Annotated in this window: 47 protein-coding genes (1 of these 47 running past the window's edge); 20 read left to right on the top strand and 27 right to left on the bottom strand. The window is 71.0% G+C overall.

The features are described from left to right. On the top strand, positions 1-394 hold the 3' end of the coding sequence (locus tag ABZX85_RS31680) for a COX15/CtaA family protein (protein ID WP_355876067.1). It extends 614 nt beyond the left edge of the window; the window shows 394 of its 1,008 coding nt (coding positions 615-1,008); its start codon lies off the left edge, out of view; its stop codon occupies positions 392-394. Here ABZX85_RS31680 and ABZX85_RS31675 read toward each other — a convergent pair. From ABZX85_RS31675 to ABZX85_RS31665, 3 genes are all read right to left on the bottom strand, one after another. Then, positions 391-1,458, bottom strand: coding sequence for an amidohydrolase (locus ABZX85_RS31675; protein WP_355876065.1), 1,068 nt, complete (start codon positions 1,456-1,458; stop codon positions 391-393). The genes ABZX85_RS31680 and ABZX85_RS31675 overlap by 4 nt on opposite strands. Positions 1,459-1,683: 225 nt before the next feature. Then, a complete protein-coding gene (locus ABZX85_RS31670) occupies positions 1,684-2,010 on the bottom strand; it encodes a hypothetical protein (RefSeq protein ID WP_355876062.1) in 327 nt (108 codons plus the stop codon). 88 nt (positions 2,011-2,098) lie between these two features. Next, entirely contained in the window at positions 2,099-3,052 is a 954-nt protein-coding gene (locus tag ABZX85_RS31665) for a heme o synthase (protein ID WP_355876059.1), read from the bottom strand. Between the two features lie 431 nt (positions 3,053-3,483). Between ABZX85_RS31665 and tkt the strand changes: the two genes are divergently transcribed. Genes tkt through pgl form a run of 5 tightly spaced genes read left to right on the top strand, consistent with a single transcriptional unit; the run spans position 3,484 to position 10,238 of the window. Further along, entirely contained in the window at positions 3,484-5,571 is a 2,088-nt protein-coding gene (gene tkt, locus ABZX85_RS31660) for a transketolase (protein WP_355876056.1), read from the top strand. 40 nt (positions 5,572-5,611) lie between these two features. Further along, positions 5,612-6,730, top strand: coding sequence for a transaldolase (gene tal, locus ABZX85_RS31655; RefSeq protein WP_355876053.1), 1,119 nt, complete (start codon positions 5,612-5,614; stop codon positions 6,728-6,730). Between the two features lie 6 nt (positions 6,731-6,736). Next, entirely contained in the window at positions 6,737-8,260 is a 1,524-nt protein-coding gene (gene zwf / locus ABZX85_RS31650) for a glucose-6-phosphate dehydrogenase (protein ID WP_355876050.1), read from the top strand. Beyond that, on the top strand, positions 8,257-9,459 hold the full coding sequence (opcA, locus tag ABZX85_RS31645; protein WP_355876047.1) for a glucose-6-phosphate dehydrogenase assembly protein OpcA: 1,203 nt from the start codon (positions 8,257-8,259) through the stop codon (positions 9,457-9,459). Before zwf ends, opcA begins: the two co-directional genes overlap by 4 nt. Then, positions 9,456-10,238 (top strand): 6-phosphogluconolactonase, encoded by a 783-nt coding sequence (gene pgl, locus ABZX85_RS31640; protein WP_355876044.1) that lies wholly within the window; start codon positions 9,456-9,458, stop codon positions 10,236-10,238. The genes opcA and pgl overlap by 4 nt, the downstream gene beginning before the upstream one ends. A gap of 662 nt (positions 10,239-10,900) precedes the next feature. On the opposite strand, the gene pgi is transcribed toward pgl, so the two are convergent. The 12 genes from pgi to uvrC all read right to left on the bottom strand — a co-directional run bounded on the left by pgi (position 10,901) and on the right by uvrC (position 26,390). Next, positions 10,901-12,550 (bottom strand): glucose-6-phosphate isomerase, encoded by a 1,650-nt coding sequence (gene pgi / locus ABZX85_RS31635; protein ID WP_355876041.1) that lies wholly within the window; start codon positions 12,548-12,550, stop codon positions 10,901-10,903. A gap of 48 nt (positions 12,551-12,598) precedes the next feature. Continuing rightward, on the bottom strand, positions 12,599-13,825 hold the full coding sequence (locus ABZX85_RS31630) for an MFS transporter (RefSeq protein ID WP_355876038.1): 1,227 nt from the start codon (positions 13,823-13,825) through the stop codon (positions 12,599-12,601). Between the two features lie 128 nt (positions 13,826-13,953). Next, complete coding sequence (locus ABZX85_RS31625; RefSeq protein ID WP_355876035.1) at positions 13,954-14,289, bottom strand: RNA polymerase-binding protein RbpA; 336 nt, start codon at positions 14,287-14,289, stop codon at positions 13,954-13,956. A 199-nt stretch (positions 14,290-14,488) separates the two neighbouring features. Next, the gene (secG, locus tag ABZX85_RS31620) at positions 14,489-14,725 is read right to left on the bottom strand and encodes a preprotein translocase subunit SecG (RefSeq protein WP_355876032.1); all 237 of its coding nucleotides are present in this window, start codon (positions 14,723-14,725) and stop codon (positions 14,489-14,491) included. 98 nt (positions 14,726-14,823) lie between these two features. Continuing rightward, entirely contained in the window at positions 14,824-15,600 is a 777-nt protein-coding gene (tpiA, locus tag ABZX85_RS31615; RefSeq protein WP_355876029.1) for a triose-phosphate isomerase, read from the bottom strand. 5 nt (positions 15,601-15,605) lie between these two features. Then, a complete protein-coding gene (locus ABZX85_RS31610; RefSeq protein ID WP_355876026.1) occupies positions 15,606-16,817 on the bottom strand; it encodes a phosphoglycerate kinase in 1,212 nt (403 codons plus the stop codon). 128 nt (positions 16,818-16,945) lie between these two features. Continuing rightward, the gene (gap, locus tag ABZX85_RS31605) at positions 16,946-17,956 is read right to left on the bottom strand and encodes a type I glyceraldehyde-3-phosphate dehydrogenase (protein WP_355876023.1); all 1,011 of its coding nucleotides are present in this window, start codon (positions 17,954-17,956) and stop codon (positions 16,946-16,948) included. Positions 17,957-18,193: 237 nt separating this feature from the next. Continuing rightward, on the bottom strand, positions 18,194-21,145 hold the full coding sequence (locus ABZX85_RS31600) for a M14 family zinc carboxypeptidase (protein WP_355876020.1): 2,952 nt from the start codon (positions 21,143-21,145) through the stop codon (positions 18,194-18,196). 274 nt (positions 21,146-21,419) lie between these two features. After that, positions 21,420-22,409, bottom strand: a complete 990-nt coding sequence (gene whiA / locus ABZX85_RS31595; protein ID WP_355876017.1) for a DNA-binding protein WhiA — start codon at positions 22,407-22,409, stop codon at positions 21,420-21,422. After that, a complete protein-coding gene (gene yvcK / locus ABZX85_RS31590; RefSeq protein WP_355876014.1) occupies positions 22,400-23,467 on the bottom strand; it encodes a uridine diphosphate-N-acetylglucosamine-binding protein YvcK in 1,068 nt (355 codons plus the stop codon). The genes whiA and yvcK overlap by 10 nt, the downstream gene beginning before the upstream one ends. Further along, entirely contained in the window at positions 23,464-24,399 is a 936-nt protein-coding gene (gene rapZ, locus ABZX85_RS31585; protein WP_355876011.1) for an RNase adapter RapZ, read from the bottom strand. Before rapZ ends, yvcK begins: the two co-directional genes overlap by 4 nt. Next, entirely contained in the window at positions 24,396-26,390 is a 1,995-nt protein-coding gene (gene uvrC, locus ABZX85_RS31580; RefSeq protein ID WP_355876008.1) for an excinuclease ABC subunit UvrC, read from the bottom strand. Before uvrC ends, rapZ begins: the two co-directional genes overlap by 4 nt. Positions 26,391-26,668: 278 nt before the next feature. Here uvrC and ABZX85_RS31575 point away from each other — a divergent pair, with 278 nt between their 5' ends. Beyond that, on the top strand, positions 26,669-27,622 hold the full coding sequence (locus ABZX85_RS31575; protein ID WP_355876005.1) for a hypothetical protein: 954 nt from the start codon (positions 26,669-26,671) through the stop codon (positions 27,620-27,622). 1,320 nt (positions 27,623-28,942) lie between these two features. Next, positions 28,943-29,854 (top strand): carbohydrate kinase, encoded by a 912-nt coding sequence (locus ABZX85_RS31570; protein WP_355876002.1) that lies wholly within the window; start codon positions 28,943-28,945, stop codon positions 29,852-29,854. A gap of 146 nt (positions 29,855-30,000) precedes the next feature. On the opposite strand, the gene uvrA is transcribed toward ABZX85_RS31570, so the two are convergent. Next, positions 30,001-32,985: an excinuclease ABC subunit UvrA gene (gene uvrA / locus ABZX85_RS31565; protein ID WP_355875999.1), complete on the bottom strand. Its 2,985-nt coding sequence runs from the start codon at positions 32,983-32,985 to the stop codon at positions 30,001-30,003. A 223-nt stretch (positions 32,986-33,208) separates the two neighbouring features. On the opposite strand from uvrA, the gene ABZX85_RS31560 reads away from it, so the two are divergent. From ABZX85_RS31560 to ABZX85_RS31540, 5 genes are all read left to right on the top strand, one after another. Further along, the gene (locus ABZX85_RS31560; protein WP_355875996.1) at positions 33,209-33,895 is read left to right on the top strand and encodes a maleylpyruvate isomerase family mycothiol-dependent enzyme; all 687 of its coding nucleotides are present in this window, start codon (positions 33,209-33,211) and stop codon (positions 33,893-33,895) included. A 9-nt stretch (positions 33,896-33,904) separates the two neighbouring features. Then, positions 33,905-34,561: an MBL fold metallo-hydrolase gene (locus ABZX85_RS31555; protein WP_355875990.1), complete on the top strand. Its 657-nt coding sequence runs from the start codon at positions 33,905-33,907 to the stop codon at positions 34,559-34,561. A 298-nt stretch (positions 34,562-34,859) separates the two neighbouring features. Then, positions 34,860-35,747: an ABC transporter substrate-binding protein gene (locus ABZX85_RS31550; protein ID WP_355875987.1), complete on the top strand. Its 888-nt coding sequence runs from the start codon at positions 34,860-34,862 to the stop codon at positions 35,745-35,747. After that, complete coding sequence (locus ABZX85_RS31545; RefSeq protein ID WP_355875984.1) at positions 35,744-36,625, top strand: amino acid ABC transporter permease; 882 nt, start codon at positions 35,744-35,746, stop codon at positions 36,623-36,625. Before ABZX85_RS31550 ends, ABZX85_RS31545 begins: the two co-directional genes overlap by 4 nt. Next, positions 36,622-37,374, top strand: coding sequence for an amino acid ABC transporter ATP-binding protein (locus ABZX85_RS31540; protein ID WP_355875981.1), 753 nt, complete (start codon positions 36,622-36,624; stop codon positions 37,372-37,374). The genes ABZX85_RS31545 and ABZX85_RS31540 overlap by 4 nt, the downstream gene beginning before the upstream one ends. Positions 37,375-37,437: 63 nt before the next feature. On the opposite strand, the gene aroQ is transcribed toward ABZX85_RS31540, so the two are convergent. Then, the gene (aroQ, locus tag ABZX85_RS31535) at positions 37,438-37,911 is read right to left on the bottom strand and encodes a type II 3-dehydroquinate dehydratase (RefSeq protein ID WP_355875979.1); all 474 of its coding nucleotides are present in this window, start codon (positions 37,909-37,911) and stop codon (positions 37,438-37,440) included. 99 nt (positions 37,912-38,010) lie between these two features. Here aroQ and ABZX85_RS31530 point away from each other — a divergent pair, with 99 nt between their 5' ends. Next, positions 38,011-39,057, top strand: a complete 1,047-nt coding sequence (locus ABZX85_RS31530) for a S66 peptidase family protein (RefSeq protein WP_355875977.1) — start codon at positions 38,011-38,013, stop codon at positions 39,055-39,057. A 124-nt stretch (positions 39,058-39,181) separates the two neighbouring features. Beyond that, entirely contained in the window at positions 39,182-40,453 is a 1,272-nt protein-coding gene (locus ABZX85_RS31525; RefSeq protein ID WP_355875974.1) for an MFS transporter, read from the top strand. 354 nt (positions 40,454-40,807) lie between these two features. Here the strand turns inward: ABZX85_RS31525 and ABZX85_RS31520 are convergent, their stop codons facing one another. From ABZX85_RS31520 to ABZX85_RS31495, 6 genes are all read right to left on the bottom strand, one after another. After that, positions 40,808-41,908, bottom strand: coding sequence for an ionic transporter y4hA (locus ABZX85_RS31520; RefSeq protein ID WP_355875971.1), 1,101 nt, complete (start codon positions 41,906-41,908; stop codon positions 40,808-40,810). A 125-nt stretch (positions 41,909-42,033) separates the two neighbouring features. Then, a complete protein-coding gene (locus ABZX85_RS31515; RefSeq protein WP_355875968.1) occupies positions 42,034-43,035 on the bottom strand; it encodes a TerC family protein in 1,002 nt (333 codons plus the stop codon). A 232-nt stretch (positions 43,036-43,267) separates the two neighbouring features. Continuing rightward, a complete protein-coding gene (locus tag ABZX85_RS31510; protein ID WP_355875966.1) occupies positions 43,268-45,229 on the bottom strand; it encodes a TerD family protein in 1,962 nt (653 codons plus the stop codon). 59 nt (positions 45,230-45,288) lie between these two features. Continuing rightward, the gene (locus ABZX85_RS31505; RefSeq protein WP_355875963.1) at positions 45,289-45,867 is read right to left on the bottom strand and encodes a TerD family protein; all 579 of its coding nucleotides are present in this window, start codon (positions 45,865-45,867) and stop codon (positions 45,289-45,291) included. Positions 45,868-46,021: 154 nt separating this feature from the next. Continuing rightward, positions 46,022-48,169, bottom strand: coding sequence for an excinuclease ABC subunit UvrB (gene uvrB, locus ABZX85_RS31500; RefSeq protein ID WP_355875960.1), 2,148 nt, complete (start codon positions 48,167-48,169; stop codon positions 46,022-46,024). A gap of 56 nt (positions 48,170-48,225) precedes the next feature. Then, entirely contained in the window at positions 48,226-49,089 is an 864-nt protein-coding gene (locus ABZX85_RS31495) for an MHYT domain-containing protein (RefSeq protein ID WP_355875957.1), read from the bottom strand. A 277-nt stretch (positions 49,090-49,366) separates the two neighbouring features. Between ABZX85_RS31495 and ABZX85_RS31490 the strand changes: the two genes are divergently transcribed. The 4 genes from ABZX85_RS31490 (at position 49,367) to ABZX85_RS31475 (ending at position 53,151) form a co-directional block, all read left to right on the top strand. Beyond that, positions 49,367-50,242: a glycerophosphodiester phosphodiesterase family protein gene (locus ABZX85_RS31490; RefSeq protein WP_355875954.1), complete on the top strand. Its 876-nt coding sequence runs from the start codon at positions 49,367-49,369 to the stop codon at positions 50,240-50,242. Between the two features lie 39 nt (positions 50,243-50,281). Then, entirely contained in the window at positions 50,282-50,836 is a 555-nt protein-coding gene (locus ABZX85_RS31485; RefSeq protein WP_355875952.1) for a methylated-DNA--[protein]-cysteine S-methyltransferase, read from the top strand. Between the two features lie 169 nt (positions 50,837-51,005). Beyond that, a complete protein-coding gene (locus ABZX85_RS31480; RefSeq protein ID WP_355875949.1) occupies positions 51,006-51,914 on the top strand; it encodes a pseudouridine-5'-phosphate glycosidase in 909 nt (302 codons plus the stop codon). 346 nt (positions 51,915-52,260) lie between these two features. Next, a complete protein-coding gene (locus ABZX85_RS31475) occupies positions 52,261-53,151 on the top strand; it encodes a sugar kinase (protein WP_355876510.1) in 891 nt (296 codons plus the stop codon). A 386-nt stretch (positions 53,152-53,537) separates the two neighbouring features. Here the strand turns inward: ABZX85_RS31475 and ABZX85_RS31470 are convergent, their stop codons facing one another. Beyond that, positions 53,538-54,332, bottom strand: a complete 795-nt coding sequence (locus ABZX85_RS31470) for a methyltransferase domain-containing protein (protein ID WP_355875946.1) — start codon at positions 54,330-54,332, stop codon at positions 53,538-53,540. Positions 54,333-54,553: 221 nt separating this feature from the next. Between ABZX85_RS31470 and ABZX85_RS31465 the strand changes: the two genes are divergently transcribed. After that, positions 54,554-55,681 (top strand): magnesium and cobalt transport protein CorA, encoded by a 1,128-nt coding sequence (locus ABZX85_RS31465; protein ID WP_355875943.1) that lies wholly within the window; start codon positions 54,554-54,556, stop codon positions 55,679-55,681. A gap of 39 nt (positions 55,682-55,720) precedes the next feature. Here ABZX85_RS31465 and ABZX85_RS31460 read toward each other — a convergent pair whose 3' ends face one another. The 3 genes from ABZX85_RS31460 to ABZX85_RS31450 form a co-directional block, all read right to left on the bottom strand. After that, positions 55,721-56,140, bottom strand: coding sequence for a CBS domain-containing protein (locus ABZX85_RS31460; RefSeq protein ID WP_355875940.1), 420 nt, complete (start codon positions 56,138-56,140; stop codon positions 55,721-55,723). Between the two features lie 183 nt (positions 56,141-56,323). Further along, the gene (locus ABZX85_RS31455; protein WP_355875937.1) at positions 56,324-56,956 is read right to left on the bottom strand and encodes a uridine kinase; all 633 of its coding nucleotides are present in this window, start codon (positions 56,954-56,956) and stop codon (positions 56,324-56,326) included. 5 nt (positions 56,957-56,961) lie between these two features. Next, positions 56,962-57,309, bottom strand: a complete 348-nt coding sequence (locus ABZX85_RS31450; protein WP_355876507.1) for a helix-turn-helix domain-containing protein — start codon at positions 57,307-57,309, stop codon at positions 56,962-56,964. Between the last annotated feature and the right edge of the window lie 362 nt (positions 57,310-57,671).

Here is a 57,671-nt window from a genome sequence, read left to right as displayed (position 1 = left end):
GGTCGTGACGGGCGCGGGGCCGCACGCTGGTGACTCCAGCGAGGTCGAGCGCATCCCGATCGACTGGGAGACGATCGCCAAGCTGCACGCGGTCCTGGCGTGGATCGTGGTCACCCTGACGTTCGCGCTCTGGTTCGTCCTGAAGGCGGTCGACTCCCCGAAGGCCCCCCTGAACCGCACCCGCGAACTCTTCGTGATCCTCCTGCTCCAGGGCGCCATCGGCTACGTCCAGTACTTCACAAACCTCCCCGAAGTCCTCGTCGGCGCCCACATGTTCGGCTCCACGGTCACCTGGATCTGGGTCCTGAGGGTCCTGCTGTCCCTGCGGGAGCGCCCGTACGACGACGTCGAACTGCCGGCCCCGGCGGAGAGCGCCGTCCCCACCCGGGCCTAGAGCCCGTACACCCGCTTCGCGTTGCCCGCCGCCAGCATCCCCGCGACCCGCTGGGCGTCCCCCAGGGACCAGGCGCCCTCGGCGACCCAGCCGCCCAGTACGCGGGTGAGGGCCTCCTGGAAGAGGCGGGCGGCGACGAGGTGGAGTTCGGGGAGGGCGCGGGCGCCGCTGGAGTAGAGGAGCTTGCCGAAGGGGGCGAGTTCGAGGGTCTCCGCGAGGACGGTCGCCGCGCGGGCGCCCGTGTGCAGGAGGGCCGTTCCGCAGTCGGCGTAGACGTGGGGGTGGGCGGCGGTGAGCCGGGCGATCTGCCGGTGCTGGGGGTAGCCGTGCAGCAGGACCAGGTCGGTGCCGAGCCCCGTCGTCGTCCGGATGAAGTCCACCGGCGGCACGGGGCCGGTGTGCAGTTGGAGCGGGCGGCCCGAGGCCAGCGCGATCCACAGCAGGTGCCGTAGCAGGACCGGGTCCCGCAGCTCACCGCCGACCTTCCGCCCCGCGAGCCAGCGGCCGGCCGCGCCGCGCACCTCGCCGGCGTCGGGCGGGTCCGGGACCAGCGCGTGGCCGAGTCTCGTGGGGGCGACGGAGGCGAAGGCGACCGCGTTCGCGGCGGCGCCGTGCACGGATTCCGCGAGGTTCGCGAGGAAGCCCTCGACGGTCCCCGAGGTGTCCGCGACCTGTTCCGCGAGGAGTTCGAGGCGGACGATCTCACGGGCGTCGGCGGCGGCCGTGGCGGCGAGTTCGGCGGGGTGGGTGAGGTCGTCGGTGAGGCCCGTGTCGACGAGGTACGCCGTGACGCCCGAGCCGCGCAGCAGTCTGCGGCCCGCCTCCAGCACGCCCAGTTCACGCCGTCTCGCCAGGTAGCGGGCGGGCGGGCAGTGGGGTTCGAGGTCCAGGAGAGGGGGGCACCAGCGGCGGACGGCGAAGCCGGTCTGCGTGTCGAAGAGGGTCGTCCCGGGGGCCGGCGGCCCGTCCGCCCGCGCGAGCCGCGCCTCGAACGTGCCGAGCCCCAGCTCCGTCCTGAGGACGCCGTGGCAGTACTGGTCCACCAGGGACGGCGTTTCGATCATCCGGTCTCCCTGTCAGCGGCGTCGCCTCACAGGGGTCTAACGGACGAGGTGCGGGTGAGGTCGCGGGCGCGGGGGGAGCGGCCCGAAAATGCCCCACGCCGCCGAGACACCCCTCAGCCACCGAGACACCTCTCAGCCACCGGGACACCGCCCGGCCGACGAGACACCCCTCAGCCGACGAGACGCCGCCCGGCCACCGAACACCGCCCGGCGGACGGCACGCCCTCAGCCGCCGATCTGCATCCCGGCCATCCGCTTCCACTCGTACGGCCCGGTCTCCACCTTCGCCGCGAACTCGCCGTCGAACTCCTCGTGCCGGGTGATCCCGGCCTTCTCGACGGCCTGCACGGCGACGTCGAGCGACGGGGCGACCACGTCCCCCCAGCCGCCGTCCTCACCGACGAGCACGATCCGGGCGCCGCGCTCCCCGATGTAGGCGATCTGCCCCTCGGCCCCGCCGTGCGCCTTGGCGAAGGCCCCGATCCGCTTGGCGAGCCTCGCCGCGACCCGATCCTGCCTCGCCGCGGTGCGGTCCTGCTTGGTGTCTGCCATGCCTGGATGCTACCGGCGAGTAGGAAACCCCGGCAATAAGCACCCCGATCGGAACCCGCGGCACACCGCCCCCGCCGCAGCCCCTCGGCTACCGCAGGAAGGGGTCCACCGCCACCGCCACGAAGAGCAGTGACACGTACGTGATCGACCAGTGGAACAGGCGCATCTCCTTGAGCTTCGCGCCCTTGATCTCCGCCTTGGCCCGGTTCTGGAGGGCGTGGGCCTCCCAGAGCCACCAGCCGCCGGCCGCGAGGGCGACGGCGGTGTAGAACCAGCCGGTGTAGCCGAGCGGCGTCAGCAGGAGCGAGACCGCGACCATCACCCAGCTGTAGATGACGATCTGCTTGGCGACGACCTTGTTGGAGGCGACGACCGGCAGCATCGGGACACCCACGCGCGCGTAGTCGTCCTTGACCTTCATGGACAGCGGCCAGTAGTGCGGCGGCGTCCAGAAGAAGATGACCAGGAAGAGGATGACCGGCGCCCAGGCGAGGGAGTTCGTCACCGCGGTCCAGCCGATGAGGACCGGCATGCAGCCCGCGATCCCGCCCCAGATGATGTTCTGCGAGGTCCGCCGCTTGAGGATCATCGTGTAGACGACGACGTAGAAGAGGAGCGCCCCGAGGGCGAGCCAGGCGGACAGCCAGTTGACGGCGAGCCCGAACAGCAGCGTCGAGCCGACCGCGAGCGCGATCCCGAAGGCCAGGCACTCCCGCGGCGAGACCATGCCGGTGACCAGCGGTCGCTGCGAGGTGCGGTCCATCAGCGCGTCGATGTCGCGGTCGATGTACATGTTCAGCGCGTTGGCGCCGCCCGCGGACAGGTAACCGGCGAGGCAGGTGATCAGGACGAGACCGAGGTCGGGAACCCCCTGCTGCGCCAGGAACATCACCGGAACGGTGGTGATCAGCAGCAGCTCGATGATCCTCGGCTTCGTCAGTGCCACGAACGCCTTGACACGGGCCCCGAACGGCCGGTGAACCGGGCTCTGGTTCGCACCGATAACCCCCGCTGGACGGGATTCGACGGCCGTCACGCACACCCCTGAAAGAGATATCCCAGCAAGCCTCCCCGTGTGAAGTCCCGGTAAAGGCTCGCGCGTACCACGCCACTGTAGACGTTGCCCATACCTCGTCCTTCGCGGGGGTGCCCCGTGTTGGGAGGGGTCCCCCGACGGCACCCGGCCGCGACACAGGGTCACCCCCGCGTCACCCCGAAGGTTCGCTCACCGGTCGCAAAAAGGCTCGATTGAGCACTCCTTTGTCGGCTTCCGTATTCAGATGCCGAGCACCCGGGAACCCGGTCGACAGGCGGACTTCCAAGACTCCCGGCAGTCTGGACGGACGGGAGAAACCGCACGTACTTACGGGGGTAGGCTCGACAACGCCGGTGGGCACCCAGTGCACCGGCAGCCGGTGGGCGCGTGCCCGAGCAGCCGGTAAACGAACATGTGGAGAGGAGCCCTGACCCAGGGTGAGCACCAAGCCGACCACCACAGACCTCGACTGGACCGAACTGGACCAGCGGGCCGTAGACACCGCCCGCGTCCTGGCCGCCGATGCCGTACAGAAGGTCGGAAACGGCCATCCGGGTACGGCGATGAGCCTCGCCCCGGCCGCCTACACCCTCTTCCAGAAGGTGATGCGGCACGACCCCGCCGACGCCGACTGGGTCGGGCGCGACCGTTTCGTGCTGTCCGCCGGCCACTCGTCCCTGACCCTCTACACCCAGCTCTACCTGGCCGGCTTCGGCCTGGAGCTGGACGACCTGAAGGCGTTCAGGACGTGGGGCTCGAAGACCCCGGGCCACCCCGAGTACGGCCACACCACCGGCGTCGAGACCACGACGGGTCCGCTGGGCCAGGGTGTCGCGAACGCGGTCGGCATGGCGATGGCCGCCCGCTACGAGCGCGGCCTCTTCGACCCGGAGGCCCCGCAGGGCGAGTCCCCCTTCGACCACTTCGTGTACGCCATCGCGGGTGACGGCTGCCTCCAGGAGGGCATCTCCGCCGAGGCGTCCTCGATGGCCGGCCACCAGAAGCTCGGCAACCTCGTCCTCCTGTGGGACGACAACCACATCTCGATCGAGGGCGACACGGAGACGGCCGTCTCCGAGGACACCGTCAAGCGCTACGAGGCGTACGGCTGGCACGTCCAGCGCGTCGCGCCGAAGCCCGACGGCGACCTCGACCCGCACGCGATCTACAACGCCATCGAGGCCGCGAAGAAGGTGACGGACAAGCCGTCGTTCATCGCGATGCGCTCGATCATCGCCTGGCCCGCCCCGAACGCGCAGAACACCGAGGCCGCGCACGGCTCGGCGCTCGGCGACGACGAGGTGGCGGCCACCAAGCGCGTGCTGGGCTTCGACCCGGCGAAGAGCTTCGAGGTCTCCGACGAGGTCATCACGCACACGCGCGGCGCCCTGGAGCGCGGCGCGCAGGCGAAGGCCGACTGGGAGAAGTCGTTCCAGCTGTGGCGGGACGACAACCCGGAGCGCGCCGCCGAGTTCGACCGGATCAACGCGGGCGAGCTGCCGGCCGGCTGGGAGGAGAAGCTCCCGGTCTTCGAGACGGGCAAGGGTGTCGCGACGCGTGCTGCGTCCGGCAAGGTCCTCCAGGCGCTCGGCGCGGTCATCCCGGAGCTGTGGGGCGGCTCGGCCGACCTCGCGGGCTCCAACAACACGACGATCGACGCGTCGTCCTCCTTCCTCCCGGCGGACAACCCGCTGCCCGAGGCGGACCCGTACGGCCGCACGATCCACTTCGGCATCCGCGAGCACTCGATGGCCGCCGAGATGAACGGCATCGCGCTGCACGGCCACACCCGCATCTACGGCGGCACGTTCCTCGTGTTCTCCGACTACATGCGCAACGCCGTGCGCCTGTCCGCGCTGATGCACCTCCCGGTGACCTACGTGTGGACGCACGACTCGATCGGCCTCGGCGAGGACGGCCCGACCCACCAGCCGGTCGAGCACGTCGCCGCGCTGCGCGCGATCCCGGGCCTGAACGTCGTCCGTCCGGCCGACGCGAACGAGACCGCGATCGCCTGGCGCGAGATCCTGCGCCGCGGCAAGCGCGAGTACGGCGTCTCCGCGCCGCACGGTCTGGCGCTGACGCGTCAGGGTGTGCCGACGTACGAGGCCAACGAGGACACGGTCAAGGGCGGTTACGTCCACACCGAGGCGTCCGCCGGCACCCCCGAGGTCATCCTCATCGCGACCGGCTCCGAGGTCCACGTGGCCGTCGCCGCTCGTGAACTGCTGGAGGCCGAGGGCACCCCGACCCGCGTCGTCTCGATGCCGTCGGTGGAGTGGTTCGAGGAGCAGACCGCCGAGTACCGCGCGGAGGTCCTGCCCGCCTCGGTGAAGGCGCGTGTCTCCGTCGAGGCCGGCATCGGTCTCACCTGGCACAAGTACGTCGGTGACGCGGGCCGCATCGTTTCCCTGGAGCACTTCGGCGCTTCGGCGGACGGCAAGGTCCTCTTCCAGGAGTACGGCTTCACTGCCGAGAACGTGGCCGCCAAGGCGCGGGAATCCCTCGCAGCGGCACAGCGCTGACGCCCCTAAACGACGACTCGTACGTAGGAGATGTAATCCCATGACAGACGCACTGAAGCGCCTCTCCGAGGAAGGCGTCGCGATCTGGCTGGACGACCTGTCGCGCAAGCGGATCACGTCCGGCAACCTCGCCGAGCTGATCGACCAGCAGCACGTCGTGGGCGTCACCACCAACCCGTCGATCTTCCAGAAGGCGATCTCGTCCGGCGACGGCTACGAGCAGCAGCTCGCCGACCTCGCCGCCCGCAAGGTCACCGTCGACGAGGCGATCCGCATGATCACCACGGCGGACGTCCGGGACGCGGCCGACATCCTGCGCCCCGTCTTCGACGCGTCGAACGGCCAGGACGGCCGGGTCTCCATCGAGGTCGACCCGCGCCTGGCGCACGAGACGGCGGCGACGATCGCCGAGGCGAAGCAGCTCGCGTGGCTGGTGGACCGCCCGAACACGCTGATCAAGATCCCGGCGACGAAGGCGGGCCTCCCGGCGATCACGGAGGTGATCGGCAACGGCATCAGCGTCAACGTCACGCTGATCTTCTCCCTGGAGCGCTACCGCGAGGTCATGGACGCCTACCTGGCCGGCCTGGAGAAGGCCAAGGCCAAGGGCATCGACCTGGCGGGCATCCACTCGGTGGCGTCCTTCTTCGTGTCCCGCGTGGACACCGAGATCGACAAGCGCCTCACCGCGCTCGGCACCGACGAGGCCCTCGCCCTCAAGGGCAAGGCGGCCCTCGCCAACGCGCGTCTCGCCTACCAGGCGTACGAGGAGGTCTTCTCCACCTCCCGCTGGGAGGCCCTGGAGAAGGCGGGCGCCAACAAGCAGCGCGCGCTGTGGGCGTCGACCGGTGTGAAGGACCCGGCGTACAAGGACACCCTGTACGTCGACGACCTGGTCGCGCCGAACACCGTCAACACCATGCCGGAGGCCACCCTGCTGGCCACCGAGGACCACGGGCAGATCACCGGCAACACGATCGCCGGCACGTACGAGCAGTCCCGCGCGGAGATCGACGCGGTCGAGAAGCTCGGGATCTCGTACGACGACGTGGTCCAGCTCCTTGAGGACGAGGGCGTCCAGAAGTTCGAGGAGTCCTGGAACGACCTGCTCAAGTCGACCGAGGCGGAGCTTCAGCGCCTCGCTCCTTCGGAGGGCTGATTTCACTTGTCGAGCAGCAATCCGCTGCGTGACCCGGCAGACCGACGGCTCCCGCGCATCGCGGGGCCGTCGGGCCTTGTCATCTTCGGTGTCACGGGCGATTTGTCACGTAAAAAGCTGATGCCCGCCGTGTACGACCTCGCCAACCGCGGTCTGCTTCCGCCGGGCTTCTCCCTGGTCGGCTTCGCCCGCCGGGAGTGGGAGCACGAGGACTTCGCGGCCGAGGTCCACGACGCCGTGAAGGCGCACGCCCGGACGCCGTTCCGGGAGGAGGTCTGGCAGCAGCTCATCCAGGGGATGCGCTTCGTGCAGGGCACCTTCGACGACGACGAGGCGTTCGAGCGGCTGCGCGACACGATCCAGGAGCTGGACCAGGCGCAGGGCACGGGCGGCAACTTCGCCTTCTACCTGTCCGTGCCGCCGGGCGCGTTCCCGGTCGTCATCCAGCAGCTGAAGAAGCACGGGCTCGCCGACCAGTCGCGCGGTTCGTGGCGGCGCGCGGTCATCGAGAAGCCGTTCGGGCACGACCTGAAGTCGGCCGAGGACCTCAACACCACGGTCGAGGAGGTCTTCGCCCCCGACCAGGTCTTCCGGATCGACCACTATCTCGGCAAGGAGACCGTCCAGAACATCCTGGCGCTCCGCTTCGCCAACACGATGTTCGAGCCGATCTGGAACCGGTCCTTCGTGGACCACGTGCAGATCACGATGGCCGAGGACATCGGCATCGGCGGCCGGGCCGGGTACTACGACGGCATCGGCGCCGCCCGTGACGTCATCCAGAACCACCTGCTCCAGCTGATGGCGCTGACCGCGATGGAGGAGCCCGCCTCCTTCGACGCGGACGCGCTCGCCGCCGAGAAGACCAAGGTCCTCGGCGCGGTCCGGCTGCCGAAGGACCTCGGCCGCGACACCGTCCGCGCGCAGTACGCGGCCGGCTGGCAGGGCGGCGAGAAGGTCATCGGCTACCTCGAAGAGGACGGCATCGACAAGGAGTCGAAGACCGACACGTACGCCGCGATCAAGGTCGAGGTCGACAACCGCCGCTGGGCGGGCGTCCCCTTCTACCTGCGCACCGGCAAGCGTCTCGGCCGCCGCGTCACCGAGATCGCGGTCGTCTTCCAGCGCGCCCCGCACTCCCCCTTCGACACGACGGCCACCGAGGAGCTGGGCTCCAACGCGATCGTCATCCGCGTCCAGCCCGACGAGGGCGTCACGGTCCGCTTCGGCTCCAAGGTGCCGGGTACGTCGATGGAGATCCGGGACGTGTCCATGGACTTCGCGTACGGCGAGTCCTTCACGGAGTCGTCCCCCGAGGCGTACGAGCGCCTCATCCTGGACGTCCTGCTCGGCGACTCGAACCTCTTCCCCCGCACGGAGGAGGTCGAACTGTCCTGGCGCATCCTCGACCCGATCGAGGAGTACTGGGACACCCACGGCAAGCCGGCCCAGTACGCGGCGGGCACCTGGGGCCCCGACGAGGCGGACGAGATGCTCGCCCGCGAGGGAAGGAGCTGGCGCCGCCCATGAAGATAGACCTCACGGACACCACCGCCGGCAAGATCAACAAGGCCCTGGTCAGGGGCCGCCGCGAGATCGGCACCCCGGCCGTCGGCATGGTCCTGACGATGGTCGTCGTCACGGACGAGGAGAACGCGTACGACGCCCTCAAGGCGGCCGGCGACGCGTCCCGCGAGCACCCCTCGCGCACGCTCGTCGTCATCCGCCGCGTCTCGCGCTCCCCGCGCGACCGCACGCAGTCGCGGATCGACGCGGAGATCCTGATCGGCGCCGACGCGGGCACCGGTGAGACGGTCGTCCTGCGGCTGCACGGCGAGGTCTCCGACCACGCCCAGTCCGTCGTCCTGCCGCTGCTCCTGCCGGACGCGCCGGTCGTCGTCTGGTGGCCGGTCGACGCGCCGGCCGACCCGGCGAACGACCCGCTGGGCGCGCTCGCGCAGCGCCGGGTGACCGACTCCTTCGCCGCCGAGCAGCCCGTCCGCGAGCTGACCGCCCGAGCGAAGTCGTACGCCCCCGGCGACACCGACCTCTCCTGGACCCGCATCACGCCGTGGCGTTCGATGCTGGCCGCCGCTCTCGACCAGGTCACCTGCGAGGTGACGTCCGTCGAGGTTGAGGGCGAGGAGTTCAACCCGAGCTGCGAGCTGCTGGCGATGTGGCTCGCGGACCGGCTGGACGTCCCCGTCCGGCGCACGCTCTCCGCGGGCCCCGGCCTGACCGCCGTCCGGATGGCGACCGACGCGGGGCCCATCGCCCTCGACCGGTCCGACGGCTCCGTCGCGACGCTCTCCATCCACGGCCAGCCGGACCGCGCGGTCGCGCTGAAGCGGCGGGACACCGTCGACCTCATCGCGGAGGAGCTGCGCCGGCTGGACCCGGACGACACGTACGCGTCCGCCCTGCGGTTCGGGGTGGAGCGGCTGAACTCGTCGGTGTCGACGGCGTTCCCGGCGCCGGTGACGCGGCGCCCGGTGGCGGCGATCCCGGCGCCCGCCGCGGACCCGGTGGCGGGCGTGAAGGACGCCGGCACGGGTGCCGTCGAGGGAGCGCGAAAAAGCGAGACTGACGGTAAGGCTGCCGGAGCCCTCGGAGCAGGTGGCGCCGCGAGCACCGGAGGAACCGCTTCCCCCGCTGCCCCGGCGGCTGCGCAAGCTCCCGTACTACCGGCTGAGGCGCAAGAGCCGGTGAGGAAGGCCATCTCCCCGTGAGCACACCCCAGTTGGTCGTCCACCGTGACAAGGAGCTGATGGCGCAGGCCGCCGCGGCCCGCCTCATCACGAAGATCGTCGACGCGCAGTCCTCGCGGGGTTCCGCGTCGATCGTCCTCACCGGTGGCCGCAACGGCAACGGCCTCCTCGCCGCGCTGGCCACGGCTCCCGCCCGGGACGCCGTCGACTGGTCCCGGCTCGACCTGTGGTGGGGCGACGAACGCTTCCTCCCCGAGGGCGACCCGGACCGCAACGTCACCCAGGCGCGCGAGGCCCTCCTCGACTCCGTCCCCCTCGACCCGAAGCGCGTGCACGCGATGCCCGCGTCCGGGGGCGAGTTCGGGTCGGACGTGGAGGCGGCGGCCGAGGCGTACGCGGAGGAGCTGGCGCGGGCGGCGGAGGCGGGGGCGAAGACTCCGGTTCCCTCCTTCGACGTCCTCATGCTGGGCGTGGGTCCGGACACCCACGTGGCGTCCCTGTTCCCGGAGCTTCCGGCGGTCCGCGAGACGTCGCGCACGGTGGTCGGCGTCCACGGCGCCCCCAAGCCGCCGCCCACCCGGGTGACCCTCACCCTCCCCGCCATCCGCGCGGCCAAGGAGGTCTGGCTCCTCGCCGCCGGTGAGGACAAGGCCGAGGCCGCCGCGATCGCCCTCTCGGGCGCGGGCGAGATCCAGGCACCGGCGGCGGGCGCGTACGGCCGCTCCCGGACCCTGTGGCTCCTGGACCAGCCGGCGGCTTCCCAGCTGCCCCGCGCGCTGTACCCGCCGGCGACGGCGTAGCACGAAGACCGAGGGCCCCGTCCGTGTCGGACGGGGCCCTCAGTCATGGGGGGGGGGAGCCTTGGGGGAGCCATGGAGGGCTTCACCGCACCCGCACGGCCACCGCCCCGGACGTCCTCCACCTCACGGGATGCCGATCCCCCGCACTCTTGAGCTCATACATCACACCCCGAACCTCCAACGTCCCGCGCCGCGCCCCCTTCACCTGCACGACAACCCGCCCCTCAGGCCCACCCCTGCGCACCACAGCCCCACACCCGACCTGCCGCCAGGCTTTGGCACCGATCCGCTCCTCGACACATATCCGCAGATACCGCGCCGCATCGTCATCCCCGTGCGCACTGACCTTGAACGCCTTCCCCACCGCGGCGACCCGAGGCGCGGAAACACCGATGTCCCCCTTGGCATAAGCAGGCCCAGCAACCAAACCCACCACCCCCACCCCAGCCACCACGCCTCCCCACCAACCAACTCTTCTCACAACAACCCCTCCCTGAAGTAATCCCGGCACCTCACCAGATGCCAGAACCACTCAACAGGTTGCATCAAAAGACAAAACGACAGCGCACCGCAACCACCTCAGGGGCGCGGGGAACTGCGCGACCAGCCACAGCTGACCCGCAGCCGGCCCGCAACAGAACCCCCCACCCCCGTAGCCGAACTCAGCGCCCCCGAAGCTCCCGATACGTCCCCACGAGGGCCCGTGTGGAGGAGTCCAGCCCCGCCACCTCAACCCCCTCCGTCAACGCCGGCTCCACCCGCTTCGCGAGCACCTTGCCCAGCTCGACCCCCCACTGATCGAAGGAGTCGATCCCCCACACGGCCCCCTGGACGAACACCTTGTGCTCGTACAGCGCGATGAGCTGCCCGAGAACGGACGGCGTCAACTCACGCGCGAGAATCGTCGTCGTCGGATGATCCCCCTTGAACGTCTTGTGCGGAACCAACTCCTCGGCAACCCCCTCCCCCCGCACCTCGTCCGGCGTCTTGCCGAAGGCCAACGCCTGCGTCTGCGCGAAGAAGTTGGCCATCAGCAGATCGTGCTGCGCCTTGAGCGCCCCACTCATCTCCCCCACCGGCTCGGCGAACCCGATGAAGTCGGCGGGAATCAGCTTCGTCCCCTGATGGATCAACTGGTAGTACGCGTGCTGCCCGTTCGTCCCCGGCGTCCCCCACACCACGGGCCCGGTCTCCCACTCGACCTCACGCCCGTCCCGCCCGACATACTTCCCGTTCGACTCCATGTCGAGCTGCTGAAGATACGCCGCGAACTTGGACAGGTAATGCGAGTACGGCAGCACCGCATGCGACTGCGCCCCGTGGAAGTTCCCGTACCAGATCCCCAACAACCCCAGCAGCAACGGCACGTTGGACTCGGCCGGCGCACTCCGGAAGTGCTCGTCGACGATCCGGAACCCCTCCAGCATCTCCCGGAACCGCGCACCCCCGACCGCGATCATCAGCGACAGCCCGATCGCGGAGTCGAAGGAGTACCGCCCGCCGACCCAGTCCCAGAACTCGAACATGTTGACCGTGTCGATCCCGAACTCGGCGACCTTCCCCGCGTTGGTCGACAGCGCGACGAAGTGCTTCGCGACAGCGGCGTCGTCCCCCAGCGCCTCCACCAGCCAGGCCCGCGCGGACGTCGCGTTGGTGATCGTCTCGATCGTGGTGAACGTCTTGGACGCGACGATGAACAGCGTCTCGGCGGCGTCCAGATCCCGCAGGGCCTCGTGCAGATCGGCCCCGTCGACGTTGGACACGAACCGCACGGTGAGCGCCCGGTCGGTGAAGCTGCGCAGCACCTCGTACGCCATCGCGGGCCCCAGGTCGGACCCCCCGATCCCGATGTTGACGACGTTGCGGATACGGCGCCCGGTGTGTCCGGTCCACTCACCGCCGCGGACCCGCTCGGCGAACCCCTCCATCTTGTCGAGCACGGCGTGCACACCCGGCACGACGTTCTCCCCGTCGACCTCGACCACGGCGTCCCGGGGCGCCCGCAGCGCCGTGTGCAGGACGGCACGGTCCTCGGTGACGTTGATCCGCTCGCCCCGGAACATCGCGTCCCGCAGCCCGAACACATCGGTGGCGGCGGCGAGTTCACGCAGCAGTGCCAGCGTCTCGCCGTCCACGAGGTGCTTGGAGTAGTCGACGTACAGATCCCCCACCCGCAGCCGGTACCCCTCCCCCCGCCCGGGGTCGGCGTCGAACAGCTCCCGCAGCCCGGTCCCGCCCCACTCCTCGCGGTGCTTGACGAGAGCCGCCCACTCGGGCAACTGGTTGAGCCGGAGCCTGCCGTCTGCGTTCATCTCGAACTCGCCTTTCCTGAGCTGCCGTACGGATGCCAACCTAGGTGATCAGCCCGGCACCCGCCCCGTCGTCACGCCGTCGCGCGACGCACCAACAGGTACGTCCGCCTTGCCCGCGGGTATCAACGAGACGACGGCGAGCCCCACGAGCACGGCCGCCATCAGCGCCGGCACGTTGAGCCCGAACGCCCGCGCGACGACCCCGCCGAGCAGCGCCCCGAACGGCGTGCCGACGTACGCGGCGGTCCGTCCGGCGGCCGAGATCCGCCCCAACATCCCCTCGGGGCTGCGTTCCTGAGTGAGCGTCACCTCGTTGACGTTCCACACCATGTTCATCACCCCGAACACCAGCATCCCGCCGACCGCCGCCACCAGATGCCGCACCGACCCCACGCACCCGAGCGCCACCACCTGCACCGCCCCGCACACCATCAACGCCCGAGCCCGCCCCAGCCACCGCCCGATCCGCTGCGCGACGAACCCCCCGGCGATCGCCCCCACGGAGAACGCCGTCAGCACCGCCCCGTACCCGGCGTCCCCCGCGTCCAGCCACCGCGTCACATGCAGCACCAGCGTCGCGATCAGCGCGCTCATCCCCACGTTGCACAGCAGGTTCGCCACCGAGGCCCCCCGCAGCACCGGGTCCCGCCACAACACCCGCACCCCTTCCCCGATCTCGCCGCGCAGGGTGCTTCCCGCTGCGCGTGGCTCTCTCTCGGGAGGCCGCACCCCGAGCGAGGCGATGAGCCCGGCGGCGACGAAGTAGGTGACGGCATCCACCACGAACGGCACAGCCACCCCCGCCCCCACGAGCAACGCCACCACAGGAGCGGCCACCAACCCCCCGGCCACCTGCTGACCAGTCATCAACCGGGCGTTGGCGCCCCCGAGTTGCTCCTTCCCCACCACCGCGGGCAACAGCGCGGTGGCGGCATTGTCGAAGAGCGTCTGAAGCGACGTCAGCGCGAACGCCAGCCCGAGCAACAACCCGACGGAAGCCTCCCCCGCCCCCACCGCCACCGCGAACCCCGCGACCAGCACCCCCCGCACCACATCCACCACCCACATGGCCCGCCGCTGATCCACCCGATCCGCGACAGCCCCACCGACCAACCCGAACAACAACCAGGGCACATACCCACAAGCGGTGACCGAGGCGACAACCAACGGATCATCAGTAAGCCGCACAGCCACCAACGGCAAAGCCGCACCCCGCAGAGCATCCCCAAACCGCGACACCACAGCCGCGGACCACAACAACCAGAACCCAGTCATGCCCAAACAGTAAAGACGCCCACTGACAACGCAGGTTCAGATGACGCCCCTCAGGGGCGCGGGGAACTGCGCAAAACCCACGACGGCGCCGCAGCCCACAAACAACAGACCACGGCACCCACAGTGGACTAAATCTCCCCCCGCAACTTGGCGAGAGCCTCCGCCAAGATCGCCTCACCATCAGCATCACTACGCCGCTCCCGCACATACGCGAGATGCGTCTTGTACGGCTCCGTCTTCGGCGGAGCCGGCGGATTGTCCCGGTCCTGCCCCGCAGGGAACCCGCACCGAGGACAGTCCCACGTCTCCGGCACCTGCGCGTCACTCGCGAAACTCGGCTGCGTCTCATGCCCGTTGGAGCACCAGAAGGAGAGACGCAGCCGGGGCGCGGACTCGCCCCGCTCGGCCTCGCCCATCGGCCCCGCCCCGACCCGGCTTCCTCGGATCGCGTTGCCACTTGCCACGGTCGTAACTCCCTGCGTGATGGTGCCGCGAAGCGAGTCGGCGTTTCGCTCCGCTGCGAGCGCCTCAGTCTACGTAAGGCCCAACGCGCGTCCAGTGATTGGAGTTACCGCACACAGACGCAAGCCCCATGATAGGCCGCGCTCCAGGGCGCGTACCGAACATGGGGCCTTGTGTGCGTGATGTGCTGCGGGACGCCGCTCAGCTGTTCGTCTTCATGAGAAGACCGAGGACGATGATGCAGGCGAACCAGAGCAGACCGACCACGACGGTGATGCGGTCGAGGTTGCGCTCGGCGACCGAGGAGCCGCCGACGGAGGACTGCATACCGCCACCGAACATGTCGGAGAGGCCGCCGCCCTTCCCCTTGTGCATCAGCACGAGCAGCATCAGCAGCAGGCTGAAGACGATCAGGGCGATCGAGAACCCCAAAACCACGGCTGGACCAACTTCCTCGGACTCGGACATTGACGGGGGCAACGGAGAACGACCCCATTGCCCCCGCAAGGGTACGACGGATAGCGCCTAGGGCCTACTCACTGATCCCGGAAGCGCACGATCTTGACGAACTCGTCGGCGTCCAGGGAGGCCCCGCCGACCAGCGCGCCGTCGATGTCGGCCTGCGCCATGATCTCGGCGACGTTCCCGGACTTGACGGAACCGCCGTACTGGATGCGGACCTTGTCGGCCAGCTCCTGGTCGTACAGCTCGGCGAGCTTCGCGCGGATCGCGGCGCAGACCTCCTGCGCGTCGTCGGCGCCGCAGACCTTGCCGGTACCGATGGCCCAGACGGGCTCGTAGGCGATGACGACGGTCTCGGCCTGCTCGGCGGCGACGTCCTTCAGCCCGCCCTCGACCTGCGCGAGGGTGTGGGAGACGTGGTTGCCGGCCTCGCGGACGTCCAGCTCCTCGCCGACGCACAGGATCGGGGTGAGCCCGTGCTTGTAGGCGGCCTTGACCTTGGCGTTGACGACGGTGTCGTCCTCGGCGTGGTACTGGCGGCGCTCGGAGTGGCCGACGGTCACGTACGCGCACTTCAGCTTGGCGAGCATCGGGCCGGAGATCTCGCCGGTGTAGGCGCCGGAGTCGTGCGCGGAGATGTCCTGGGAGCCGTACTTGATCTTCAGCTTGTCGCCGTCGACCAGGGTCTGCACGGAGCGCAGGTCGGTGAAGGGCGCGAGGACGGCGACCTCGACGGCCTCGTAGTCCTTGTCGGCCAGGGCGAAGGCGAGCTTCTGGACGTGGGCGATGGCCTCGAGGTGGTTGAGGTTCATCTTCCAGTTGCCCGCCATCAGCGGCGTGCGGGTGGTCATCGGGGTCAGTCCTCCAGTGCGGCGAGACCGGGGAGCGTCTTGCCCTCCAGGTATTCGAGGGAAGCGCCCCCGCCGGTCGAGATGTGGCCGAACGCGTTCTCGTCGAAGCCGAGGGTGCGTACGGCGGCGGCGGAGTCTCCACCGCCGACGACGGTGAAGCCGTCCGAGTCGATGAGTGCCTGGGCGACGGCCTTGGTGCCCTCGGCGTAGTCGGGGTGTTCGAAGACGCCCATGGGACCGTTCCAGAAGACGGTCGCGGCGTCGGCGAGCTTGGACGCGTACAGCACACCGGTCCCCGGGCCGACGTCCAGGCCGAGGCTGCCCTCGGGCATCCCGTTCGCGTCGACGACGGTGTGCTCGGTGGGCGCCTTGGCCTTGAGGTCCGGGAAGGCGGTGGAGACGACGACGTCGACCGGGACCAGCAGCTCGACGCCCAGCTTCTCGGCGCGCTCCAGGTACTCGGTGACAGCCGGGATCTGGTCCTCCTGGAGCAGCGAGGCGCCGACCTCGTGGCCCTGGGCCTTGAGGAAGGTGAAGGCCATGCCGCCGCCGATGAGGATGCGGTCGGCCTTGCCGAGGAGCTCGTCGATGACGGCGAGCTTGTCGGAGACCTTGGAGCCGCCGAGCGCGACGACGTAGGGGCGGGCGACGTCCTCGGTGAGCTTCTTCAGGACGCCGACCTCGGTGGCGATGAGGTAGCCCGCGTAGTGCGGGAGCCGCGCCGGGAGGTCGAAGACGGAGGCGTGCTTGCGGTGGACGGCGCCGAAGCCGTCACCCACGTAGACGTCCGCGAGGGCGGCGAGCTGGTCGGCGAACTCGCCGCGCTCGGTGTCGTCCTTCGCGGTCTCGCCCGCGTTGAAGCGGAGGTTCTCGACGACGGCGACCTGGCCGGGTTCGAGGCCGTTCACGGCGTCGTGGGCGGCGGGGCCGACGGTGTCCTGGGCGAAGGCCACGGGCGCGCCGAGCAGCTCGCCGAGCCGTTCGGCGGCGGGCAGCAGCGAGAACGCGAGGTCGGGGGCGCCCTTGGGGCGGCCGAGGTGCGAGGCGACGACGACCTTGGCGTCCGCCTCGACGAGGGCCTTGATGGTCGGCAGGACGGCGCGGATACGGCCGTCGTCGGTGATGCGACCGTCGGCCAGCGGGACGTTGAGGTCGGCGCGCACGAAGACACGCTTGCCGGACACGCCTTCGGCGAGGAGATCGTCGATCGTCTTCAATGCAGTCTCCAGGGAGAGGGGCTCTTGATCGTAGAGGTGCGGTGACGCACGTCAGGGCCCAGAGCAGCGCTTCATCGCATTGCTGCCCCGGGCCCTGCGTTCACATCGGGATGCCTGTCAGGCGGTGATCAGAGCTGGCCGCCGACGAAGACCGTGAGGTCGACGAGGCGGTTGGAGTAGCCCCACTCGTTGTCGTACCAGCCGAGGATCTTCACCGTGTTGCCCTCCTGGACCATGGTCAGGGAGGAGTCGAAGGTGCAGGAGGCCGGGTCGCTGACGATGTCCGAGGAGACGATCTCGTCCTCGGTGTAGGCCAGGTAGCCCTTGAGGTCGCCGTCCTCGGACGCCTTCTTGAACGCGGCGTTCACCTCGTCCTTGGTGACCTCGCGCTGGAGGGTGACGACCAGGTCGGTGGCGGAGCCGGTGGGGACCGGGACGCGCATCGCGATGCCGTCGAGCTTGCCCTTGAGCTGGGGCAGGACCAGGGCGGTGGCCTTCGCGGCACCGGTCGTGGTCGGGATGATGTTCTCGGCGGCGGCGCGGGCGCGGCGCAGGTCCGAGTGCGGGAAGTCCAGGATGCGCTGGTCGTTGGTGTACGCGTGGACCGTCGTCATCAGGCCCTTGACGATGCCGAAGTTCTCGTCCAGAACCTTGGCCATCGGCGCCACACAGTTGGTGGTGCAGGAGGCGTTGGAGATGACGTGGTGGTTGGCCGCGTCGTACTTGTCCTGGTTGACGCCCATCACGATCGTGATGTCCTCGTCCTTGGCCGGGGCCGAGATGAGGACCTTCTTCGCGCCGCCCGCGAGGTGCTTCTCGGCGTCGGCCTTCTTCGTGAAGATGCCGGTCGACTCGATGACGATGTCGACGCCCAGCTGACCCCACGGGATGTCGGCGGGGTTGCGCTCGGAGAGGACCTTGATGGTGTGGCCGTCGACCGTGATGGTGTCCTCGGTGTGCGACACCTCGGCCTTGAGGCGGCCCAGGATGGTGTCGTACTTGAGCAGGTGAGCGGTGGTCGCGGTGTCACCCAGGTCGTTGACCGCCACGATCTCGATGTCCGCACCCTGCTCCAGCAGCGCGCGGAAGTAGTTGCGGCCGATGCGGCCGAAGCCGTTGATGCCTACGCGGATCGTCACGAACCGATCTCCTCGTTGGTACGCCGGCCTTCGTCGCCGGCGAGCTGAGTTTGGGATGTCCCCGACCACCCACGACCCTACCTCCCGATGCGGTCGGCGGTGACATCGAGTCGTGGCATACGCGGCGAGGCGGTCCGTACCCCCCAGTAGGGGTACGGACCGCCAGGACTCGGGAAACCTTTTCACACGATTCGGTTACGAGTCACAGGTCGCCCTTGACCGGGCCGCCCGGACCTCTCATCGCCTCTCAAGTGAGGCGAGGGCCTTTCCGATGAGCGCCTTGCGCTCCGCGGCCGTGGTCAGGTGCTCCAGCCCGAAGCCCAGCAGCACGGTGTCGTCGGTGGTGACGGCGCCGTACGTCTGGAAGAGCGCGCCGGTGCGCGCCCAGTCCTTCAGGACGGCCGGGCTGCCCGCCGGGGGCCCGGTGACCTGCCAGGCGCCGAGCGAGGACTCGAAGCCCTCGGTCTCGGTGGCCGTGTTGCCCAGGACGAGCGAGGCGTCGTCCAGGAGCACGCCGTGGCCGCCGGTGCCGGGGTCGGTGACGTACGCGAACGACAGCTCGACCTTCTTCCCGGCGTAGGGGGCGAGGTCGAACTCGACCTGCTGCCAGCCGCTGGAGGTGCCGGTGAAGGCGTTCCACGCGCCGGAGGTCCCGGAGGCGGTGCAGGAGGTCCCCGTCAGGGTCAGGTAGTGCTTCAGCCAGGGGTGCTCCCCGATGTAGAAGCCCGCCCCGCACTCCGCCGGTACGGCGGTCCTGGTCGCGCCGCCCTTGTCGGGGAGGGTCGTCCAGTCGTCGCCGCCGGCGGTGCGCGCCTCGACGATCGCGTTGTCGTACCCCGGCTCGGTGTCCCAGAACAGCCGGGCCCGCAGCGTCGGCGCCTGGGCCGCGGTGACCGAGGTGAGGTCGACGGTCCGGGTCAGCCGCTTGTAGGCGTCGTCGGTGTGCACGGCCGCGGCCATGTACGACCCCGAGTACGGCCCGTACGGGTTGACGGTCCCGGCGTACTGGCCCGCGCCCGCGCTCGCGAACTGGGGGTAGGTCGCGGCGGGGAGCTCGTCGGAGGTGACCCCGTAGGTGCCCGCCTGGTCGAGCGGGTTGCCCGGGGCGCCGGCCAGCAGTCCGGAGAAGCCGTTCAGCCTGCCGGAGCCGGTGAAGCCGCTGGCCCCGGCGACGGACGTCCGCGAGTAGGCGCCCAGGTAGTACTGGCTGAAGTCGTCGGAGGGGGTGCCGTCGCCGAGGTCGACCGCGCCGCCGGCCCGCTCGCCGGCCTCGACGAGCTTGCCGCCCTCGTTGAGGAAGGCCCGCAGCTGGAGCTGCGTCGGGTTGCCGGGGACGGCCGCGCCCGTGTAGTGGACGACGGTACGGAAGTGCTTGAGCACCCCGAGCGCGTCCGGCGCGCCCTGCGTCGCGACGTCCCAGACGACCGCCTTGCGGCCGTTGGCCTTCAGCGCGTCGACGTACAGCTGGGCCTGCGCCGCCTTGGCGCCCTCCTCGGCGACGACGAGGGTGTCGGCCTTGGCGCGCGGGGCGACCGTGTAGGTGAAGTGCCCGCTGGAGACGCGCTTCCCGGCCTTCGTGGTGCCGGTGAACCACACCTCGACCTTGTCGCCCGGGTCACCGTCCTTGACCTTCGCCCGGTACTCGTCGAAGAAGAGGTTGTCCTCGCCTCCGTACGTCTCGCCGCCCTTCCACGCCTTCAGCGACGTGCCGTGCGTACGGCCGCCGTTGACGCGGTACTTGAGCTGCTTGTCGCGCAGGGCCCTGCGGGCGACGACGGAGACCTCCTGGTCGGCGCCGCGGGAGTACGAGGTGGTGAAGGGGGCGAGCGTGAAGTCGGCGGCGGTGAGGCCGACGGAGGACTTCGGCTGGTCCGGGGTCGCGGCGGACTCGGCGACCGAGAGCGCGAACGGGACGTTCTTCGCGAACTCGTCCTGGATCAGCTTCTCGTCGTCCGGGAAGTTGAAGACGGACTGGCAGTCGGCCGCGTTCCACTGGTCGTTCGGGTCGATGTTGGAGGCCGTCTGGCAGGTCGACATCTCGGGGGTGAACATCGCGACGCCGTTGACGTTCGACGCGTGGCCGTCCGCCTCGCCGTTGGTGGTGTACAGCTCCGAGGAGACCTGCGGGTGGTAGCCGGGGACCGCCGAGTTGTCGGGGGTGCCGGCGAGCGTCTTGTAGGCGACGTCGTCCGGGGTGTTCGTGGCGACCTGCCAGCCGACGCCGTACAGCAGGAGTTCGGCCGCGGAGTGGTAGTTGATGCCGTACGTGAAGCCGATCCGCTTCTCGAACGCGTCGAGCGCCTTCGTCTCGGGCTCGGAGGAGGGGCTCGCGCCGCGGTAGGTCTGGCTCGTGGGGTTCGGGGACGAACCCTCGTCGTCGTAGCCCCACTTGTAGGAGAAGTTGCGGTTCAGGTCGACGCCGTCACCGGTCGAGATGACGCCGTCGCCGTTGACGTCCCGCAGGTTCTTGCGCCACAGGCGGTTCGCGGGGTCCTTGAACGTGTAGTCGTAGCCGTCGGGGTTGGCCGACAGCACGAACCACAGCTCGGTCGAGTCGACGAGCTTCTTGATCCGCTTGTCGGTCTTGTAGTTGTCCAGGTAGTAGTGCATCAGCCGGCGGGTCATCTCCGGCGTGATCCACTCGCGCGCGTGCTGGTTGGAGACGTACAGGACGGACGGCTTGCTGCCGTCCTTGCTCTGCTTGGCGCCCTTGGTGAGCTTCAGCGCGAGGATGTCCTGGCCGTTGATCGTCTTGCCGATGGAGACGACCTTCGTGAGGCCGGGGTTCTGCTGCCCGGCCCTGACGATCTCCTCCTTCAGCCCGCCGCTTCCGCTGTACGGCCGGAACACCCCGTCCGACGCGGCCTCGACCCGGCGTTCGGCCCTGGCGGAGAGGCTGTGCTCGGTGAGGCCGACGCCCTGTCCCTCCAGCGCCTTGGCCTGGCCGTCGGTCAGATAGACCTCGACGGTGGCCTTGCCCTGCTCCGGCACGGTCTCGCTCAGCTCGTGCCCGTCCTGGCCCGCCGCGAGCAGCAACGGCACCTGGGCCTTCGTGACCTCGGCGTGGAAGACCTTGACCTCGTCCCCGCCCCTGGCCTCCCCCGGCTGCGCCTGCGCGATCGGCGCGACGACGGCTCCACCCGCCAGCAACGCGCCTACGGCGAGGATCGATCTCGCTCTGCGTCTCATGAACTCCCCTAGCCCTGGTCCACGACATCCATGAACACGTGCCAGGCTCATGACACTCAGATCCCCCGTCAAGGGCGCCTCAGGGGCAAGTCACACGTACGGGTCAATTCTCGAGGGGGAAGTGACGGATTGTCATGGAGGTTGGGGGCCGGGGGTGTTGGTGGTGAGGGTGTTGGGACGGGGGCAGCCGAAAGGCGCCGCCGGGGACGGCGACGCCTGGGGTCCTTCGGGGCGCGCTTGCCCCCACGGCAAGCGGTCCGGTGCGCGGGCCGGGTCAGCCCGCGAGGTTGTCGGCCATCTCGTCGCTGAGGCTGGACTCCGTACCGGGGATGCCGAGGTCGGTGGCGCGCTTGTCCGCCATCGCGAGGAGGCGGCGGATACGGCCGGCGACGGCGTCCTTGGTGAGCGGGGGGTCGGCGAGCGCGCCGAGCTCCTCGAGGGACGCCTGCTTGTGGTCCATGCGCAGCCGGCCCGCGGCGGCGAGGTGCTCGGGGACCTCCTCGCCGAGGATCTCCAGGGCGCGCTGCACCCGGGCCCCGGCGGCGACGGCGGCACGCGCCGAGCGGCGCAGGTTCGCGTCGTCGAAGTTGGCGAGGCGGTTCGCGGTGGCGCGGACCTCGCGCCGCATCCGGCGCTCCTCCCAGGCCAGCACCGACTCGTGCGCCCCGAGCCGGGTCAGCAGCGCGCCGATCGCGTCCCCGTCGCGGACGACGACGCGGTCCACGCCGCGCACCTCGCGGGCCTTCGCCCCGATGGAGAGCCTGCGGGCGGCGCCGACGAGCGCGAGCGCGGCCTCGGGGCCGGGGCAGGTCACCTCCAGGGAGGAGGAGCGGCCCGGCTCGGTGAGCGAGCCGTGCGCGAGGAAGGCCCCGCGCCAGGCCGCCTCGGCGTCACAGGTGGCCCCGGAGACGACCTGCGGGGGGAGTCCCCGGATGGGGCGGCCCCGGCCGTCCACGAGGCCCGTCTGGCGCGCGAGCTGATCCCCGCCGGCGACGACTCTCACGACGTACCGCGAGCCTCTGCGCAGCCCGCCGGGGGCCATCACGATCAGCTCCGAGCTGTGCCCGAAGATCTCCAGGATGTCCCGCTTGAGCCGGCGGGCCGCCATCGCCGTGTCCAGCTCCGCCTCGATCACGATCCGCCCGCTCACCAGGTGCAGGCCGCCGGCGAACCGCAGGATGGCCGAGACCTCCGCTTTTCTGCAGCAGGTCCGGGTGACGGGGAGCCGGGAGATCTCGTCCTTCACCGCTGCCGTCATCGCCATGGGCCGATCCTTCCATGCATCCGAAAAATACGGTCGTACGCGGCGGCCAGCAGCTCCGGGTCGTGCCGCGGAGTCCCGTCGGGCCGGGCCACCGGCGCCAGCTCGACCGCGGCCCCGAACGGTTTGGCGGCGTCGGTCAGGGATTCGCGGTCGGGCACGGCGGCCTCGTCGGCCAGCACCACGTCCAGGGCGAGTTTAGGGGCGTGTCGCCCCAAAACCTCCAAATGACGCTGCGGTGAGAACCCGTCTGTTTCGCCCGGCTGGGGGGCGAGATTCAGCGAGAGCACCCGGCGCGCCTTGGTCTCCGTCAGGGCTTCCACCAGCTCCGGGACCAGCAGATGGGGCATGACGGAGGAGAACCAGGAACCGGGTCCGAGAACCACCCAGTCGGCGTCCCGGACGGCCTCCACGGCCTCCGGCACGGCGGGCGGGTCGTTCGGCACGAGGTGCACGGACTGCACCTCCCCGGGCGTCAGCGCCACCGTCGCCTGGCCGCGTACGGTGTCCACGTCGTCCGGGCGGCCCGGGTCGTGGCCCTTGACGAGCGCCTGGAGCTCCAGCGGGACCGCCGACATCGGCAGCACCCTGCCGTGCGCCCCGAGGAGCTTGCCGACCAGGTCGAGGGCCTGGACGTGGTCGCCGAGCTGCTCCCACAGGGCGACGATCAGGAGGTTGCCGACCGCGTGGCCGTTGATCTCGCCCTGGGACTGGAAGCGGTGCTGGACGACCCTGGCCCAGGTCTGCCCCCAGTCGTCGTCCCCGCACAGCGCGGCGAGCGCCTTGCGCAGGTCGCCGGGGGGCAGCACCCCCAGCTCGTCCCGCAGCCGGCCGCTGGAGCCGCCGTCGTCGGCGACGGTGACGACGGCCGTGAGGTCGCCGGTGATCCGGCGCAGCGCGGCGAGCGAGGCCGACAGGCCCATCCCGCCGCCCAGCGCGACGACCTTGGGCTGTGTGCCCCGGCGGCGGGGCCGCGCCCCGCGCACCTCGACCGGCCGGCCCGCCCGCCCCTCGGGCACCCCCCTGCGCAGCCGGCCCAGCCGCGGAGTACGTCCTGTCATTCCCGTCCCATGTCCCGGTGTACGACCACCGTCTCCACGCCCTCGGCCGCGAGTCGCGCGGCGAGCTTCTCCGACATCGCCACGGACCGGTGCTTGCCGCCGGTACAGCCGACGGCGATGGTCACGTACCGCTTGCCCTCACGACGGTAGCCCGCGGCAATCAGTTGGAGAAGCTCGGCGTACCTGTCGAGGAACTCCTTCGCGCCGGGCTGGTTGAAGACGTACGCCGCGACCTCCTCGTTGAGGCCGGTGTAGGGGCGCAGCTCCGGGACCCAGTGCGGGTTGGGCAGGAAGCGCATGTCGACGACCAGGTCGGCGTCCACCGGGAGGCCGTACTTGAAGCCGAACGACATGACCGTGGCCCGCAGCTCGGGCTCCTCCTCGCCCGCGAACTGGGCGTCCATCTTGGCGCGCAGCTCGTGGACGTTCAGGCTGGAGGTGTCGATCACCAGGTCGGCGTCCCCGCGCAGTTCGCGCAGCAGTTCGCGCTCGGCGTCGATGCCGTCGACGATGCGGCCGTCGCCCTGGAGGGGGTGCGGGCGGCGCACCGACTCGAAGCGGCGCACCAGCGCGTCGTCCGAGGACTCCAGGAACACGATCCGCCGGGTGACGTGCTTGGACTCCAGGTCGGCGAGGGACTCCCGGAGGTTGTCGAAGAAGCGCCGGCCGCGGACGTCGACGACGACCGCGATCCGGGCCACGTTCCCCTGGGAGCGGGCGCCCAGCTCCACCATGGTGGGGATCAGGGCGGGCGGCAGGTTGTCGACGACGAACCAGCCGAGGTCCTCCAGGCACTTCGCGGCCGTGGAGCGGCCGGCTCCGGACATGCCGGAGATGATCACCAGCTCGGGGATCGCCGCGTCGGAGGTCTTGGGCGTTGGGGTTTCGGTACTCACCGGTGCTACTTCCTGATGCTTCTCGTGCTCGTTCATGGCTCCTGTCCCCGTTCCTGACGTACGTCGTCTTCCATGATCTCTCCCGTGGCCGTGTTCACGGCGGGTGCCGCGGGGGCCGCCTGTGCGAGAGCCGCGGCGATGGTTTCGGCCGTCTTACGACCTATGCCCGGAACCTCGCAGATCTGGTCGATCGTTGCGGAACGCAGCTTCTTCACCGAGCCGAAGTGCTTGATCAGCGCCTGTTTACGGGTCTCGCCCAGTCCGGGTACGTCGTCCAGCGGGCCCGCGCGGAACCTCTTGGCCCGTTTGGTGCGCTGATAGGTGATCGCGAACCGGTGCGCCTCGTCGCGCACGCGTTGCAGAAGGTACAGGCCCTCGCTGGTACGTGGCATGACCACCGGGTCGTCGTCCTGCGGGAGCCAGACCTCCTCCAGGCGCTTGGCCAGTCCGCAGACCGCGATGTCGTCGATCCCCAGCTCGTCCAGCGCGCGTCTGGCGGCGGCGACCTGGGGCTGTCCGCCGTCGACCACGAGGAGCTGCGGGGGGTAGGCGAACTTCTTCGGGCGGCCGTCCTCCTCCGTGAAGGCGTCGGCCGGGCCGTCCTCGTCGGTCCACTCGCCGGTGCGCTCCTTCTCCGCGAGGTAGCGGCGGAAGCGGCGGGTGATCACCTCGTGCATCGAGCGGACGTCGTCCTGGCCCTCGAAGCTCTTGATCTGGAAGCGGCGGTACTCGCTCTTGCGGGCCAGCCCGTCCTCGAAGACGACCATGGAGGCCACGACGTCGTCGCCCTGGAGGTGGGAGATGTCGTAGCACTCGATGCGCAGGGGCGCGCTGTCCAGGCCGAGGGCCTCGGCGATCTCCTCCAGCGCGCGGGAGCGGGTCGTGAGGTCCGAGGCGCGCTTCGTCTTGTGCAGGGCCAGGGCCTGCTGGGCGTTGCGCGCGACCGTCTCCATCAGGGCCCGCTTGTCGCCGCGCTGCGGGATGCGCAGGGAGACGCCGGCGCCGCGCCGCCCGGTCAGCCACTCCTGGACCGGCTCCACGGGCTCCGGGAGGGCGGGGACCAGCACCTCCTTCGGCACCGAGTCCCCCGTCTCCTCCCCGTAGAGCTGCTGGAGGGCGTGCTCCACGAGGCCGGCGGTGGTGACCGCCTCCACCCGGTCGGTGACCCAGCCGCGCTGCCCGCGCACCCGGCCGCCCCGGACGTGGAAGATCTGGACGGCCGCCTCCAGCTCGTCCTCCGCGACGGCGATCAGGTCGGCGTCGGTCGCGTCCGCGAGCACGACCGCGTTCTTCTCCATGGCCTTCTTCAGGGCCTCGATGTCGTCCCGCAGGCGGGCCGCCCGCTCGTACTCCATCTCGTCGGCCGCGGCCACCATCTGCTTCTCCAGGCGGCGCAGGTACGTCCCCGTCCGGCCCGTCATGAAGTCGCAGAACTCCTCGGCCAGTTCGCGGTGCTCCTCGGCGGAGACCTTCTCGACGCACGGCGCCGAGCATTTCCCGATGTACCCGAGCAGACAGGGCCGGCCGGTCCGCGCGGCGTTCTTGAAGACGCCCGCCGAGCACGTCCGCACCGGGAACACCCTCAGCAGCAGGTCCACCGTGTCCCGGATGGCCCACGCGTGCCCGTACGGGCCGAAGTACCGCACGCCCTTCTTCTTCTGACCCCGCATCACCTGGACCCGGGGGTACTCCTCGTTCATCGTCACCGCGAGGTACGGGTAGCTCTTGTCGTCGCGGTACTTCACGTTGAACCGCGGGTCGTACTCCTTGATCCAGGAGTACTCCAGCTGGAGCGCCTCGACCTCCGTGGACACCACGGTCCACTCCACCGAGGCGGCGGTCGTCACCATCGTCCGCGTACGCGGATGCAGGCCCGACAGGTCCTGGAAGTAACTCCCCAGCCGCTGGCGCAGGCTCTTCGCCTTCCCGACGTAGATCACCCGCCGGTGCTCGTCGCGGAACTTGTACACCCCCGGGGACTCCGGGATCTCACCCGGCTTCGGGCGGTAGCTGGAGGGATCGGCCATACACCCCACCCTACTGTCGCCCACCGACAGTCAGGTGTCCGCGAGAAGACGCCCGCTCCCCGCCCCGGCGGCACGTCTCGGCCACCCCTCGCACCGACCCCCGTCACAACTGTTGTCGCCGCCAGATCGACACGCTTCAATGCGGGGGAACTCGGGGCCGTGAACAGCGTCGTACGGGTGAGCCGTAGGAAGAGGAAGAAAAACCCTCCTGCGTCATCGGGGAGGCCCCGATCCATGCGAACGGTCTGACCAGCCGTTGTTCACAGAAAGGCCCCTCCATGCCGCACACCGCACAGCACGCGGGCCCCTCCGACGTCACAGCGGAACTGGACACGGCCCTGCGAGGCGGCCCCTTCCACGTCGCCCTCAGAGCCGCGATAGCCGCCCGCGGCCTGCCGCTGCAACGCGTCCAGCACCATCTCTCCCGCTACGGCGTCAGAGTCGGCGTGACCAGCCTGAGTTACTGGCAGCAGGGCGCCCGCCGTCCTCAGCGCCCGGAGTCCCTGCGCGCCGTCCGCGCGCTGGAGGAGATCCTCCATCTTCCGGAGGAGTCCCTGATCCGGCTGCTCGCGGAGGCCGAGGGCGACACCTCCGCCGACCGCCCCGCCGCCCGCTCCTACCGCGCGCTCCTCCAGGCCACCGACGTCCTGGAGAGTCTCCTCACCGACCTGGACTGCCCCCTCGACCCCGGCCTCCAGACCATCGGCCACCACGAGCGGGTCCGTATCGGCGCCGGGCGCGAGCTGCTCAGCCGGGAGGCCCACCACATCGTCCGCGCCCACCGCGACGGTGTCGACCGGTTCATGGCCGTCCACCACGGGGACCCCGGCTGCGCGCCGGACCTGATGCGGGTGCGGGCGCTGGAGAACTGCCGCACCGGGCGGGTCCGCCACCATCAGGAGACCGGCATCCTCGTCGCCGAGCTCCTCTTCGACACCCGGCTGCGGCCCGGCGACACGTTCCTCTTCCGCTACGACGTGGAGGACGGCACCGCCGGCGCCTCCCGCGAGTACGTCCACGACGTCAATCTGGCGGGGGGCCAGTACGTCCTCCAGATCCAGTTCGACGAGCACGCCCTGCCCGCCCGCTGCCACCGCTTCACCCAGCACTCCTACGCGGCCCCCCGCACCGGCCGCCAGTCCCTCCCCCTCAGCGACACCCACCACTCGGTCCACCTGGTGGAACCCCGCCTGCGCACGGGGATCGTGGGGATCGGGTGGGACTGGGAGTAAGGGGAGGTGGGGCGGGGGCTTGGTGGCTCGGGCTGGGCTCGGGGGTGAGAGAGCCGAGGGCGGGGTGGGAGCCGGGGCCCGGGGTGACGGCGGAGGCCGGGACGGGTGCCGGGGCCCGGGATGAGAGCTGAGGGCGGGACGGGAGCCGGGGCCCGAAGTGAGGGCAGAGGCCGAGAGGCGGGAGGCAGGAGTGCAGGAGGCGGAGGGTGGGAGCGAGGGCGAGGGCCGGGGCCCGGAGCGAGGACGGGAGCTAGGAGGGGGCGGGAGTCGGTGGGCCGGGGCGGGAACCGGGGTCCGGAGTGAGGGCGGAAGCCGAAAGGCGGGAGGCCGGGACGGGAGCCGGGGCCCGGGATGACGGCGGAGGCCGGGACGGGAGCCGGGGCCCGGGATGAGGGCAGAGGCCGAGAGGCGGGAGGCAGGAGGGGGGAGCCGGGATGCTCGGGCTGGGCTCGGGGGTGGGAGCTGTGGGCCTGGGTGGGGGCCGGGGGTTGGGGTGGGAGCCGGGGCTGGGCAGTGAGGACGGGAGGGGGGACCGGAGGTGAGGGCAGGGCCGGGGCCGGGGTGGGAGCCCGGGGTGGGGGAGCTACGGGAGGCGAGCCGGGAGCTGGCTGGTGGGGGCGGGAGACTGAGGCAGGAGCGGCAGCAGGGTCGGGGACTCGGTTCCGGCCGACGCCACTGTCCCGACCCGCACTGTCCCGACCCACCCGGCGCCGCTGCCCTGGCCTGCCCGATGCGGTCCCCGGTCCACCGACGCGATCCCCTGCCCTGCCGACGTGGTGCCCCGGTCCTGCCGACAACTCGGTCCCGCCCGCCTCGACGGCTGAGGCGAGCCGACCCTGCCAACCCGGTCGACCCCGCCCAGTCGCCCCTGCCTGACAGCTCCCCCAGCGCCACCCCTGACAGCCCGGCCGGCCCTGCCCTGCCAGCCCAGCCGACCCCCGCCTGGCACCCGGCGTCTCCCCCAGCCCCACAGCTCGTCCCCCTGGCCGGGTACCCGGTATCGCCCCGCCCTCATGGGTAGTTCACCCCGTCCGAGCAAGCCCCCCTCACCCCGGACCAACACCCACGCCCCGCCCGCCCCGAGCAGCCGCCGAGCCCGGATCGCCCAGTCGCCCCGGCACCCATCGTCAGCTCGCCCCGCCCGCTCCCCCGCCCACCCCTGTCCGCTTCCCGCCCGCGCCCACCCCCCTGAACCGTTCCGGGATGTACCATCCCTCCCCCGTCCGTCCCCTCCCGTATTCGCCCCCGCACCTCGTGCGGCCACCCCGGACCGGCCCCGGCCGGTGAGCGGTCCGTGTGCCGTCAGAGAGGAACCGTCTCGTGATCGTCGTCACCGGAGAAGCCCTGATCGACCTGGTCCCGCTCGGCGAGGGTGCCCTCGCCGGGCTCCAGCCGGCGCTCGGCGGAGGCCCCTACAACACCGCGGTGGCCCTGGGCCGCCTCGGCTCCCGCACCGCGTTCCTCTCCCGCACCTCCACCGACGCCTTCGGGGACGCGCTGCTGGAGGGCCTGCGTGCCTCGGGGGTGGACGTCTCCCACGTGCAGCGCGGTCCGGAGCCGACCACGCTGGCCGCCGCGACCCTGGACGAGGAGGGCGCGGCCGTCTACTCCTTCTACGTCGCCGGCACCGCCGACCGCCTCTTCACGGCGCCGACCGAACTGCCCCCGGGGACGGAGGCCGTGTCCTTCGGCACCTGCTCGCTCGTCCTGGAACCGGGGGCGAGCGCCTACGAGCGGCTGATGCGCGACGCCTCCGAGAAGGGCCTGTTCACCCTCCTCGACCCGAACATCCGCCCGGGCCTGATCTCCGAACCGGACGCCTACCGCGCCCGGTTCCACGGCTGGCTGCCCCACGTCACCCTCCTCAAGCTCTCCGAGGACGACATGCGCTGGCTGGCGAGCACCCCGCTCGACCTGCTGGCCGCCGGACCAGCGGCCGTCGTCGTCACGCACGGCGGGGACGGGATGTCCGTGTTCACCCCGGACGGGAAGGTGTACGCGGTGCCCGGCGAGAAGGTGGAGGTGGTGGACACCATCGGCGCCGGGGACACCGTGAACGCGGCGCTGCTGCACGGGCTTTCGGAGATGCGGGCGCTGTCCGCCGAGGCCCTCGGGACACTGGGCCGCGACGGGTGGCAGCGCCTGCTGGGGTTCGCCGCGCGGGCGGCGGCCCTGACCTGCTCACGGGCGGGGGCGGAACCGCCGTACCCCTCCGAGCTGGAGGGTTTCTGACACACGCTCTGTTCTGACGCGCACTCTGTGGCGTTGTCAAGCAGCTGTCTTGAGAACGGGCGGCGCCTCGCGGGAAGTTCCCGCGAGGCGCCGGTTTTTTGCTTTTTCTTTTCTCGCTTCCGCTTCACGCAGTTTCGCGTGGCACGTCAGCTTTTGCCGCCTCGCGTCGTCTTCTTCGCGGGGGCGGCCTTCTTGGCGGCGGCGGTCTTCTTCGCCGGAGCCTTGGCCGGGGCCGCCTTCTTCGCCGCCGCCTTGCGCGGGGCCTTCACCTGCGCCGCGTCGCTGACACGGTCGGCGCCGAGGATCTCGCGCAGGAACTTGCCGGTGTGGCTGGACGGGACCGCCGCGATGTCCTCGGGCGTTCCCTCGGCGACCACGACACCGCCGCCCGCGCCACCCTCGGGGCCCATGTCGACGACCCAGTCCGCGGTCTTGACGACATCGAGGTTGTGCTCGATGACGATGACCGAGTTGCCCTTGTCGACGAGGCCGGAGAGGACCTTCAGGAGCTTGCTGATGTCCTCGAAGTGCAGACCGGTCGTCGGCTCGTCGAGGACGTAGACCGTCCGGCCCGTGGAGCGGCGCTGGAGCTCGCTGGCGAGCTTGACGCGCTGGGCCTCGCCGCCGGAGAGCGTGGTGGCGGACTGGCCGAGGCGGACGTATCCGAGGCCGACGTCCTTGAGGGTGCCGAGGTGGCGGGCGATCGAGGGGACCGCCTCGAAGAAGGCCGTGGCCTCCTCGATCGGCATGTTCAGGACCTCGGCGATGGACTTGCCCTTGTAGTGGACCTCCAGGGTCTCCCGGTTGTACCGGGCGCCGTGGCAGACCTCGCACGGGACGTAGACGTCCGGGAGGAAGTTCATCTCGATCTTGATCGTGCCGTCGCCCGCGCAGTTCTCGCAGCGACCGCCCTTGACGTTGAAGGAGAAGCGGCCCGGCAGATAGCCGCGGACCTTCGCCTCGGTGGTCTCGGCGAACAGCTTGCGGATGTGGTCGAAGACGCCCGTGTAGGTCGCCGGGTTGGAGCGCGGGGTGCGGCCGATGGGCGACTGGTCGACGTGGACGACCTTGTCGACGAGGTCGTCGCCGTCGACCCGTGTGTGCCGGCCGGGGACGCTCCTCGCGCCGTTCAGCTCGCGCGCCAGGTGCGTGTACAGGATGTCGTTGACCAGGGTGGACTTGCCGGAGCCCGAGACGCCCGTGACGGCGGTGAAGACGCCGAGCGGGAAGGAGACGTCGATGTCCTTGAGGTTGTTCTCGCGGGCGCCGTGGACCGTGAGCTGCCGGGCGGGGTCGCGGGGGCGGCGGATGTCCGGCAGCGGGATGGCCTTGCGGCCCGAGAGGTACTGGCCGGTCTGCGACTCGGTGTTGTCGAGCAGCTCCTTCAGGGAGCCGCTGTGGACGACCTTGCCGCCGTGCTCACCGGCGCCGGGGCCGATGTCGACGATCCAGTCGGCGACCTTGATCGTGTCCTCGTCGTGCTCGACGACGATGAGGGTGTTGCCCATGTCGCGCAGCCGGACGAGGGTCTCGATGAGCCGGTGGTTGTCGCGCTGGTGGAGACCGATCGACGGCTCGTCGAGGACGTAGAGGACGCCGACGAGGCCGGAGCCGATCTGGGTGGCGAGGCGGATGCGCTGGGCCTCGCCGCCGGAGAGGGTGCCGGCCGCGCGGTTGAGCGAGAGGTAGTCGAGGCCGACGTCGACCAGGAACCGCAGCCGTTCGTTGACCTCCTTGAGGACGCGCTCGGCGATCTTCTTGTCGCGGGCGTCGAGCCGCAGTTCTCCCAGGAAGTCCGCGCAGTCGCTGATGGACATCGCGGAGACCTCGGCGATGGACTTCCCCATGACCGTGACCGCGAGGACGATCGGCTTGAGGCGGGTGCCCTCGCAGACCGGGCAGGGGACCTCGCGCATGTAGCCCTCGAAGCGCTCGCGGCTGGCGTCGCTCTCGGACTCGCCGTGCCGGCGCTTCACGAACGGGACGGCGCCCTCGAAGGGGGTCGTGTAGACCCGCTCGCGGCCGTAGCGGTTGCGGTAGCGGACCTCGATCTGGGTCTTGTGCCCGTACAGCAGGGCCTTCCTGGCGCGCTGCGGGAGCCCGGCGAAGGGGATGTCGGTGCGGAAGCCCAGGGCGTCGGCGAGGGCGCCGACCAGGCGGCCGAAGTAGTCCTTCGTGTGACCGTGGGACCAGGGGTGGATGGCTCCCTCGTCGAGCGACTTGTCCTCGTCGGGGACGATCAGCTCGGCGTCGACCTCCATGCGCGTGCCGATGCCGCTGCACTCGGGGCAGGCGCCGAACGGGGAGTTGAAGGAGAAGGAGCGCGGCTCCAGTTCCTCGAAGGAGAGGTCGTCGTACGGGCAGTACAGGTGCTCGGAGTACATGCGCTCGCGCTCGGGGTCGTCCCCGGGGAGGTCGACGAAGTCGAGGACGACCATGCCGCCGGAGAGGCCGAGGGCGGTCTCGACGGAGTCGGTGAGGCGGCGCTTGGCGCTGTCCTTGACGGTGAGGCGGTCGATGACCACCTCGATGGTGTGCTTCTCCTGCTTCTTCAGGACGGGCGGCTCGGAGAGCTGGATCGTCTCGCCGTCGACCCGCGCGCGGGAGTAGCCCTTGGTCTGGAGGTCGGCGAAGAGGTCGACGAACTCGCCCTTGCGCTCGCGCACGAGCGGCGAGAGGACCTGGAAGCGGCTGCCCTCGGGGAGCTCCAGGACCTTGTCGACGATGGCCTGGGGCGACTGGCGCGAGATCGGGCGGTGGCACTGCGGGCAGTGCGGCTTGCCGATGCGGGCGAACAGGAGCCGCAGGTAGTCGTAGACCTCGGTGATGGTGCCGACCGTGGAGCGCGGGTTGCGCGAGGTCGACTTCTGGTCGATCGAGACGGCCGGGGAGAGGCCCTCGATGAAGTCGACGTCGGGCTTGTCCATCTGGCCGAGGAACTGGCGGGCGTACGAGGAGAGGGACTCCACGTAGCGGCGCTGGCCCTCCGCGAAGATCGTGTCGAAGGCCAGGGAGGACTTGCCCGAACCGGACAGGCCCGTGAAGACGATGAGCGAGTCACGGGGCAGGTCGAGCGAGACGTTCTTCAGATTGTGCTCGCGCGCGCCACGGACGATGAGACGGTCGGCCACGCCGGTCCGCACCTTTCTTGAGAGAAGTGACAGGGGCGGGGCCCCCGTCTTTCCCAGACTAGGGGGAGCCTCTGACAACGCCGGTCGGATTCACGGGTTGCGAACAATCCCCGACCATCCAGCATGCCCGACGCCTGCAAGTCACCGTATCGCACATGCATTCGAATCACGGCGCTGTCGAGCCGTCTTCACCCGATGGAGTGACGGGGCTAGGGTCGGCCCCATGACTGATCACGTGCGTGACCTGGCCTCTGTACGGGAAGCGACGGAGCGGCTGCTGACCGCGGTCGCCGAGCTGGACAACGCGTCGGTCGCCGAAGCGTCACGGTTGCCGGGCTGGAGCCGTGGCCACGTCCTCGCCCACCTCGCCCGCAACGCGGACGCCCTCGTGAACGTCCTGGGCGGCCGGCCGATGTACGCGACCCACGAGATCCGGGACGCCGACATCGAGCGGGACGCCCCGCGCGCGCTGGACGTCCACCTCGCCGACCTGCGCGCGAGCCACGCCCGCTTCCTGGCCGCGGGCGACGCCCCGGCCGACTGGTCGCGGACGGTGGTCCTGCGCAACAACACCGAGGACAGCGCCTCCCGCATCCCGTTCCGCCGCTGGATCGAGGTCGAGCTGCACCACGTGGACCTGGGCATCGGGTACGGCCTCAAGGACCTCCCGGAGGACTTCACCGCACGGGAGATCACCTTCCTCGCCGAGCGCTACGACGGCCTCGTGGACGTCCCGCCGACCCGGCTGACGGACGGCACGCGCGCGTGGCGCACGGGCCGGGCGGCGGACGCCCCCGAGGTGACCGTCACCGGTTCCGGCGCCGAGCTGCTGGGCTGGCTCGCGGGGCGCTCCGGGGCGTCCGCGCCGGTGGCCGACGGCGGCCTCCTGCCGGTGCTGCCGCCGCTATAGGCTGCGGTCATGACGTACAGCGGACAGGTGAAGGTCGGCGGCCCGGCGGACGTGCACGAGCTGAAGGACCTGATGATCACCAAGATCGCGGTCGGCCCGATGAACAACAACGCCTACCTGCTGCGCTGCCGGGCCACGGACGAGCAGGTGCTGATCGACGCGGCGAACGACGCGCACACCCTGCTCGGCACGATCGGGGACGACGGCATCGCGTCCGTCGTCACGACCCACCGGCACGGCGACCACTGGCAGGCGCTCGCGGAGGTCGTGACGGCCACCGGCGCGCGCACGTACGCGGGGCGCGAGGACGCCGAGGGCATCCCGGTGGCGACGGACGTCCTGGTGGACGACGGCGACGTGATCCGGGTGGGGCGCGTCGAACTGACCGCGCGTCACCTCGTCGGGCACACGCCGGGTTCGATCGCCCTGGTCTACGACGACCCGCACGGCCACCCGCACGTGTTCACCGGGGACTGCCTCTTCCCGGGCGGGGTGGGCAACACCCGCAAGGACCCGGAGGCGTTCGCGAGCCTGATCCACGACGTGGAGACGAAGATCTTCGACGCCCTCCCGGACGAGACGTGGGTCTACCCGGGGCACGGCGACGACACGACCCTGGGCGCCGAGCGCCCGCAGCTCCCGGAGTGGCACGCGCGCGGGTGGTGACGCGCAGGCGCGTCCACGCGCCCCGTGTGAATCGCGCACACGCGCCGGAGCGGCACACGCGCTCCCCGCGCGCGTGGACGTGCGGTCAACTGGAGCCTGCCCCGCGCGGGAAGACGGCTCCCGCTCGGCAAGGGCCGCCGGTCTTTCGTATTCCCCGCCCTCGACCGGCGGCCCAGGCACCCCCTCTCCTGACACCTTCCACCACCCCGTTCACGCGTCCGCAACACACGTTCCCACTATGCGGACACCCACTGTCGTGAACTGGACAAACCGGCGCTTTCGCTGCCACTCTCCGGCCATGCGTCTCGCCCCTCGTGTCCAGCGCCGTGCTCTCGCGGCTGCCGCCGTCGCCCTCCTCGCCACCGCCGTGGGCTGTGCTCCCCAGTCGGACGACGCGGCGGGCGCCACGCCCTCCGGTTCGTCGTCCGGCGCCGCGTGCGCCAAGGGCGCGCTGTCGACCACGGCCGCCGGAAAGCTGACGGTCGGCACCGACACGCCCGCCTACGAGCCGTGGTTCAAGGACGACAAGCCGTCCAACGGCCAGGGCTTCGAGTCGGCCGTCGCCTACGCGGTGGCCCAGCAGCTCGGGTACGACAAGAGCGCCGTCGTCTGGCAGACCGTGCCGTTCAACAAGGCGTTCGCGCCCGGCGTGAAGACCTTCGACTTCGACATCAACCAGGTGTCGATCAGCGACGAGCGCAAGAAGGCCGTCGACTTCTCGTCCGGCTACTACGACGTCCGCCAGGCCGTGATCGCCCTGAAGGGCACCAAGGCCGCGCAGGCCAAGAGCGTCGCCGACCTCAAGGGCCTCAAGCTGGGCGCCCAGGTCGGCACGACCAGCCTGGAGTACATCCAGGACGTCGTGAAGCCGTCGAAGGAGGCCGCCGCGTACGCGGAGAACGACCAGGCCAAGGCCGCCCTCCAGAACAAGCAGGTCGACGCGATCGTCGTGGACCTGCCGACCGCGTTCTACATCACCGGCGCGGAGATCACCGACGCCGCGATCGTCGGCCAGTTCGAGAACCGGGGCGCCTCGCCGGAGCAGTTCGGGCTGGTCCTCGACAAGGGCAGCGCGCTCACGCCCTGTGTGACGGCCGCCGTGGACGCCCTGCGCAAGGACGGCACGCTCGCGAAGCTGGAGCAGCAGTGGCTGTCCGACGCGGTCGCCGCCCCGGTGCTGAAGTGACGCTCGCCAAGACCGAGCAGGAGCCGCCGGACGCGTACACCCCGTCGGAGCGCCGCCTGGAGCGCGAGCGCTACCGGCGCGCGCGTGCGCGCAGGGCGACGGCGATCGCGGCCCTGTCGACGCTCGTCGTCGGCGTGGTGCTCTACCTGGTGATCGTCAACGCGCCGGGCTGGCAGCGCACCAAGGAGACGTTCTTCGACGGGCACTACGCGCGCGAGGCGCTGCCGAAGGTCCTCGAAGGGCTGTGGCTGAACCTGCGGCTGCTGGCGGTCTGCGGGGTGGCCGTCCTGGTGCTGGGCATGCTCATCGCCATCGCGCGCACGCTGCGCGGCCCGGTGTTCTTCCCCCTGCGGGTGCTCGCGGCGGCCTACACGGACTTCTTCCGGGGCCTGCCGCTGATCATCAACCTGATGATCGTCGTCCTGGGCGTCCCGGCGCTGCGCCTCCAGGGCGTGACGGTCGATCCGGTGCTGCTGGGCGGGACGGCGCTGACGCTGACGTACTCGGCGTACGTCGCGGAGGTGTTCCGCGCGGGCATCGAGTCCGTGCACCCCTCGCAGCGCGCGGCGGCCCGCTCCCTCGGGCTGACGAACCGGCAGGCGCTGCGGCACGTGGTGCTGCCGCAGGCGGTACGCCGTCAGGTGCCGCCGCTGCTGAACGACCTGGTGTCGCTCCAGAAGGACACCGGGCTGGTGTCGATCGGCGGCGCGATCGACGCGGTGCGCGCGGCGGACATCATCGTCGGACGGAGCCTGAACTACACGCCGTACATCGTCGCGGGGCTGCTGTTCGTGGCGCTGACGATCCCGATGACCCGGTTCACGGACTGGGTGACGGCGCGGATGGACCGTCAGCGGTCCCAGGGAGGTGTGGCATGAGCGGCGCGCCGGTGCTGCGGATGGAGTCCGTGCGCAAGACGTTCGGCGGTTCGGTCGTCCTCAAGGACGTCGATCTGGAGGTCGCCCCGCACACGGTGACCGCACTGATCGGGGCCTCGGGGTCAGGCAAGTCGACGCTGCTGCGGTGCGCGAACCTGCTGGAGGACATCGACGACGGCGCGATCTGGCTGGACGGCGAGGAGATCACCGACCCCCGGGTCGACCAGGACGCGGTCCGGCGCCGGATCGGCGTGGTCTTCCAGTCGTACAACCTGTTCCCGCACATGACGGTCCTGGAGAACATCACGCTCGCGCCGCGCCGCGTCCACGGCGTGTCCCGTGAGGAGGCCGAGGAGCGGGCCAGGGAGCTGCTGGAGCGCCTCGGACTGGCCGGCAAGGCTGCCGACTACCCCGACAGGCTCAGCGGCGGCCAGCAGCAGCGTGTGGCGATCGTGCGGGCCCTCGCGGTGCGGCCCCGGCTGCTGCTCCTCGACGAGATCACCGCCGCCCTCGACCCGGAGCTGGTCGGCGAGGTCCTGAACGTCGTCCGTGACCTGAAGGGCGACGGGATGACGATGGTGCTGGCCACGCACGAGATGGGCTTCGCGCGCGAGGTCGCCGACCAGGTCTGCTTCCTGGACGGCGGCGTGGTGCTGGAGCGCGGGAGTGCCGAGCAGATCTTCGGCGCCCCGCAGGAGGAGCGCACCCGGCGGTTCCTGCGGCGGATCGTCGAGGCCGGCCGCCTCTAGAAGTCCCGGGTAAGGGGCGTCGTCCATGGAGGACGCCCCTTACACACGCCCGGGTTCACGGCCTCACGCCTCCGCCGTCCCCTCCCCCGCCAGCGCCGCCACCCGCTCCACCCCGAACGCGTACCCCTGCACCCCGCACCCCGCGATCACCCCGTCCGCCCGCAGCGACACGTACGAGTAGTGCCGGAACGCCTCCCGCCGGTGGATGTTGGAGATGTGGACCTCGATCACCGGCAGTCCGTCGCAGGTGTTGAGCGCGTCCAGGATCGCGACGGAGGTGTGCGAGTAGGCGCCCGGGTTGATGACGACGCCGCAGTGGTTCAGCCGTGCCTCGTGAATCCAGTCGACGAGTTGGCCCTCGTGGTTGGACTGCCGGAAGTCGACCGTGCCGCCGTGGGCCGCCGCCGCCTTGACGCACATCGCCTCGACGTCGGCGAGCGTGTCGGACCCGTAGATCTCCGGCTGGCGCTGACCGAGGAGGTTCAGGTTGGGGCCGTTGAGGATCATGATCGGGGCGTTGGCCAGGGTGCGGGGCACGGTTCCTCCGGTTCCGTTCGGGGCGGCCCGGGGCGTGGCCGCCGCTCACCTCCGTTTTATCACGGTGCGCCGTCCGGGTGAGGCCCGTAGCGTGCGGACATGACAGCCCCCGTGTACCCGCCCAAGCCCTCCCCCGGCGACCGGGTCGCCGTCGTCTCGCCGTCCGCGGGGCTGCCCGGCCTCTTCCCGCGCCCCTTCGAACTCGGTCTCGCGCGCCTGCGGGACGAGTTCGGCCTCGTCCCGGTCGAGTACCCGTCGACCCGGACGATGAACGCCACGCCCCGGCAGCGCGCCGACGACCTGCACGCGGCCTTCGCCGACCCGGAGATCAAGGCGGTGATCGCCTCCGTCGGGGGCGACGACCAGATCACCGTCCTGCCCTTCCTGGACCGCGAGTTGATCCGCGCGCACCCGAAGCCGTTCTTCGGGTACAGCGACAACACCAGCCTGCTGGCCTACCTGTACGGCACCGGGGTCGTCGGTTACCACGGCGGCAGCGTGATGGTGCAGCTCGGCCGTCCCGTCGCGATGGAGGCGCAGACCGTGGACTCCCTGCGCGCCGCCCTGTTCACCACGGGCCCCTACGAACTGCGCCCGGCGGACCGCTGGAACGACGTCGAGGGCGACTGGGCCGACCCGTCGACCTTCACGCGCGCGCAGGAGACCCGCCCCGGCACCGGCTGGCACTGGCGCAACGCCGACCGCGTGGTGGAGGGCCGCAGTTGGGGCGGCTGCCTGGAGATCCTCGCCTGGCACCTGATGGCCGACCGCGAGATCGCCGCCGACCCCTCGGTGTACGACGGCGGCGTCCTGCTCCTGGAGACCTCCGAGGACCTGCCGAGCGCCACGGAGGTCTTCCGCGTCCTGCGCTGCATGGGCGAGCGCGGCCTCCTGAGGCGCTTCCCGGCGCTCCTGATGGGCCGCGCCAAGACGTGGTCCTTCGAGCACCCCAACGGCCCTCAGGCGGGCGCACAGTACGCCGCCGACCAGCGCGCCGCCGTCGAGCGCGCGCTGGAGACGTACGCCCCCGACACGATGGCCGTCTTCGACGTCGACCTGGGCCACACGAACCCCCAACTCGTCGTCCCCTACGGCGGTGTCGTCCGGGTCGACGGCCCCGCGCGGCGCATCGTCGTTACTTACTGACGCGCCCCCGGTGCTCCGCGCGCCGCCGTGACTCACGGTGGTCGCGGCTGGTTGACCCGGTATGCAGCCTGCGCACACCGTGACACCGCCGCCCCTGACACCACCGTCCGAGGCGCCTCCGTCCATGCCCCGGCTCGCCGCCGCCGCGCTCGCCGGGACGGCCATCGAGTTCTACGACTTCTTCGCCTACGGGACGGCGGCGGCGCTCGTCCTCGGCCCCCTGTTCTTCCCGACGTTCTCGCCCCTGGCCGGCATGCTGGCGGCCTTCGGGACGTTCGGCGTCGGCTTCCTCGCGCGCCCGCTGGGGTCGGTGCTGTTCGGGCACGTCGGCGACCGGTACGGGCGGCGGCCCGTGCTGATCGTGTCGCTGCTCCTGACGGGCGCCTCGACGGTCGCGGTCGGCTGCGTCCCGTCGTACGCGGCCATCGGGGTCGCCGCGCCGGTGCTGCTGCTCGTGCTGCGGTTCCTGCAAGGGCTGGGGCTCGGCGGGGAGTGGGGCGGGGCGGTGCTGCTGACGGCGGAGCACGCGCCGCCCGGCAGGCGCGCGCTGTGGGCGAGCTTCCCGCAGGTGGGTCCGGCCGTGGGGTTCGTGCTGGCGAACGGGGTGATGCTCGGGCTGTCGGCGGGGCTCTCCGAGGCGCAGTTCGCCTCCTGGGGGTGGCGGGTGCCGTTCTGGGCCGCCGGGGTGCTCGCGGTCGCGGGGCTGTGGCTGCGGTCGTCCCTCGCGGAGAGCCCCCGGTTCCTCGAAATCGACGACCACGCACGCATGCCGCTCGTCGAGGTGTTCGTCCACCACCGGCGGCTCGTCCTGCTGACGGCCGGTGCGCTGGCCGCCGGGTACGCGGTGTTCTACGCCGTGACGACCTGGTCCCTGGCCTACGCGACGGAACGGCTCGGGGTGAGCCGCACGGTCATGCTGACGTGCGTCATGGCCGCCGTCGTCGTGAAGGGCGCGCTCACCCCGCTCGCGGCGCATCTGGGCGACCGGTTCGGGCGTCGGCCGATGTGCCTGGCCGGGTGCGCGGGGATGGCCCTGTGGATGTTCCCGACGGTCGCGCTCCTGGCGACCGGGGAACCTCTGCTGATGTTCCTCGGCTTCCTGGGGGCCCTGCTCGCCTTCATCACGACGTATGCCGTGATCGGGGCATACCTGCCGGAACTCTACGAACCACGCGTCCGTTGTACGGGTGCGGCAGTCGGCTACAACCTCGGCGGAGTGCTCGGAGGCGCACTCACCCCGATCGTCGCGACGACCCTGGCCGAGGGGTCCGGCAGAGTGCCGTGGGGTGTCGGGGCGTACCTGACGGCGGTGGCGCTGTTCAGCCTGGGGTGCTTCGCACTGCTGCCGGAGACACGTCCGGTGGAGGCGGTACGGCCGGTGGCGGCGGACGAGTAGCGACGACGGACGCCACGGGGACGGCGGAGGCGGGCGACGAGGGGAGCGGGGGCGGCACTCGACCGGGCACCGCCCTTGGCCAGGAGCCGGCCCCGGCGGAGCGACCGGCCGGGACACTCGGCCGCGAACGGCGAGGCCATGTCCCGGCGCAGGCACCGCCGGTCGGCCCGCCCGGTGGGCACGATCGCCGCACCCGCGCGTGCCCCGCCCCCGGAGAAAGCCCGATCCGCCGTGTCCCCGCCCCCGGCCTGTCGCTCACACCGCCCCGCCCACACCCGTCCAGCCACACCCGCCGACCGACACGGAACGCCCCGCACGAGGCCGCCCGCCGGCACCCCCGCACCCCCGCACCCCCTACGGATTGACCGCCAGCTCCAGATACGCCGCGAACAACACCAGATGCACGCCCCCTTGCAGCGGCGTCGCCCGCCCCGGTACGACCGTGAGGGTGCTGACGGCGACGGTCAGGGCGAGGAGCACCATGTGGGTCGAGCCGAGACCGAGGACCAGTGGGCCGGAGAGCCAGACGGAGGCGAGGGCGACCGCTGGGATCGTCAGCCCGATGCTCGCCATGGCCGAGCCGAGCGCGAGGTTGAGGCTGGTCTGGACGCGGTCCCTGCGGGCGGCGCGCAGCGCGGCGATGGTCTCGGGCAGCAGGACGAGCATGGCGATGACGACGCCGACGACCGCGTGGTGCAGCCCGGCCGACTCGACGCCCGACTCGATCGTCGGCGAGACCCCCTTGGCGAGCCCGACCACACCGATCAGCGCGAGCCCGAGCAGCCCGAGGCTGATGTAGGCCGTGCGGACGGTCGGCAGGTCGGCGTGGTCGTCGGCGTCCAGGACCGCGCCCTCGTGGGTGACCGGCAGGAAGTAGTCGCGGTGCCGTACGGTCTGGGTCGCCACGAACAGGCCGTACAGGACGAGGGACGACAGCGCCGCGAACGTGAGCTGGACCGTGGAGAACTCGGGGCCGGGCTTGCTGGTCGTGAACGTCGGCAGGACCAGGCTGAGCGTGGCCAGGGTGGCGACGGTCGCGAGGGCGGCGCCGGTGCCCTCCGGGTTGAAGACGGCGGTGCCGTGCCGCAGCGAGGCGACGAGGAGGCAGATGCCGAGGATGCCGTTGCAGGTGATCATCACGGCGGCGAAGACGGTGTCCCGGGCCAGCGTGGAGCTCTTGTCGCCGCCGTCCACCATCAAGGTGACGATGAGGGCGACCTCGATGATCGTGACGGCGACGGCGAGGACCAGGGAGCCGAAGGGTTCACCGACGCGGTGGGCGATGACCTCGGCGTGGTGGACCGCCGCGAGGACGGCTCCGGCGAGGACCAGCGTGACCACGGCGACGACCGTGCCGGGGAGGTCTCGGCCCCAGGTGAAGACGAGGAGGATGACCGCCAGTACGGGTATCGCTGTCGTCCAGCGGGCCGTGAGCGCCCGAAGCCCAGTGATCATGCGGTGATCGTCGCAGACGGGGTGCAGAGGTGCATGCGGAGCTCCAAGGTAGGCCGGTGACACCCGACCGCATGAAAGTGGTGCCCCGGCGCACTGCCGGGGCACCACTCATGTCGGTTCGGATATCAGCTGGTGATGCTGTCCTTCGGCGCGCCCTCGGGCTCGCCCTTCTCGGCCTCGGCCGCCGCCAGCTTCTTGGAGGCCCTGAGGCTCGTGATGGTCGTGACGACCAGGACCGAGCAGATGACGCCCAGGGAGACCGGGATGCTGATCACCGGGACGTGGACCCCCGACTCGTGCAGCGCGTGCAGGACGAGCTTGACGCCGATGAAGCCGAGGATGATCGACAGGCCGTAGCTGAGGTGGACCAGCTTGCGCAGCAGACCGCCGAGGAGGAAGTACAGCTGGCGCAGACCCATGAGGGCGAACGCGTTGGCGGTGAAGACGATGTACGGGTCCTGGGTCAGGCCGAAGATCGCGGGGATCGAGTCGAGCGCGAACAGGACGTCCGTGGTGCCGATCGCGAGGATGACGACCAGCATCGGGGTCATGACCCGCTTGCCGTTCTCCTGAATCCACAGCTTCGTGCCGTGGTAGCGGTCGGCGACGCCGAAGCGCTTCTCGGCGGCCTTGAGGAGCTTGTTCTCCTCGAACTCCTCGTCCTCGCCGTCGGCGCGGGCTTCCTGGATGAGCTTCCAGGCGGTCCAGATGAGGAAGGCGCCGAAGATGTAGAAGACCCAGGAGAAGTTGGCGATGATCGCGGCACCGGCGGCGATGAAGATCGCCCGCAGGACCAGGGCGATGAGGACGCCGATGAGCAGGACCCGCTGCTGGTACTGCGAGGGGACCGAGAACTTCGCCATGATCAGGATGAAGACGAAGAGGTTGTCGACGCTCAGCGACTTCTCGGTGATGAACCCGGCGAAGAACTCCCCGGAGGGCTCACCGCCGCCGAACACAGCGAGGCCGAGGCCGAAGAGCACGGCCAGGGCGATCCAGACGACCGTCCAGATCCCCGCTTCCTTGATGGATACGTCGTGCGGTTTGCGGCCGATGAAGAAGTCGACCGCGATGAGGGCGCTGAGGCCCACGATTGTCAGGACCCACAGGCCCCAGGAAACATCCACTGCTGTGCCTCCGGCAGTACGTAACGGCAGATACTCAGCGTCGCGTCGCGCTGCCGGAGGTCTCTTCCACCCAAGGATGGGCCGACGCCCCGGGATCTGGCCTGATCCGTATTGACGGGTACGCCGCAGTTGTCAGGGAGTACTCCCCTCCGTACGGAAAACAGTACCCCAATCACCAAGGAAAGGTAAAGCGATTGGCAAAAGAAAGATCAAAAACGCAGGTCAGGGAGCTTTACTCGGGCTTGGTGCGGGCCGCCGCGACCTGGGCCAACACCTGCTGGAGCACCCGGCTGCCGGGCGGCACGAGCGCCGGTTCGTACGTCCACGCGTGCCGCACCCACGGGTCGGCGAGGTAGTCCTCCGGCACCGGGGTCAGCCGCAGCAGGGACCGCCACAGCGGGTCGAGCAGCGGGCCGTACGCGGCGGCGTCCTCACGGTCGGCGACCATCATCAGGTGGACGCCGACGCTCGGTCCTTCGTCCGCGAGGTAGCGCAGCTGCGTCACCGCGCGGTCGTCGAAGCCGTGCGGGAAGTCGTTCACCACGAGCAGTTGGTGTGACGTGTCGAAGCCGGGCGGCAGCGCGTCCGGGGCACCGCCGCGCACCGCCATCTGGACGAGGTCGACGCGCTGGGTGAGCCGCCCGAGGACGTCCGCCACCCCGGCGGCACCGACGGCGGGCGGCCCCGCGAGGACCCCCGCGCCGGTCAGCGGGGCCAGGGACGACGCGGCCGAGCCCGCCGCGTCCACGACATGCACCGTGAACGCGCCCGCCGGATGGACCGCGAGCAGCCGCGCCACATGCGCGACGGCCGTGTCCATGGCGAGCCGCCGCAGGTCGTGCGCGTCGGCGAAACCGCCGTCCGCGAGGCCGGCCGCGCCGCTGTCGATCCACAGCCCCCGCTCCAGCGGCAGCCTGACCAGCATCGGAATCCGCAGCAGCTCGCTCTCCGGCAGCCGCAGATCGCCCAGGCGCAGCGCCATGGGCAGCTCCTCCGGCACCCGGTAGGCGTGCCAGACGGGGCTGTCCCAGCCCGCGTACGACGGCGGGAGCGCCGGTTCGACGACGTCGGACTCGGCGACGAGCTGCGCCATGTCCCGGTCGAGCACCTCACGGGCCTGGTCCATCAGTTGCGTGTGCTTCGCGCGCGCCGCCTCCCGCGCGACGTCGGCCTGTCCGCCCATCCGCGCGCGCGGGTCCGCCAGCGCCTCGTCCAGCTCGCGCTCCATCCGCGTGTCCGCGAAGTCCACGGCGCTGCGGTAGGCGGCCGTCGTGCGCGCGTAGTCCTCGAACATGCCCCACACCTGGTTGTAGAGCCGCTCCTCCATCGACCACCCCGTGGCGTCCCCGGCGACAGGCGTCGCTGGGCGGCCCGGTGCGGCCGGGGGCGCGGTCGGCGGGGGCGGCGGCGGGGTCGTACGGCGGCGGGGGTGGGTGTAGTCGACGGGCCCGCCGACGGGAGGCGGGACGCCGGGACCGACCCCTTGCGCGGGCGCGGGCGGGGCGTCGTAGGCGTTCGTGGGCCGCTGGGAGGTGTACGGGTCCGGCGGCCGGGGTGCCGGGTGGGCAGCCGGGGTCTGGTCGGCGTACGGGGTGGTGGTCTGGTCCGGGGAGAGGGGGGCCGGGACCGGTGGGGTTAGGGTGCGGGCGGCGGCCTCCTGGACCGTCGCGGCGAGCTGGTGGGCCTGGGGCAGGCCCTGGTCGGCGAGGAGTTCGGCGAGGCCGCCCGCGTAGCCCTGGCCGACGGCGCGGACCTTCCAGGCGCCTTGACGGCGGTACAGCTCCAGGGCGACGACGGCCGACTCGGCGTCGAGGCCGGTGAGCGTGAACGACACGAGGTCGGCGCCCTGGGGGCCGTCCGCCTCGGCGACCGCGACGAACGGCGCCGCCGAGGCGCCGAAGCGGACGGCCCCGGCGCCGGACGGCAGGGCGAGCAGGACGTGCACGCGGTGCGCGCGCTCCGGTACGGCGTCCAGGTCGACGGCGATGCGGTGCTCGGCGGCGGCCCGGCGGGAGACCTCCAGGCCCGGCAGCGCGGGGGCGCCCGGGTGGGCGACCCACTCGGGGCCGGGGACGCGGCCCTGTTCGTCGCCGAGGGTGATCCCGGCCACGACCGGGGCCGCCGCCGAGACCCTGATCACCAGGCGGACCTGGGAGAGCGGATGGTTCTGCCCCCGCGTCAGCTCGGCCGTCATCGCCTGTCGTCCCCCTGTGTCGTGCTGTGCCGTGCGGTGTGTCCGTGGTGCCGTGCCTCTCAGAGGACCGGCTGGATCGCGGGCATGAGGTCCTGGAAGGTGCGGCCGTTGGCCGGGGTGCCGATGGCCGTCATCGACCAGCCCTGGCCCACGCGGTGCACCTTCGCCATGATCTGCGCCGTGTAGTTGCCGCCGCCCGCGAGGGTGTAGCGCGCCAGCTCCTGGCCGTTGGTCTCGTCGACCAGGCGGCAGAACGCGTTCTGCACCTCCTGGAAGGTCTGGCCCGTGAAGGAGTTGACGGTGAAGACGATCTGGTCGATGTGGACCGGCACGCGCGAGAGGTCGACGAGGATCGCCTCGTCGTCCCCGCCCTGGCCGACGCCGCCGACGAGGTTGTCACCGGTGTGCCGCACGGAGCCGTCGTCGCTGACGAGGTGGCGGAAGAAGACGACGTCCACCGGCTGCTTGTCCGCGAAGAGGACGGCGGAGGCGTCGAGGTCGATCTCGCGGGTGCGGGAACCGAACAGGCCGCGCCGGGGGGCCGCCTGCCAGCCGAGACCCATCCGCACCGCGCTCAGGCTGCCTCCGTCGTTCTTCTGAAGACTGATGGCCTGACCCTTGGTCATGTTGACGGTCACGAGCTGATTCCCCTCTCGAACTTCCCCTGTTCCCGCGGGCTCCGCGGATGCTCCAGACCCTACGCAAGGCCACTGACAGTGCCGTACCCGGGAGCGCGTTTTGTGTCGGTCTTGCAACACAGCGCGGACGGCGCGGCGCTCCCGGATACGCGGGTCATGCCAGACCGGCCTCCTTCATCTGGCGGAGTTCCTTCTTCATCTCGGAGACCTCGTCCCTGATCCGGGCGGCGACCTCGAACTGGAGGTCCGCGGCGGCGGCCCGCATCCGCTCGGTCATCGCCTCGATCTGCTCGGCGAGGTCGGCGGCGGGCGTGTCCGTCGGGACCGTCTCGCCGGACTTGCCCTTGGCGGCCTTGGCCGGCTTTCCGCCCTTGAGGGACTTGTCGCCGAGCGAGGGCACCGGCGCCTTCGTGCCCCGGCCGTCCTTCTTCGCGCGGTAGCCGCTGCCGAGGAGCTGTTCGGTGTCGATCTCCTCGCGGGCGATCTGGGCGACGATGTCGTTGATCTTCTTGCGCAGCGGCTGGGGGTCGATGCCGTTCGCCGTGTTGTAGGCGACCTGCCGTTCGCGGCGCCGGTTGGTCTCGTCGATGGCGCGTTCCATCGCGGGCGTGATCTTGTCGGCGTACATGTGGACCTGGCCCGAGACGTTCCGGGCGGCGCGGCCGATGGTCTGGATCAGGGACGTCCCGGAGCGCAGGAAGCCCTCCTTGTCGGCGTCGAGGATCGCCACGAGGGAGACCTCGGGCAGGTCGAGGCCCTCGCGCAGGAGGTTGATGCCGACCAGGACGTCGAACTCGCCGGAGCGCAGTTCGCGCAGCAGCTCGATCCGGCGGAGCGTGTCGACGTCGCTGTGCAGGTAGCGGACCTGGATGCCGAGTTCGAGGAAGTAGTCGGTGAGGTCCTCGGCCATCTTCTTGGTGAGCGTCGTGACCAGGACGCGTTCGTCCTTCTCGACGCGGTCGCGGATCTCGTGCACCAGGTCGTCGATCTGGCCCTCGGTGGGCTTGACGACGACCTCGGGGTCGATGAGGCCGGTGGGGCGGATGATCTGCTCGACGACGCCGTCCGCGCGGGAGAGCTCGTACTTGCCGGGGGTCGCGGACAGGTAGACCGTCTGCCCGATGCGCTCCTGGAACTCCTCCCATTTCAGGGGGCGGTTGTCGAGCGCGGAGGGGAGGCGGAAGCCGTGGTCGACGAGGGTGCGCTTGCGGGAGGCGTCGCCCTCGTACATCGCGCCGATCTGCGGGACCGTGTTGTGCGACTCGTCGATGACCAGCAGGAAGTCGTCCGGGAAGTAGTCCAGGAGGGTGTTGGGCGGGGAGCCCGGTTCGCGGCCGTCGAAGTGCATCGAGTAGTTCTCGACGCCGGAGCAGGAGCCGATCTGGCGGAGCATCTCCAGGTCGTACGTCGTGCGCATGCGCAGGCGCTGGGCCTCCAGGAGCTTGCCCTGCTTCTCCAGGTCGGCGAGGCGCTCGCCGAGTTCCTTCTCGATGTCGTTGGCGGCGCGCTCCAGGCGCTCGGGACCGGCGACGTAGTGTGTGGCCGGGAAGACGTGGAGCTGCTGGTCGTCGCTGATGATCTCGCCGGTGAGGGGGTGGAGCGTGGAGAGCGCCTCGATCTCGTCGCCGAACATCTCGATGCGGACGGCCAGTTCCTCGTAGACCGGGAAGATCTCGATGGTGTCGCCGCGGACCCGGAACGTGCCGCGGGTGAAGGCGAGGTCGTTGCGCGTGTACTGGATGTCGACGAAGCGGCGCAGCAGCTGGTCGCGGTCGATCTCCGCGCCGACCTTCAGGGGGACCATGCGGTCCACGTACTCCTGGGGGGTGCCGAGGCCGTAGATGCAGGAGACGGAGGCGACCACGACGACGTCGCGGCGGGTGAGGAGCGAGTTCGTCGCGGAGTGGCGCAGGCGCTCGACCTCCTCGTTGATCGAGGAGTCCTTCTCGATGTAGGTGTCCGACTGGGGGACGTACGCCTCGGGCTGGTAGTAGTCGTAGTACGAGACGAAGTACTCGACCGCGTTGTTCGGGAGGAGCTCCCGGAACTCGTTCGCCAACTGGGCGGCCAGCGTCTTGTTCGGGGCCATGACGAGCGTGGGGCGCTGGAGCTGCTCGATCATCCACGCGGTGGTGGCGGACTTGCCGGTGCCGGTCGCGCCGAGGAGGACGACGTCCTTCTCACCGGCCTGCACGCGCTTGGTCAGCTCGGCGATGGCCGCCGGCTGGTCGCCGCTGGGCTGGTAGGGGCTGACGACCTCGAAGGGCGCCACCGTACGTTCGATGCTGGAAACGGGCCGCATGCCATCCACCGTACGACCCCCCACTGACAACGGGGTCCCATCAGCGGTTTCACGGGTCAGCGGTTCTGCGGGGCGCGCACTTCCGGGTGGGTGGCGCTGCGGCGGGCGCGGACGCTGGGGCGGCGGCTGGTGTGGTGGCCGACGGGGTGGGCCGGGACGCCGGGTTTGTGCTCGACAGGGGGTACGGCGGGTCTGCCCATGACCATCAGGGGGTCGAACACGACGACGACGGCGGCGAGGGCCAGGAAGGCCAGGGGGCCGATCAGCATCGGGGCGAGGAGGGAGGCGGGCGAGTCGCCGGAGGTGGTGTCGCCGGGGTGGAGGTGGACGCGGAGGGCGGCCATGCCGGTGTAGTGCATGCCGGTGACGGCGAGGCCCATGACGAGGCTCGCGCCCACGCTCCACAGGAACCCTCTGACCTGTCCGGCGGCCCACAGCGCGGCGGTCGCGGCCCCCATGGCGATGGCGACGGACGCGGCGACGGTGAACGTGTTGTACTCCAGCTTGCCGTTGAGCTGCATGCCGGCCATGCCCAGGTAGTGCATGGAGGCTATGCCGAGTCCGGTGATCGTCCCTCCGGTGAACAGGGCGGTCCCGGAAGCGCCCTTGTAGCCGACGATGAAGATCCCGATGCCGACCATGACGATCGCGACACCGAGGCTCGCGTAGGTGAGGGGTTTGTCGTACCGGATGGGTGCGCCCTGGACGGTGAAGCCCATCATGGCGACGAAGTGCATGGTCCATATGCCGGAGCCGATCGCCGCCGAGCCGAGGGCGAGCCAGCCCGGGCGCCAGGAGTGGGAGACGAGCAGGGCTCTGGTCGTACAGCGCAGACCGAGGGCACCGCCGAGGCAGGCCATGAAGTAGGCCACCAGCGGGGTGACGAGTCCGTAGCTGAATCCGTCGACCGTGCCTTGCATGCGGGGTTGCCCTTCCACCCTGTTGATTGATTTTTCCCTGGAATGCGCCCCTTCCCCGGACCGCCGGGCGGTCAGGGTCGACGCAGAGAGTATGACCCTCACCGGAATGGTCGAACGATTTTCCGGCAAAGAAACACGCCCTTGCCCCACTTGTGCGCCTGTGGTGAGCGCGTGCGGCTGCCTCCATTCATTCTGTGGCCATCCGGGCACTCCTTCGACGCCTCGTCAGCGATGTCACAGTGAATCCTTACGTGATCACAGAAAGCGAGGAGGCGTCATGCACGCGCGCGTAGCCGCCGTTACGACCACCGTCCTTCTGGGCGCCGCCGCCACACTCCTCACGCCGGCCCCCGACGCGCGGGCGGCGGCCCGTCCCGCGCCGGTCGTCGTGGCCCACCGGGGAGCGTCCGCGCAGGCTCCGGAGAACACGCTGGCCGCCGTCGACAAAGCGGCCGAAATGGATGTCGCCTGGGTCGAGAACGACGTCCAGCGGACAAAGGACGGCGAACTCGTGGTGATCCACGACGACACGCTGCGCCGCACCACCAATGCCGCCAAGATCTTTCCGGGCCGTTCTCCCTGGAAAGTGAAGGACTTCACGGCGGCGGAGATCGCGCAGCTCGACGCGGGGAGTTGGTTCGGGCCCGCGTTCGCGGGTGAGCGGGTGCCGACGCTGAAGCAGTTCGTGAACCGTCTCGACAGGCACCGGCAGAAACTCCTCCTGGAGATCAAGAATCCGCAGTTCTACCCCGGTATCGAACAGCAGATCATCAAGGTGCTCGGCAACGAGGGCTGGCTCGACCGGTGGCACGTCGCCCACCGGCTGGTCGTGCAGAGCTTCAGCGCCGACAGCATCCGTACGGTCCACAGCCTCCGGCCGGCCGTCCGCACCGGCTTCCTCGGCACCCCGGCCGTCGCCGACCTGCCGGCCTACTCCCGGTTCGCCGATCTGATCAATCCGTCGCACACCACGGTGACCGGCGCCTACGTCTCCGCCGTGCACGCGCACTGGGGGCCGCACGGCGTTCCGCTGGGCGTGTTCGTGTGGACGGTCGACGACGCCGTGAGCGCGCGGCGGGCGGCCGGGTACGGGGTCGACGGCATCATCACGAACAAGCCGGACGTGGTGCGCGCGGCGCTGCCGGGGGCCTGAGGGCGGGGCGTTGTCAGTGGGGCGTCGTACGGTGGGGGCATGAGCAGGGACGGGGAGTACGGGGCGCGGGTCGGGTGGGCCGTCGTCGGCAGCGGGATCGGTCCGCTGCTGCTGGCGGCCACCGACGAGGGGCTGGTCAACGTCGTGTTCCACGCGGGGGACGCGGTGCGGGGGCGGGCGCTGGAGCGGCTCGCGGACCGACTGGGGACGGCACCGGTGGAGGCTCCGGACGCGCCGGTGCTGGCGGCGGCGGTCCGGCAGGTCGAGGAGTACTTCGCGGGCCGGCGCCGGGACTTCACGCTGCCGCTGGACTGGTCGCTGATCTCCGGCTTCAACCGCCGGGTGCTGCGCGAGCTGGCGGCGGGGGTGCCCTACGGCTCGGTCGTCGGGTACGGCGACCTGGCACGGCGCGTGGGGCAGCCGGAGGCCGCGCAGGCGGTGGGGGCGGCGATGGGGGCCAATCCGCTGCCGGTCGTGGTGCCGTGCCACCGGGTCGTGGAGAGCGGCGGGGGGATCGGCGGATTCGGGGGCGGACTGGAGACGAAGCGGCGGCTGCTGGCGCTGGAGGGGGTGTTGCCGGAGCCGTTGTTCTGACGGCTCGCAGGGCGCGGTGCCGCGTGCGAGGGCATGAGCATGGGCGAGATATGGCGAGTCGCCCGTCATGCGTCCCGGGGCGGTGGTGTCTCCCACAGCCCGCGCGGGTTTGACCGGCCGGAGTGATCGCCAGAGATGAGGGGGAGAGCGACCGACAGGAGGCGGGCCCATGGTGCTGGTGGTGTCGGAAGAGGTACGGGAGGCGCTCGCGGCGGGCAGGCCCGTCGTGGCCCTGGAGTCGACGATCATCGCGCACGGGCTGCCCCGGCCGCGCAATCTCCAGGTGGCGCGCGAGCTGGAGGCCGTCGTCCGTGAGGAGGGCGCCGTCCCCGCGACCGTCGCCGTGCTGGACGGACGGCCCCATGTCGGCCTGGACAAGGACCAGGTGGAGCGGATAGCGAGTGAGGACGGCATCCGCAAGCTGGGCCATCGCGACCTGCCGCTCGCGGTGGCCTCCGGGGCGAGCGGGGCGACGACCGTGTCGGCGACCGCGCAGCTCGCGGCGTTGGCCGGGGTGCGGGTGTTCGCGACCGGCGGGCTCGGCGGCGTGCACCGGGAGTGGACCGTCACGCAGGACGAGTCGGCCGACCTCGGGCTGCTGGCGCGCACCCGGATCACCGTCGTGTGCGCGGGCGTCAAGTCCATCCTGGACATCCCCGCGACCCTCCAGCGCCTGGAGACCCTCGGCGTGGCCGTCGCCGGGTACGGCACGGACCGCTTTCCCGGCTTCTACCTCTCCGACTCCGGTCACCCCGTGGAGTGGACGCTCCGGACGCCCGGTGAGGTCGCCGAGGTGATGCGTGCCCAGGACCTGCTCGACGCCCCCGATTCCACCCTGATCGTCGCCAACCCGGTCCCCCGGGAGCAGCAGTTGGACCCCGAGCTCCACGCGCGCGTGCTCGCCGACGCCCTCCACGCCTGCGAGGCCGAGAACATCACCGGCCAGGCCGTCACCCCGTTCCTCCTCGACTACCTCGTCCGCCACACCGACGGCGCGTCCCTGGAGGCCAACCTCGCGGCCGTACGCGGCAACGTCCGGCTCGCGGGGCGCATCGCGGCTGCCTGGGCGGGCGGTTGAGGGGGCGGGGCGGGAGCGGGCGGCCGGGGGCACGGTGAGGGGCGGCGGCAGGGGGCCGATAGACGGTCCTGAGGCGTCCGCGGACGGCGGCGAGGCTCTCGACGGTGGCCCCGGATACGAACGTGAGGTCCCCGGGCCCGGGGTGCACGGGGACAACCTCGAAGCACCCGAAGCCGGAGCCACCGGATACGGCCATGAGGCTCCCGGACACGACGGTGTCGCGCCCGCGCACGGGGCCGTCAGCGGCAGCGGCTCCACCGGCCTCGGAGGCGGGCTCCCTGCGGACGCCGACCGCGCGGTTCCCTTCGAGGGCCGCCTCGGAACGAGCACCGGTGCCTGGGGTGGGCTGCTGGTGATCGGGGACGTCGTCACCGACGTGGTCGCGCGGTACCGGGGGCCGTTGGCCGTGGGGACGGACACGGCGGCTGTCGTGCGGCGGCTGCCGGGTGGGGCGGGGGCCAATGTGGCGTGCTGGGCGGCTCATTGGGGCGCCGGGGACGTGCGGCTGCTGGGGCGGGTGGGGGAACAGGAGGCGGCCTGGCACGAGAGGGAGCTGATCGGCAGTGGGGTACGACCGCGCCTGGTCGTCGATCCGGAGGCCGCGACCGGGACGGTGATCTGTCTCGTCGACTCGGGGGCGGCGGCCGAGCGGACGCTGCTCACGGACAGCGGGGCGGCGCTTCGGCTGGGGCCCGGGGACTGGTCGGAGGGGCTGCTCGACGGCGTCGTCCGGATGCATCTGTCGGGTTATCTGCTGTTCTCCGGCAGCGGGCGGAAGCTGGTGCGTGTCGCTGTCGCGTCGGCACGCGCGCGTGGGGTGCGGGTGAGTCTCGATCCCGCGTCGGCCGGGTTCCTCGCGGAGCTGGGCGTCGGGCGGTTCCTGGAGCTTGTGGACGGGATCGACGTCCTGCTGCCCAGCCGGGACGAGGCGTGCCTGCTCACGGGGGTGCCGGGGACTGCGGACGCGGCGGCCGAGCTCAGCCGTCACATCCCCCTGGTCGTCGCCAAGGACGGCCCGCACGGCGCGCTGATCGCCCGCTCCGGCACCCCGCCCGTCCGGGTCGCCGCCGTCCCCGCGCACGCCCACGACACCACCGGTGCGGGCGACGCCTTCACCGGCGCGTTCCTCGCGGCCCTCCTGACCGGCGCCACCCCTGAGACCGCCGCCGCGGAGGGGTGCCGGGCCGGGGCACGAGCGGTAGAGGTGGTGGGGGCTCGGCCTCCGGGGCGGGAGTGAGGGGACGTAGAGCGGGGCGTCCTCGGCGCGCACGCGCGCGTTGCGTGATGTCGCCGTCGGCTGCGGGCGCGGGCATGGCCCGTCTCGGACGGGTCCGCGCTCGCCCGGCGAGCACGCGCGTGGGCTGTGCTCGGCGCCGTGGAGCCCTCACCTCGTTCGGCGCGCGTACGCGTGGGGCCGCTTTCGACGTAGGTGGTGCCGACGGGCCCGGGATCTCCGCCGTCCGTACGCGCGTGGGGCAGCCCAGATGCCTCCCCGTACGTGCTCACGCACGGAGAGGCAGTCGTCCCCGTACGTCGTCGACGCCCGCGCACGGTGGCGGGCGTCTGCGAGGGCGGTGGGGGCGCGGCGCGTCGGGTCTCGGTGCGGGCACGACTCCCTCGCGCCTACCCCTTCCTCCCCCACGCCGAGATCATCGGTGCGGTGGCGAGGTCCATGTCGCCGGTGGCGATGTTGGCGAGGTGGCGGTCGATGTCGGTGTCCGTGGCGAGGCCGGCGGAGACGAGGTCGGGGCGGAGGTGGCGGACGGTCGCGGATTCGAGGGCGGCGCAGGCGGGTGAGGTGACGGGGAAGTACGCGTCGGCCTCGACCCGGCGGAGGCCGGCCTCGCGCAGGAGGCGGGGCAGGCGGCGGCCGTAGGAGAGGTCGGCGCCGCGTTCGGCGAGGAGGGTGCGGAAGCCCTGGCGGAGCCGGTTGGCCAACTGCTGGGCGGGGCCGTGCTCGTCGGGGCAGATCAGGGGCTGGAGGGCGGGGTCGGCGTCCTCGATCAGGAGCCGTCCGCCGGGCCGCAGGGCCTTGATCATGGAGCGCAACGCCCGTTCCCGGTCCGGGACATGGACGAGTACGAGCCTGGCGTGGACGAGGTCGAACCCCTCGCCCGGCGGTTCCTCGGCGCCGACGTCGTGGACGCGGACCTCGATGGGCGGGCGCGCGGCGGCGGCGAGGTGGGTGGTGTCGATGTCGGTGGCGAGGACCCTGCCGGTCGGGCCGACCTTCTTGGCGATCCAGGAGGCGACGGAGGTGCCGCCCGCGCCGACCTCCCAGCAGCGCCAGCCGGGTCCGATGCCGAACGCTTCGAGGTGGCGGAAGGTCGTGGGGTCGAAGAGCGTGGCGAAGGCGTCGAAGCGCTCTCCCGCCTCGGCCCGCCGGTTGTCGAGGAGATACCCGTCGGTTCGCGTCATGATCGGATCATCCCATTTACCCCGGTTCCCGGATGCGGTCGACGCGGCCGGAAATCCGTCCCCCGCATGGCTTTCCGAGCCCGGGGAACAGAGTTGTCCACAGGCGGGTGCGGAGGGGAATCAGAGTTTTCCACAGGCTTACCCTGCCCTTGCGCCGAGCTGGCACACTGGCTGGCCAGGCACGGGAGAGCGGTGCGCGGGGAGTCGGCGAGGAGATCCACATGACGATGGCGGGGAATCTGCGGAAGGTCACCGGCCTGGGCCGGGTAGGCGGCCTGCGCAGGGTGGCGCAGCTGGCGCGGCGGCGTACCCGGGTCGATCTGAGCCATCACGCGCGCTCCCCGCTGGGTTCCTCCGTGGTCAACTGCGTGACGTACCGGGAGGGTGTCCGGGCCCCGTCCGGCGCGGATCTGGTGGAGACGGTCGAGCGGGTCCGCAAGAAGGGCGACGGCTTCGTCTGGCTGGGGCTCCACGAGCCGACGACCGCCGAGTTCGAGGGCATCGCCGAGCTCTTCGACCTGCACCCCCTGGCCGTCGAGGACGCGGTGGAGGCCCACCAGCGCCCGAAGGTGGAGCGCTACGGCGAGACGCTGTTCGCGGTCTTCAAGACCGTCTGCTACGTGGAGCACGAGGAGTTGACGGCGACCAGCGAGGTGGTCGACACCGGCGAGATCATGGTGTTCGTCGGCGCGGACTTCGTGGTGACGGTCCGGCACGGCCGGCACGGCTCGCTCGGCCCGCTCCGCGAGGAGCTGGAGTCGGACCCCGTCCAGCTCGCCAAGGGCCCTTCGGCGGTGCTGCACGCGATCGCGGACCACGTGGTGGACGACTACCTGCGGGTGACGGACGCGATGCAGGCCGACATCGACCAGGTGGAGACGGACGTCTTCGCGGAGGACGGCGGCCGGGCCGACCCGGGGCGGATCTACCAGCTGAAGCGTGAACTCCTCGAACTGAAGCGGGCGGTGGTGCCGCTGGGCCGGCCGCTGCTGGATCTCGCGGACCGTCCGGTGCGGGTGGTCGACCCGGAGATACAGGCGTACTTCCGGGACGTCTCGGACCATCTGCTGCGCGCCACCGAGCAGATCGCCGCCTTCGACGAACTGCTGAACTCGATCCTCCAGGCGCATCTGGCGCAGGTGACGGTCGCGCAGAACGAGGACATGCGGAAGATCACGGCGTGGGCGGCGGTGATCGCGGTGCCGACGATGGTCTGCGGGATCTACGGCATGAACTTCGACCACATGCCGGAGCTGCGCTGGACGTACGGCTATCCGCTGGTGCTCGGGGTGATAGCGACGGCGTGTCTGTGCCTGTACCGGGGCTTCCGGCGCAACGGCTGGCTCTGACGCGGACCGGCCGGTGCGCCGGAGGGGGCTCGGGAGGGCTCAGCCCCGGGAGTAGACGCTCTCGGCCCAGGAGGCGATCTGGCTCTCGGTGAGATGCTGGGCGAGGTCGGCCTCGCTGATCATGCCGACGAGGCGCTTGTTCTCGATCACGGGAAGCCGGCGGATGCGGTGCCCCTGCATCTCCTGGAGCACTTCGTCGACGTCCGCGCCGGCGTCGATCCAGCGCGGGGTGCCCTGGGCCATCTGACCGGCGGTCACCTTGGCGGGGTCGTGCCCCATGGCGACGCAGCCGACGACGATGTCGCGGTCGGTGAGGATGCCGCAGAGCCGTTCGTCCGCGTCACTGATGGGCAGGGCTCCGACGTCGAGGTCGCGCATCAGCTGGGCGGCTCGGTCGAGGGTCTCGTGCTCGGGTATCCACTGGGCACCCCGGTGCATGATGTCTCCGGCGGTGGTCATCGGCTGCCTCCCTGGCCGGACGGCCGGCACGACGCGGACGCGCCGCTGTCCCGGCGCCCTACATTCTCGCCGCGCGCGGGGCGGGCCGCATGTCCAGGAGACCGGGCGGCCCGGTACCGGCACCCCCGTCGTGCGCGTACGCGGAAAGGCCCTCCGGCCGCTTCTCCCCTCCACTGTCCGCTCTCAGCCGTTCCACGCGGGGTGCCGTGGATCGTCCGCCCGTACCAGGAAGTCGGCCGTCCCCGCCGGGTCGGTCTCCTTCTCGTACCGCTGGTAGGCGGGGAGGGTCCAGTGCTCGGCCTCGGGGGTGCGGCGGCGGAGTGAGCCCGGGGAGAGGCGGAGGTGGACAGTCAGGTCGAAGGGGAACCAGTGCCGCAGGAGGAACGGTCCGTGGAGCAATAGCAGGCCGCCGGGCGGGAGTTCGGCGTACGGGCTGCGGGTCGCTCGGTCGGTCGCCGGGTCCCACAGGTCGGGCAGGACGCGTCCGGTGCCTCCGGGTTCGAGCGGGCCGAAGACCTCGCGCCACAGGGCACGGGTGTCGAACCAGCCGTCGTAGTAGGCGTCCAGGTCCTGGTGGCCGTACTCGAACCGGAGCGAGGCGGGGCGCAGGAAGCCGTGGGTGTCGACGACCTGGGAGGGCCGGCCGCGCGCCCTCAGCCTCTCCGCGACCAGCTCCGCGAGATCTCCGGGGCGGGCCGCGGGAGCGCCGTCGAAGGCGATACGGGGCCAGGGGCCGCCGTCCGCCGGTTCCAGATCGGACAGCCGCTCCACCAGCCGGTCGGCGAGTCGGTCCCAAGTGATCGCTTCTAGTCGCACAGAGGTCATGATGCGTCAGAGCCGTCTTCCTCGCGGGCGGCCAGGACACCGGCGAGATGCGCCTCGCTCCACTCCCGCGCCACGTCGAGCAGCGGCAGCAGGGTGCGGCCGAGGGGGGTGAGGGCGTACTCCACGCGCGGTGGATTCTCGTCGTGAGCGGTGCGGACGAGGAACCCGTCGCGTTCCATCGCCCGCAGCGTCTCGCTCAGGACCTTCGGGGTGACCCCCCGTATCGGCACCCGCAGTTCACCGAACCGCCGGGGCCCGCCCTCCAGACAACGAATGACCATTCCCGACCACTTCCCACCGACCCTGAACGGAACGTCGGCAGAAGGGCAGGCCGGATCGAACATGTCCGGGCTGAGTGCGTCAGTCATCCGTCGAGGCTAGGCCGTGTCTTTCGGATCGGTCCGCCTCAAGAGGCGGCGACTTCGCAACGCCGGTGAGCGGGGTGTGGTGCGTGCAGCTGCAAGGCGGAGGAGGGAGTCGACGCGGCGCGATGGGGGCACCTCCCTGTTCGAGCGGAGCCGAGAACTTGGGGGAGACCGACGACAACGCCTGGGGGTCCCCCCTGCTCGAAGAGCTTGGGGGAGTGCGTGCCACACCCCGCGCCCAGGGCCGATCCGAAAGACACGGCCTAGGGCGTGTCTTCAATTGATCTTGCTTGGTGGATCATGGTGGGGTGATTCGTCGTCATGAGCTGTCCGATGCGGAG

This window comes from Streptomyces sp. NPDC004539 (genome assembly GCF_040610055.1).
Taxonomy (GTDB): Bacteria; Actinomycetota; Actinomycetes; order Streptomycetales; family Streptomycetaceae; genus Streptomyces.
Note: the sequence above shows the minus strand (reverse complement) of the source record. Positions and strands in the feature narration are given on the sequence as shown.

What these genes read in the sequence shown, in the direction of transcription:
- rapZ (WP_355876011.1), bottom strand. Translation starts at nt 24,399, where the DNA reads ATGAACGAGCACGAGAAGCATCAGGAAGTAGCACCGGTGAGTACCGAA.
- ABZX85_RS31485 (WP_355875952.1), top strand. Translation starts at nt 50,282, where the DNA reads ATGAGCAGGGACGGGGAGTACGGGGCGCGGGTCGGGTGGGCCGTCGTC.
- ABZX85_RS31460 (WP_355875940.1), bottom strand. Translation starts at nt 56,140, where the DNA reads ATGACCACCGCCGGAGACATCATGCACCGGGGTGCCCAGTGGATACCC.
- ABZX85_RS31600 (WP_355876020.1), bottom strand. Translation starts at nt 21,145, where the DNA reads ATGAGACGCAGAGCGAGATCGATCCTCGCCGTAGGCGCGTTGCTGGCG.
- tal (WP_355876053.1), top strand. Translation starts at nt 5,612, where the DNA reads ATGACAGACGCACTGAAGCGCCTCTCCGAGGAAGGCGTCGCGATCTGG.
- whiA (WP_355876017.1), bottom strand. Translation starts at nt 22,409, where the DNA reads ATGGCGATGACGGCAGCGGTGAAGGACGAGATCTCCCGGCTCCCCGTC.
- ABZX85_RS31540 (WP_355875981.1), top strand. Translation starts at nt 36,622, where the DNA reads ATGAGCGGCGCGCCGGTGCTGCGGATGGAGTCCGTGCGCAAGACGTTC.
- ABZX85_RS31480 (WP_355875949.1), top strand. Translation starts at nt 51,006, where the DNA reads ATGGTGCTGGTGGTGTCGGAAGAGGTACGGGAGGCGCTCGCGGCGGGC.
- ABZX85_RS31670 (WP_355876062.1), bottom strand. Translation starts at nt 2,010, where the DNA reads ATGGCAGACACCAAGCAGGACCGCACCGCGGCGAGGCAGGATCGGGTC.
- ABZX85_RS31675 (WP_355876065.1), bottom strand. Translation starts at nt 1,458, where the DNA reads ATGATCGAAACGCCGTCCCTGGTGGACCAGTACTGCCACGGCGTCCTC.
- ABZX85_RS31630 (WP_355876038.1), bottom strand. Translation starts at nt 13,825, where the DNA reads ATGACTGGGTTCTGGTTGTTGTGGTCCGCGGCTGTGGTGTCGCGGTTT.
- ABZX85_RS31575 (WP_355876005.1), top strand. Translation starts at nt 26,669, where the DNA reads ATGCCGCACACCGCACAGCACGCGGGCCCCTCCGACGTCACAGCGGAA.
- tpiA (WP_355876029.1), bottom strand. Translation starts at nt 15,600, where the DNA reads ATGACCACCCGCACGCCGCTGATGGCGGGCAACTGGAAGATGAACCTC.
- yvcK (WP_355876014.1), bottom strand. Translation starts at nt 23,467, where the DNA reads ATGACAGGACGTACTCCGCGGCTGGGCCGGCTGCGCAGGGGGGTGCCC.
- ABZX85_RS31470 (WP_355875946.1), bottom strand. Translation starts at nt 54,332, where the DNA reads ATGACGCGAACCGACGGGTATCTCCTCGACAACCGGCGGGCCGAGGCG.
- ABZX85_RS31490 (WP_355875954.1), top strand. Translation starts at nt 49,367, where the DNA reads ATGCACGCGCGCGTAGCCGCCGTTACGACCACCGTCCTTCTGGGCGCC.
- uvrC (WP_355876008.1), bottom strand. Translation starts at nt 26,390, where the DNA reads ATGGCCGATCCCTCCAGCTACCGCCCGAAGCCGGGTGAGATCCCGGAG.
- ABZX85_RS31550 (WP_355875987.1), top strand. Translation starts at nt 34,860, where the DNA reads ATGCGTCTCGCCCCTCGTGTCCAGCGCCGTGCTCTCGCGGCTGCCGCC.
- ABZX85_RS31520 (WP_355875971.1), bottom strand. Translation starts at nt 41,908, where the DNA reads ATGATCACTGGGCTTCGGGCGCTCACGGCCCGCTGGACGACAGCGATA.
- ABZX85_RS31495 (WP_355875957.1), bottom strand. Translation starts at nt 49,089, where the DNA reads ATGCAAGGCACGGTCGACGGATTCAGCTACGGACTCGTCACCCCGCTG.
- ABZX85_RS31450 (WP_355876507.1), bottom strand. Translation starts at nt 57,309, where the DNA reads ATGTTCGATCCGGCCTGCCCTTCTGCCGACGTTCCGTTCAGGGTCGGT.
- opcA (WP_355876047.1), top strand. Translation starts at nt 8,257, where the DNA reads ATGAAGATAGACCTCACGGACACCACCGCCGGCAAGATCAACAAGGCC.
- ABZX85_RS31530 (WP_355875977.1), top strand. Translation starts at nt 38,011, where the DNA reads ATGACAGCCCCCGTGTACCCGCCCAAGCCCTCCCCCGGCGACCGGGTC.
- ABZX85_RS31555 (WP_355875990.1), top strand. Translation starts at nt 33,905, where the DNA reads ATGACGTACAGCGGACAGGTGAAGGTCGGCGGCCCGGCGGACGTGCAC.
- ABZX85_RS31510 (WP_355875966.1), bottom strand. Translation starts at nt 45,229, where the DNA reads ATGACGGCCGAGCTGACGCGGGGGCAGAACCATCCGCTCTCCCAGGTC.
- pgi (WP_355876041.1), bottom strand. Translation starts at nt 12,550, where the DNA reads ATGAACGCAGACGGCAGGCTCCGGCTCAACCAGTTGCCCGAGTGGGCG.
- uvrB (WP_355875960.1), bottom strand. Translation starts at nt 48,169, where the DNA reads ATGCGGCCCGTTTCCAGCATCGAACGTACGGTGGCGCCCTTCGAGGTC.
- ABZX85_RS31465 (WP_355875943.1), top strand. Translation starts at nt 54,554, where the DNA reads ATGACGATGGCGGGGAATCTGCGGAAGGTCACCGGCCTGGGCCGGGTA.
- ABZX85_RS31525 (WP_355875974.1), top strand. Translation starts at nt 39,182, where the DNA reads ATGCCCCGGCTCGCCGCCGCCGCGCTCGCCGGGACGGCCATCGAGTTC.
- ABZX85_RS31560 (WP_355875996.1), top strand. Translation starts at nt 33,209, where the DNA reads ATGACTGATCACGTGCGTGACCTGGCCTCTGTACGGGAAGCGACGGAG.